This window comes from Novosphingobium naphthalenivorans NBRC 102051 (genome assembly GCF_001590985.1).
GTDB classification, from domain to species: Bacteria; Pseudomonadota; Alphaproteobacteria; order Sphingomonadales; family Sphingomonadaceae; genus Novosphingobium; species Novosphingobium naphthalenivorans.
Window position 1 is genome coordinate 1 of record NZ_BCTX01000024.1, and the last position, 56364, is coordinate 56364.

55 protein-coding genes (1 of these 55 only partly in view) are annotated in these 56364 nt (G+C 64.8%); 34 read left to right on the top strand and 21 right to left on the bottom strand.

Going from position 1 to position 56364, the window contains the following annotated elements; genetic code table 11:
- The first annotated feature begins 27 nt into the window (after positions 1-27).
- The 7 genes from NN5_RS09625 to ribA all read left to right on the top strand — a co-directional run bounded on the left by NN5_RS09625 (position 28) and on the right by ribA (position 7289).
- On the top strand, positions 28-2160 hold the full coding sequence (locus tag NN5_RS09625; RefSeq protein WP_067734065.1) for a M13 family metallopeptidase: 2133 nt from the start codon (positions 28-30) through the stop codon (positions 2158-2160).
- 154 nt (positions 2161-2314) lie between these two features.
- Positions 2315-3127 carry an undecaprenyl-diphosphate phosphatase gene (locus NN5_RS09630; RefSeq protein WP_067734066.1) on the top strand — a complete coding sequence of 271 codons (813 nt, stop codon included), beginning with the start codon at positions 2315-2317 and terminating at the stop codon, positions 3125-3127.
- 22 nt (positions 3128-3149) lie between these two features.
- Positions 3150-3932 (top strand): polyphosphate kinase 2, encoded by a 783-nt coding sequence (gene ppk2 / locus NN5_RS09635; protein ID WP_067734067.1) that lies wholly within the window; start codon positions 3150-3152, stop codon positions 3930-3932.
- 145 nt (positions 3933-4077) lie between these two features.
- A complete protein-coding gene (gene rpmG / locus NN5_RS09640; protein ID WP_039391223.1) occupies positions 4078-4245 on the top strand; it encodes a 50S ribosomal protein L33 in 168 nt (55 codons plus the stop codon).
- Between the two features lie 42 nt (positions 4246-4287).
- Positions 4288-4944, top strand: a complete 657-nt coding sequence (locus NN5_RS09645; protein ID WP_067734068.1) for a LolA family protein — start codon at positions 4288-4290, stop codon at positions 4942-4944.
- A 489-nt stretch (positions 4945-5433) separates the two neighbouring features.
- A complete protein-coding gene (gene xth, locus NN5_RS09650; protein WP_067734069.1) occupies positions 5434-6222 on the top strand; it encodes an exodeoxyribonuclease III in 789 nt (262 codons plus the stop codon).
- A 32-nt stretch (positions 6223-6254) separates the two neighbouring features.
- The gene (gene ribA / locus NN5_RS09655) at positions 6255-7289 is read left to right on the top strand and encodes a GTP cyclohydrolase II (RefSeq protein ID WP_245656389.1); all 1035 of its coding nucleotides are present in this window, start codon (positions 6255-6257) and stop codon (positions 7287-7289) included.
- 42 nt (positions 7290-7331) lie between these two features.
- Here ribA and NN5_RS09660 read toward each other — a convergent pair whose 3' ends face one another.
- The 5 genes from NN5_RS09660 to NN5_RS09680 all read right to left on the bottom strand — a co-directional run bounded on the left by NN5_RS09660 (position 7332) and on the right by NN5_RS09680 (position 11812).
- Positions 7332-7631: a hypothetical protein gene (locus NN5_RS09660; RefSeq protein ID WP_067734070.1), complete on the bottom strand. Its 300-nt coding sequence runs from the start codon at positions 7629-7631 to the stop codon at positions 7332-7334.
- A gap of 66 nt (positions 7632-7697) precedes the next feature.
- Entirely contained in the window at positions 7698-8051 is a 354-nt protein-coding gene (locus NN5_RS09665; RefSeq protein ID WP_067734071.1) for a hypothetical protein, read from the bottom strand.
- A gap of 46 nt (positions 8052-8097) precedes the next feature.
- The gene (locus tag NN5_RS09670; protein WP_067734117.1) at positions 8098-9057 is read right to left on the bottom strand and encodes a right-handed parallel beta-helix repeat-containing protein; all 960 of its coding nucleotides are present in this window, start codon (positions 9055-9057) and stop codon (positions 8098-8100) included.
- A 650-nt stretch (positions 9058-9707) separates the two neighbouring features.
- Positions 9708-10901, bottom strand: coding sequence for an IS91 family transposase (locus NN5_RS09675; protein WP_067734072.1), 1194 nt, complete (start codon positions 10899-10901; stop codon positions 9708-9710).
- Positions 10902-10906: 5 nt separating this feature from the next.
- On the bottom strand, positions 10907-11812 hold the full coding sequence (locus NN5_RS09680) for a tyrosine-type recombinase/integrase (protein ID WP_067734118.1): 906 nt from the start codon (positions 11810-11812) through the stop codon (positions 10907-10909).
- A gap of 234 nt (positions 11813-12046) precedes the next feature.
- Here NN5_RS09680 and NN5_RS09685 point away from each other — a divergent pair, with 234 nt between their 5' ends.
- Positions 12047-13177, top strand: a complete 1131-nt coding sequence (locus tag NN5_RS09685) for a hypothetical protein (RefSeq protein WP_157081080.1) — start codon at positions 12047-12049, stop codon at positions 13175-13177.
- Between the two features lie 244 nt (positions 13178-13421).
- Here NN5_RS09685 and NN5_RS09690 read toward each other — a convergent pair whose 3' ends face one another.
- From NN5_RS09690 to NN5_RS09700, 3 genes are read right to left on the bottom strand one after another with little or no spacing between them, the layout of a single operon-like run.
- Positions 13422-13691: a hypothetical protein gene (locus NN5_RS09690; RefSeq protein WP_067734074.1), complete on the bottom strand. Its 270-nt coding sequence runs from the start codon at positions 13689-13691 to the stop codon at positions 13422-13424.
- On the bottom strand, positions 13691-13900 hold the full coding sequence (locus tag NN5_RS09695) for a type II toxin-antitoxin system antitoxin (protein WP_067734075.1): 210 nt from the start codon (positions 13898-13900) through the stop codon (positions 13691-13693). Before NN5_RS09695 ends, NN5_RS09690 begins: the two co-directional genes overlap by 1 nt.
- Before the next feature lie 31 nt (positions 13901-13931).
- Entirely contained in the window at positions 13932-14840 is a 909-nt protein-coding gene (locus NN5_RS09700) for an SPFH domain-containing protein (RefSeq protein ID WP_067734076.1), read from the bottom strand.
- Positions 14841-15136: 296 nt separating this feature from the next.
- Between NN5_RS09700 and NN5_RS09705 the strand changes: the two genes are divergently transcribed.
- The 7 genes from NN5_RS09705 to NN5_RS09735 all read left to right on the top strand — a co-directional run bounded on the left by NN5_RS09705 (position 15137) and on the right by NN5_RS09735 (position 20219).
- Entirely contained in the window at positions 15137-15322 is a 186-nt protein-coding gene (locus tag NN5_RS09705; protein WP_067734077.1) for a DUF465 domain-containing protein, read from the top strand.
- A 72-nt stretch (positions 15323-15394) separates the two neighbouring features.
- Complete coding sequence (locus NN5_RS09710; RefSeq protein WP_067734078.1) at positions 15395-16369, top strand: TerC family protein; 975 nt, start codon at positions 15395-15397, stop codon at positions 16367-16369.
- A 63-nt stretch (positions 16370-16432) separates the two neighbouring features.
- Positions 16433-17341 (top strand): DMT family transporter, encoded by a 909-nt coding sequence (locus NN5_RS09715; protein ID WP_067734079.1) that lies wholly within the window; start codon positions 16433-16435, stop codon positions 17339-17341.
- Positions 17342-17345: 4 nt separating this feature from the next.
- On the top strand, positions 17346-17909 hold the full coding sequence (locus tag NN5_RS09720) for a pseudouridine synthase (protein ID WP_067734080.1): 564 nt from the start codon (positions 17346-17348) through the stop codon (positions 17907-17909).
- Between the two features lie 266 nt (positions 17910-18175).
- Positions 18176-18940, top strand: coding sequence for a tonB-system energizer ExbB (gene exbB / locus NN5_RS09725; RefSeq protein WP_067734081.1), 765 nt, complete (start codon positions 18176-18178; stop codon positions 18938-18940).
- Positions 18941-18952: 12 nt separating this feature from the next.
- A complete protein-coding gene (exbD, locus tag NN5_RS09730) occupies positions 18953-19378 on the top strand; it encodes a TonB system transport protein ExbD (protein ID WP_067734082.1) in 426 nt (141 codons plus the stop codon).
- Between the two features lie 34 nt (positions 19379-19412).
- Positions 19413-20219 carry an energy transducer TonB gene (locus tag NN5_RS09735; protein ID WP_157081081.1) on the top strand — a complete coding sequence of 269 codons (807 nt, stop codon included), beginning with the start codon at positions 19413-19415 and terminating at the stop codon, positions 20217-20219.
- A 17-nt stretch (positions 20220-20236) separates the two neighbouring features.
- Here NN5_RS09735 and nadA read toward each other — a convergent pair whose 3' ends face one another.
- Positions 20237-21223 carry a quinolinate synthase NadA gene (nadA, locus tag NN5_RS09740; protein WP_067734084.1) on the bottom strand — a complete coding sequence of 329 codons (987 nt, stop codon included), beginning with the start codon at positions 21221-21223 and terminating at the stop codon, positions 20237-20239.
- Positions 21224-21321: 98 nt separating this feature from the next.
- Complete coding sequence (locus NN5_RS09745) at positions 21322-22200, bottom strand: MBL fold metallo-hydrolase (protein ID WP_067734085.1); 879 nt, start codon at positions 22198-22200, stop codon at positions 21322-21324.
- An 85-nt stretch (positions 22201-22285) separates the two neighbouring features.
- On the opposite strand from NN5_RS09745, the gene glpK reads away from it, so the two are divergent.
- Positions 22286-23776: a glycerol kinase GlpK gene (glpK, locus tag NN5_RS09750; protein ID WP_373280333.1), complete on the top strand. Its 1491-nt coding sequence runs from the start codon at positions 22286-22288 to the stop codon at positions 23774-23776.
- A 196-nt stretch (positions 23777-23972) separates the two neighbouring features.
- On the opposite strand, the gene NN5_RS09755 is transcribed toward glpK, so the two are convergent.
- Both NN5_RS09755 and NN5_RS09760 read right to left on the bottom strand, forming a co-directional pair.
- The gene (locus NN5_RS09755) at positions 23973-24437 is read right to left on the bottom strand and encodes a DUF1465 family protein (RefSeq protein ID WP_067734086.1); all 465 of its coding nucleotides are present in this window, start codon (positions 24435-24437) and stop codon (positions 23973-23975) included.
- A gap of 183 nt (positions 24438-24620) precedes the next feature.
- Positions 24621-24818, bottom strand: coding sequence for a YdcH family protein (locus NN5_RS09760; RefSeq protein WP_067734087.1), 198 nt, complete (start codon positions 24816-24818; stop codon positions 24621-24623).
- 225 nt (positions 24819-25043) lie between these two features.
- On the opposite strand from NN5_RS09760, the gene NN5_RS25090 reads away from it, so the two are divergent.
- From NN5_RS25090 to tilS, 5 genes are all read left to right on the top strand, one after another.
- Positions 25044-25199, top strand: coding sequence for a YdcH family protein (locus tag NN5_RS25090; RefSeq protein WP_084384859.1), 156 nt, complete (start codon positions 25044-25046; stop codon positions 25197-25199).
- Positions 25200-25299: 100 nt separating this feature from the next.
- Positions 25300-27576, top strand: coding sequence for a phosphoenolpyruvate--protein phosphotransferase (ptsP, locus tag NN5_RS09765; RefSeq protein ID WP_067734088.1), 2277 nt, complete (start codon positions 25300-25302; stop codon positions 27574-27576).
- 199 nt (positions 27577-27775) lie between these two features.
- Complete coding sequence (locus tag NN5_RS09770) at positions 27776-28882, top strand: helix-turn-helix domain-containing protein (RefSeq protein ID WP_245656391.1); 1107 nt, start codon at positions 27776-27778, stop codon at positions 28880-28882.
- A 162-nt stretch (positions 28883-29044) separates the two neighbouring features.
- Positions 29045-30010: a tetratricopeptide repeat protein gene (locus NN5_RS09775; protein WP_067734090.1), complete on the top strand. Its 966-nt coding sequence runs from the start codon at positions 29045-29047 to the stop codon at positions 30008-30010.
- Positions 29991-30986, top strand: a complete 996-nt coding sequence (gene tilS / locus NN5_RS09780; RefSeq protein WP_067734091.1) for a tRNA lysidine(34) synthetase TilS — start codon at positions 29991-29993, stop codon at positions 30984-30986. The genes NN5_RS09775 and tilS overlap by 20 nt, the downstream gene beginning before the upstream one ends.
- A 125-nt stretch (positions 30987-31111) precedes the next feature.
- On the opposite strand, the gene NN5_RS09785 is transcribed toward tilS, so the two are convergent.
- Together NN5_RS09785 and NN5_RS09790 are read right to left on the bottom strand one after the other, a co-directional pair.
- Entirely contained in the window at positions 31112-31792 is a 681-nt protein-coding gene (locus NN5_RS09785) for a L,D-transpeptidase family protein (RefSeq protein ID WP_067734092.1), read from the bottom strand.
- A 181-nt stretch (positions 31793-31973) separates the two neighbouring features.
- Positions 31974-32609: a TetR/AcrR family transcriptional regulator gene (locus NN5_RS09790; protein WP_067734093.1), complete on the bottom strand. Its 636-nt coding sequence runs from the start codon at positions 32607-32609 to the stop codon at positions 31974-31976.
- Positions 32610-32720: 111 nt separating this feature from the next.
- On the opposite strand from NN5_RS09790, the gene NN5_RS09795 reads away from it, so the two are divergent.
- The 3 genes from NN5_RS09795 to NN5_RS09805 all read left to right on the top strand — a co-directional run bounded on the left by NN5_RS09795 (position 32721) and on the right by NN5_RS09805 (position 37336).
- Complete coding sequence (locus NN5_RS09795) at positions 32721-35087, top strand: TonB-dependent receptor (protein ID WP_067734094.1); 2367 nt, start codon at positions 32721-32723, stop codon at positions 35085-35087.
- Positions 35088-35181: 94 nt separating this feature from the next.
- On the top strand, positions 35182-36051 hold the full coding sequence (locus tag NN5_RS09800) for an alpha/beta fold hydrolase (RefSeq protein ID WP_067734095.1): 870 nt from the start codon (positions 35182-35184) through the stop codon (positions 36049-36051).
- A gap of 1 nt (position 36052) precedes the next feature.
- Complete coding sequence (locus NN5_RS09805; protein ID WP_067734096.1) at positions 36053-37336, top strand: spinster family MFS transporter; 1284 nt, start codon at positions 36053-36055, stop codon at positions 37334-37336.
- Between the two features lie 112 nt (positions 37337-37448).
- On the opposite strand, the gene NN5_RS09810 is transcribed toward NN5_RS09805, so the two are convergent.
- The 4 genes from NN5_RS09810 to NN5_RS09825 form a co-directional block, all read right to left on the bottom strand.
- Positions 37449-38375 carry a sulfotransferase domain-containing protein gene (locus tag NN5_RS09810; RefSeq protein WP_067734097.1) on the bottom strand — a complete coding sequence of 309 codons (927 nt, stop codon included), beginning with the start codon at positions 38373-38375 and terminating at the stop codon, positions 37449-37451.
- A gap of 144 nt (positions 38376-38519) precedes the next feature.
- The gene (locus tag NN5_RS09815; RefSeq protein WP_084384860.1) at positions 38520-39842 is read right to left on the bottom strand and encodes a dicarboxylate/amino acid:cation symporter; all 1323 of its coding nucleotides are present in this window, start codon (positions 39840-39842) and stop codon (positions 38520-38522) included.
- Between the two features lie 102 nt (positions 39843-39944).
- The gene (locus tag NN5_RS09820; protein WP_084384861.1) at positions 39945-41492 is read right to left on the bottom strand and encodes a sensor histidine kinase; all 1548 of its coding nucleotides are present in this window, start codon (positions 41490-41492) and stop codon (positions 39945-39947) included.
- Between the two features lie 10 nt (positions 41493-41502).
- Positions 41503-42168: a response regulator gene (locus NN5_RS09825; RefSeq protein WP_067734099.1), complete on the bottom strand. Its 666-nt coding sequence runs from the start codon at positions 42166-42168 to the stop codon at positions 41503-41505.
- Between the two features lie 733 nt (positions 42169-42901).
- On the opposite strand from NN5_RS09825, the gene NN5_RS09830 reads away from it, so the two are divergent.
- From NN5_RS09830 to NN5_RS09845, 4 genes are all read left to right on the top strand, one after another.
- Entirely contained in the window at positions 42902-45544 is a 2643-nt protein-coding gene (locus tag NN5_RS09830) for a TonB-dependent receptor plug domain-containing protein (RefSeq protein WP_067734100.1), read from the top strand.
- A 109-nt stretch (positions 45545-45653) separates the two neighbouring features.
- A complete protein-coding gene (locus NN5_RS09835; protein WP_157081082.1) occupies positions 45654-46469 on the top strand; it encodes a sulfite exporter TauE/SafE family protein in 816 nt (271 codons plus the stop codon).
- 60 nt (positions 46470-46529) lie between these two features.
- Complete coding sequence (locus NN5_RS09840; RefSeq protein WP_067734121.1) at positions 46530-47693, top strand: pyridoxal phosphate-dependent aminotransferase; 1164 nt, start codon at positions 46530-46532, stop codon at positions 47691-47693.
- 196 nt (positions 47694-47889) lie between these two features.
- Complete coding sequence (locus tag NN5_RS09845) at positions 47890-48093, top strand: hypothetical protein (protein WP_067734122.1); 204 nt, start codon at positions 47890-47892, stop codon at positions 48091-48093.
- 45 nt (positions 48094-48138) lie between these two features.
- On the opposite strand, the gene NN5_RS09850 is transcribed toward NN5_RS09845, so the two are convergent.
- The gene (locus tag NN5_RS09850; protein WP_067734101.1) at positions 48139-48603 is read right to left on the bottom strand and encodes a J domain-containing protein; all 465 of its coding nucleotides are present in this window, start codon (positions 48601-48603) and stop codon (positions 48139-48141) included.
- Complete coding sequence (locus tag NN5_RS09855) at positions 48600-48938, bottom strand: Rieske 2Fe-2S domain-containing protein (RefSeq protein ID WP_067734102.1); 339 nt, start codon at positions 48936-48938, stop codon at positions 48600-48602. The genes NN5_RS09850 and NN5_RS09855 overlap by 4 nt, the downstream gene beginning before the upstream one ends.
- Before the next feature lie 232 nt (positions 48939-49170).
- On the opposite strand from NN5_RS09855, the gene NN5_RS09860 reads away from it, so the two are divergent.
- On the top strand, positions 49171-49488 hold the full coding sequence (locus tag NN5_RS09860) for a hypothetical protein (RefSeq protein WP_067734103.1): 318 nt from the start codon (positions 49171-49173) through the stop codon (positions 49486-49488).
- Between the two features lie 136 nt (positions 49489-49624).
- On the opposite strand, the gene NN5_RS09865 is transcribed toward NN5_RS09860, so the two are convergent.
- Positions 49625-50878 carry a class I SAM-dependent methyltransferase gene (locus NN5_RS09865; protein ID WP_067734104.1) on the bottom strand — a complete coding sequence of 418 codons (1254 nt, stop codon included), beginning with the start codon at positions 50876-50878 and terminating at the stop codon, positions 49625-49627.
- A 220-nt stretch (positions 50879-51098) separates the two neighbouring features.
- Here NN5_RS09865 and NN5_RS09870 point away from each other — a divergent pair, with 220 nt between their 5' ends.
- From NN5_RS09870 to NN5_RS09890, 5 genes are all read left to right on the top strand, one after another.
- Entirely contained in the window at positions 51099-52172 is a 1074-nt protein-coding gene (locus NN5_RS09870) for a radical SAM/SPASM domain-containing protein (protein WP_084384863.1), read from the top strand.
- A complete protein-coding gene (locus NN5_RS09875) occupies positions 52162-53175 on the top strand; it encodes a radical SAM/SPASM domain-containing protein (RefSeq protein WP_067734105.1) in 1014 nt (337 codons plus the stop codon). The genes NN5_RS09870 and NN5_RS09875 overlap by 11 nt, the downstream gene beginning before the upstream one ends.
- The gene (locus tag NN5_RS09880) at positions 53175-54269 is read left to right on the top strand and encodes an FkbM family methyltransferase (protein WP_067734106.1); all 1095 of its coding nucleotides are present in this window, start codon (positions 53175-53177) and stop codon (positions 54267-54269) included. Before NN5_RS09875 ends, NN5_RS09880 begins: the two co-directional genes overlap by 1 nt.
- A gap of 10 nt (positions 54270-54279) precedes the next feature.
- Entirely contained in the window at positions 54280-55038 is a 759-nt protein-coding gene (locus NN5_RS09885; protein WP_067734107.1) for a cephalosporin hydroxylase family protein, read from the top strand.
- A gap of 412 nt (positions 55039-55450) precedes the next feature.
- Positions 55451-56364: the start of a CHASE2 domain-containing protein gene (locus NN5_RS09890; protein ID WP_169800972.1), read on the top strand. The gene runs 1237 nt beyond the window's last position; 914 of the gene's 2151 nt are visible here — the first part of the coding sequence; its start codon is at positions 55451-55453; its stop codon lies beyond the right edge, outside the window.

Below are 56364 nucleotides of genomic sequence, written 5' to 3' on the forward strand. Positions count from 1 at the left end.
AACCCTTTCCCGAATGAGAGGTCGTAAATGCGCAACCTTCTGGGCCGTGCTCTTGCCGTGTCGGCAAGTGTTTCCGCCATTGTTTTCTCACTTTCCGCTGCACCCGCTCTGGCCGGCGCGGACCCGCTTGCTCCGTCGACAGACTGGGGCGATTTCGGGGTCCAGACGCAGTGGATGGATACGGCCGTCAAGCCGGGCGACGATTTCGACGCCTACGTCAACGGCAAGTGGATTGCCTCGGTGGAATTGCCGGCCGACCGCACCCGCTGGGGATCGTTCATTGAACTGAACGAGCTTTCGCAGCAGCGCCTTCACGCGATCGTTGACGGTCTTCTGGCTGCGAGCCCTGCGCCGGGCACCGATACCGCGCGCGTGGCGGCGGCCTACAAGTCCTTCATGGATACCGATGCCATTGAAAAGGCGGGTCTCGCTCCGGCGCAGCCCTATCTGAGCCGCATCTTCGCGGCGAAGACGCCGGCCGACGTCATGCGTCTGTTCGGTGAGCCGGGTTATGCCTCGCCGGTGAGCGCCTGGGTCGATGCCGACTCCAAGCAGAGCGACATCTATGCGCTGCACGCCAATATCGGCGGTCTCGGTATGCCCGACCGCGATTATTACCTGAAGCAGGACAAGCGCTCGCTGGAAATCCGCGCGAAGTATCTGGACTACCTCACGTTCCTGCTCGGCAAGGCGGGGTATGCCGATCCTGCCAGCGCGGCCAAGGCGGTGCTGTCGCTCGAAACCCGGATCGCGCAGACCGACTGGGACCGCGCGGGCGCCCGCAATCGCGATCTGACCTACAACAAGCTGTCTGTGGCCGACTTCGAAGCCCTTGGGGCACCCGGGCTGCTGAAGACGTTCCTCGATACCGTCGGAGCCGGCAAGGCCAGCTACGTCATTGTCGGCGAGATGCCGCCGACGCCGGAAGAGCTGAAGACGGCGGGCATCGATGCCGCCAAGGCGGAGACGCTGTTCGGTGGCGGTATGCCCGCGCTGGCCAAGCTGTTCGACACGGTGCCGGTGTCCACCTGGCAGGCCTATCTCGCCGCGCATTTCCTCAGCGATCACGCTTCGGTGCTGCCGGCCGATATCGATGCCGCCAGCTTCGATTTCTACGGCAAGACGCTGACCGGCCAGCCCGAGCAGCGCCCCCGCTGGAAGCGCGGGATCAGCGCTGTTGAAAGCGAAGCAGGTGAGCTTCTCGGCAAGATCTACGCCGAAAAGTACTATCCGCCCGAGCAGAAGGCGGCGATGGCGGATCTCGTCGCGAACTTGCGCAAGGCAATGGCGGAGAACCTCAAGGACCTCACCTGGATGGGGCCGGACACCCGCAAGCAGGCCGAGGCCAAGCTCGATGCCTTCACGCCCAAGATTGGCGCGCCCGACAAGTTCAAGGAATACGAAGGCCTGACTTTCTCGGCCACCGATCCGCTCGGCAACATGGTCGGTGCGGGGGCCTGGCAGACGGCTTTCGACATGAACCGCATCGGCAAGCCGGTGGACCGTGCCGAATGGGGCATGTTGCCCGAGACGGTGAACGCCTACTACAACCCCAGCTACAACGAGATCGTCTTCCCCGCGGCGATCCTGCAGCCGCCGTTCTTCAATCTCACGGCCGATCCGGCCGTGAACTACGGCGCGATCGGCGCGGTGATCGGCCACGAGATGAGCCACGGGTTCGACGATCAGGGCGCCAAGTCGGACGGCAGCGGCAACTTGCGCAACTGGTGGACGCCTGCCGACAAGGCCGCGTTCCAGAAGCTGCAGGACAAGCTGGCGGGGCAGTACGATCAGTTCTGTCCGTTCGATGATGGCAAGACCTGCGTGAACGGCAAGCTGACGATGGGTGAGAACATCGGCGATCTCGGCGGGCTCAGCATGGCCTACCGGGCCTACAAGCTGTCGCTGAACGGCAAGGAAGCGCCGGTGATCGACGGTTTCACCGGCGATCAGCGCTTCTTCATGGCCTGGGCGCAGGTCTGGCGCAGCAAGGTCCGCGAGGAGCAGGCCCGCCAGTACCTCATCATCGATCCGCACTCGCCGCCGCACTACCGCATCGATGGCATCGTCCGGAACTTCGACGAGTGGTACAAGGCCTTCGATGTGAAGCCGGGCGACAAGCTCTACCTGCCGCCGCAGCAGCGCGTCCGCATCTGGTAAGGGTTCCTGCGGGGGGCCGGCATGGCGCGGTGCGCTGCGCTGTCCGGTTCCCCGCAGTACAGCATCCCCTGTAGTATAAATTGTCCCAACTATTTTTGCAGTGCAGTACGAGCCGGGTTGACTTGCCCGGCGCGTCGGGCATGACCTGCCGCCGATGGACCTGACCTTTACTGCGATCCTCCTCGGCATTGTCGAGGGCCTCACCGAGTTCCTGCCGGTCTCATCGACCGGGCACCTCATCCTTGCCACTGAACTGTTCGGCTATGATGCTGCCCAGTGGGCCACGTTCAACATCGTCATCCAGCTGGGCGCGATCCTGGCAGTGATCGTGCAGTTCTGGCGCACGTTCTGGGCGGTGGGCATGGGGCTGCTGAAGTTCAATCCCACCTCGATCCGCTTCGTGCGCAATGTGCTGGTGGCGTTCCTGCCCTCGGCCGTGATCGGCCTTGCGCTCAAGCACTATATCGAGGCGCTTCTCGGCCAGCCCAGCGTTGTGGCCTGGGCGCTGATCGTGGGCGGTATCGCCATTCTCGGGATCGAGAAGGTCGCGAAGCAGGGGCCGCTCACGGGCGTGGCCGAACTGCCGCTGAAAAAGTGCATCGGCGTCGGTTTCGCGCAGTGCCTGGCGATGGTGCCGGGCGTCAGCCGTTCGGGCGCGACGATCATGGGTGCGCTGGCGATGGGGGTCGAGCGCCGCACGGCGGCCGAGTTCAGCTTCTTCCTGGCAGTGCCGACGATGATGGGCGCGACCACGCTGGAATTGTGGGGCGCCCGGCATGAACTGGCCGCCGGGGCCGGGCCGGTGGGCTGGAACGAGATCGCGATCGGCTTTTTCGTGGCCTTCGTGGTCGCGCTGGTCGTCATCAAGGCCTTCATGGCCTTCGTCAGCCGCTCGGGCTTTGCGCCTTTCGCCTGGTATCGTATCGTTGCCGGCGCGGCGGCACTGTTCCTGCTCGCGAGGATGTGAACAAAGGGCATGGGAGACCGGCATGGGTAAGGGACTGGGGCGGAAGGACTACGAGGCCCTGCTCGAACCGATGCAGGAGGAACTGGTCGCCATGGCGCGCTGGGCCGATGCGACCGGCGCGCGTATTCTGGTACTGTTCGAAGGGCGCGATACGGCCGGCAAGGGCGGCGCGATCCACGCGATCCTGGAGCATCTCAACACCCGTCAGTGCCGCACCGTCGCGCTGCCCGCCCCCAGCGCGCGGGAAAAGGGCGAGTGGTATTTCCAGCGTTATGTCCCGCATCTGCCCGCTGCCGGCGAGGTCGTGCTGTTCGACCGGTCCTGGTACAACCGCGCGGGCGTGGAAAAGGTCATGGGCTATGCCACCGATCCGCAGGTGGAGGCATTCCTGCGCCAGGCGCCGGTGTTCGAAAAGCTGCTGACCGACGATGGCATCCTGCTGTTCAAGTACTGGCTCACCTGCGACCAGGAAGAGCAGGAGGAGCGCCTGCTGGAGCGGCTCGATAATCCGCTCAAGCGCTGGAAGCTGTCTCCCGTCGATATTGCCGCGCGGGAGAAGTACAAGGACTATACCAAGGCGCGCGAACGGATGCTGGAGGCGACCGATACCAAGCACGCCCCCTGGACGCTGGTCGACTTCAACGACCAGAAGCATGGCCGCCTGACTCTGATTCGCGACTTGCTCGACCGGTTGCCGGATACGCGCTGTGATCCGCCCGAACTCGATATGAAGCCGCTCGAAGAAAAGCCGAAGAAGGAGAAATTCGGCGCTCTTAAGCCGATCAAGCCGTTTCCGCTGCCCTGAAGGCGCGCCTCCGGCTTGACTTTCCCCCCTCTCTGACGCATGGGCCGCAGCCTTGAAGGGCGGCGCATTGTTGCCGCCCGACGTTTTTCAATGGAACAGGCCGACCTGCCAGGGCGGCTAACACGAGAGATTACAGGAACCCGCCATGGCGAAGCCCGCAACCGTAAAGATCCGTCTGGTCTCGACCGCCGACACCGGATTTTTCTATGTCACCAAGAAGAATCCCCGCAACACGACCGAGAAGATGAACTTCCGCAAGTATGACCCGGTCGTGCGCAAGCACGTCGAGTTCAAGGAAGCCAAGATCAAGTAAGGTTCACAGGCCATTCAAGGCTGTGTACCTAGGGACACAGCCATGAAGAACCTGACCCAGACCTTTCGCAATTGCGTTGGCGCGGCCGCTTTGGCCGCGCTTTCCGTTCCAGCCCTCGTTCCTGCGGCTCCGGCCTTCGCCGCGAGCCCGGCCGAGACCAGGCAGCTCGATCAGGCTGTTGCAGCCCTGCGCGGCATCTCGACGATGAAGGCGGACTTCATCCAGACCGACCGCAAGGGGCAGACCGTGCGCGGCACGCTGACGCTCAAGCGTCCGGGGCGCATCCGGTTCCAGTACGAAAAGAGCGCGCAGATGCTGATCGTGGGCGACGGTAAGGCGCTCACGCTGGTCGATTATGCCGTCGATCAGGTCCAGCGCTGGCCGATCAGCGACAGCCCGCTGGGCGCACTGCTCGATCCGCACCGCGACGTGGCGAAATTCGGCAAGGTCCTGCCCACGGGCAATCCCGACGTCATCAGTATCGAGGTGCGTGACAAGTCGCATCCCGAATACGGGGTGATCACGCTGATCTTCACCCGCAAGGCCTCGGCGCCGGGGGGACTCGAACTCACGTACTGGGTCGCGCTCGATTCGCAGAATCAGCGCACCACGATTGCGCTGTCCAATCAGCGCTACGGGATGCCTGTGACGGACAATGACTTCCGCTGGACGGACCCGCGCAGGAAGTCCCGTCGATAGAAAACGGCGGTTTGTCGCAAGGTGTCACGCCTCAGCGACAAATTGCGACAGTTTCCTGAATATCGTTCACCTAGCAGCAAGGCAGTTGCTCCTAATGTGAACTGGTCAGTACGGCTTGAGGCGGGTTTCCCCCCTGTTGCCCACGCCTCCTGAACCGGCTGTACTGATCCTAGCGTGACGAACGCTTACAGGAACCCTCGAGCCTCTGCCCCCGGCTCGAGGGTTTTCCTGTTTTTGGCGGTTTTCCTGTTTTTGGCGGTTTTCCTGTTTTTGGCCTGCCTTTTCCGTCCGGACGGGCTGCGAACGGCGCCTCGCTGCGCTTCCGGTGCTCACGGCCGGAAGGCCGCTGCGCGCAGGTCTCGTTCGGCACCATTCTCGCTCCGGCCGAACGAAAAATTCAGGCCAAAAACGCACTTCCCCGCCCGCTCATCCTGAGCTTGTCGAAGGGGCCTCTGGCCTTTCCGCCATGCGGTCCCTAAAGCCTGCGGCATGAAGATCGCCACCTGGAACATCAATTCCGTCCGTCTCCGCATCGATCAGGTCGAGCGGTTTCTCACCGAGCAGGCGCCCGACGTGCTGTGCCTGCAGGAGATCAAGGTCGCCGAGAATCTCTTCCCGCACGAGATGTTCGAGCGTCTGGGATACACCCACCGCGCCATCCACGGGCAGAAGGGCTACCACGGCGTCGCCACCGTCTCGAAAGTGCCGTTCACCGAATTCAGCCGCCATGACTGGCAGGACAATGGCGAGGCCCGTCACGTCGGCGTGGAATTGCAGGGCGCCGGGCAGGGCATGATCCTCGAAAACGTCTATATCCCGGCCGGTGGCGATGTCGCCGACCGCGAGGTGAATCCGAAGTTCGGCCAGAAGCTCGATTTTCTCGGCCGCATGACCGAATGGGCGGACAAGATTGACCGGCCCACGCTGATCGTCGGCGATTTCAACATCGCCCCGCTCGATTGCGACGTTTACGATCACAAGGCGCTGATCAAGGTCGTCAGCCACACCCCGATCGAGGTGGAGACACTGGGCCGCTTTCAGGATGCGCATGGCTGGGTGGATCTCGGCCGCCGGTTCATCCCCGCGCCGGAGCGCAACTATTCCTGGTGGTCCTACCGCAGCTATTGGCGGGCCAAGGATCAGGGCCGCCGTCTCGACCACATGTGGGCTTCGCCCGAACTGGCCTCGCAGGCCAAGGCGCACTGGTTCGTCGAGGAAACCCGCAAGTGGGAGCAGCCGAGCGACCACGTGCCGCTGATCACGGAGTTCGACCTCTGAGTACAGGCCTGCCTTCTCCCGGTGCCCGCCGGGTGGCGCTTGCGCTCGACGCGCTGCGTCATGGCTGGCCGGTGCGCGTGGGCGGCGGCGCTGTGCTGCTGCCGGCCGAGACCGGCTTCGCCATTGGTGCCACGGCGCCGCGGATGCTGATCTCAGCGGCACGGGCAGTGACGCTCAAGCTTGCCAACCAGCGCGAGGCCGCCGTGCCCGAAGCACCGGTACTGATTCGGGCGGCCGAACCCTTCGATCTGGAAACCGCGCGCGGCGTGGCCGATCCGGCGCTCGATCTCGTCCATCCGATGAAGGGGCCATTCGCGGCCGAGCCGATCGGCGATATCGAGGCGGCTCGCACTGCGATGGAACTGGCCCGGCTCGCCGGCATCCTTCCCGCGTTCCTCGCCGGCCCTGCGCTGGATGGCGAAGTGCAGGATGTCTCGCCCGAAGACCTTGCCGAATGGAAGGACACGCGCCGCCTGCAGATCGCCTCGCGCGCCCGGCTGCCGGTTGAGGCCTGCGAGGACGCCGAGATCGTTGCCTTCCGCGCGCTGGACGACTTGCGCGAGCATGTCGCGCTTGTCATCGGCAAGCAGAACGGGGACCGCGCGCCGCTGGTGCGGCTGCATTCCGAATGCCTGACCGGCGATATCCTCGGCAGTCTCAAATGCGATTGCGGGCCGCAGCTTCACGCCGCGCTTCATGCCATGGCGGACGAGGCGAAGGCGGGGGGCTGGGGCGTGCTGCTCTACCTGCGGCAGGAAGGGCGCGGCATCGGCCTCGTCAACAAGCTGCGCGCCTACCGGCTGCAGGACTTCGGCTTCGACACCGTCGATGCCAACAACCGCCTCGGCCTGCCCACCGAAGCGCGCGACTTCCCGGTGGCGGCGCGGATGCTGGACCTGCTGGGCGTCCATGCGATCCGGCTGATGACCAACAACCCGGCCAAGGTGGAGGCGCTGAGGGGCGTCGGCGTCGATGTGATCGAGCGGGTGCCGCACCAGTTGCCGCCCAATCCGCACAATCTGCACTATCTCGAAACCAAGCGGGACCGCACCGGCCACTTGCTGTGAGCGGGATTGGGCCGGGGCACCCATCGGCGCCCCGGCACCGGATCACGGCATCAGCAGGCCGATGACCGCGATCACGCCCGCTACCGTTCCGATGAACAGCGCGGCCCTGACCATGTCCCTGGGCTTGAAGCGGTCGATGTGCTGGGCCCGGTAGGCTTGGTAATGCTCTGCAACATCGGGGTCCGAGGCGAGCATCCCTAAGTCCAGCGGGGTGGCCACGCGGTCGAACCAGTTGGCGAGTTCGGCAAGTTCGGCCGGGGTGTTGTCGGGATAGCGGGAAAGGAGGGCGCCGATACGGGCGCGTTCTTCGTCGGCAATGGCGCCGGCGTTATGCGGGTTCATGGATTTTCTCGTTCTGAACGGGATGGAAAAAGCGGCGCGCGGCAGGCGCGGCGCTGGTGGTCCGATTCAGGCGAGGGGCGGGGCCCTGCTGTCGGGCAGGCGCGAGGGATGGTCGCGCGGTGGCGGGCCGCGGGCTTCCGGGCGCAAGTGCGGCGTTGCAAGGACCATGCGGGGGCGTGGTTCGGGCCGGACCGGCGCCAGCGTGCGCGGCACGGGCGGTGTGACTTGCACCGGCGCCGTCTCGCTGTCGCCCCGGCGCGCGGTGGAGACGGCGACGTCGATGGTCGAGGCGCTGAAGGCGGAGCCGGGCGGCCGGTCGAGCGGCGCGCGGATCGGCGTGGCGGCCTGCAGGCCGACCACGGCCAGCACCAGCAGCGTCCAGAAACGCAGGTGCGCCAGAGAGGAAAGCCGCCAGGTCATCGGGCCTAGCTAGGCCCGGCCGAGGCCAAGGGCAAGTTTGCTCCCGTCAGCGCCGCTCGTAGCGCACCAGCCCCGCGCCCAGCACATTGGCGCCGAGTTGGACGGCATCGCCCGACCAGTCGGCGACGAAAGCGGCGCGGCGCTCGATGCCGGGGGCGAAGCGGGCATTGTTGTCTTCCACGACAAGCCCGCCCGAGGGGTGGTTGCGGTGCTCGGCGGCCACGGCGATGAAGGCGGAGTAGTTTTCCTTGTCGCGCCCCTGCACGAACCAGTTGCCGGAGATCCGCCCGGTCGCGCCGTCGGCCAGGTCGATCATGTAATTGGTGCCGCGCCCGCGCGAATCGTCGAAGCTGCAGTTGAGGATGGCCACGCGCGCCGCACGGCTCTTGGCGTAGTGGCCGCCGGTGCCTTCCTCGAACCGGCTGCGGGTGACGGTGAGGGCGCCGTAGTTGCCGACATAGATCGAATGCGCGCAGCCCGATCCCTCGCAAGTGCCGAGCCGGGTGAACGTGGACTTGTCGATCATGATCGTGCCGTCCGGATCGTTGCCGGTCAGGATGCCCTGCTCGCTGTCGCGGAACCACGCCTGCGAGACGGAAAGGTTGCCGTGCTCCAGCCGGATGCCGGAGCCGTTCTTGTCCGGCACGCGCATATTGGCGAAGACGAGGCCCGAGACGGTGGCGCTGCGCCCGCGCAGGACCAGCGCGCCCTTGCCCTCGCAGACCACGCCGTCGAGCACCGACTGGCCGGGCACCGCCGCTTCGTAAGTCACGTCGCCGCCGGTCTGCACCGCGCAGTCGGCAAAGCGCAGCGAGGCGAAGCGGATCGTGCCGTGCCCACCCCCGATCGCGTCCACCGCGTCCTGCAGCCGGGTATAGCTGCGCCCGGTCTCGACCACGGTGTAAGGCGCGATCCGCGGCCCGTTCTGGGCGGAGGACAGGGCGGCGGGAAAGGCGGTGCAGAGCAGCGCTGCCGAGGCAAGCGCGAGTCGGGCAAGGCGGGTCATACCGCGCTTGTACCGCGCCCGGCTGGCCAAGGTGTAAACGCCTGCGGCGCCGTCCCGAGGCGGGACGGGGCGGCCGTCTGGCCGCACAAGGTGACACTCCGGTTGACACGGGTGACACGGTCCAGAGGAAAACCTGTCACCTTGTGCCGCATGTGTCACCTTGCGGGGGATGTGTAACCTTGTGCCGGTTCGGGCCGGCGCGCGGGCTGCGGGATTATGGGGCGGGAACATGGCCGCAAGGGTAACGTGGCAGGGGCAGTGTAGGAAAATGGTTTGTCTGCCTTGCGCCCATTCAAGCCGTTCGACCGAGATCGTAGCAAACCAATGAGTGGACATTCTGCGTACGACCGGGGCTGCGAAGGGTTTCGGGCGCTTGCGTACGAAAGCCTCCAGTGCAGGAACCCGCGGGCCCCACGCGCTGGTTTATGGGTAAATTGGCTTTGGGATGGTTCTGGCGGGTAAGTGTTGCCGTGCCGGAAGTGCGACTATCGGTCGGATCGCCGTGATTTCGTGCGGCGTCAGGCCGCGAGCAGCGGTGGTTTTGCGGATCAGTGTGTGCTGCGCCCGGTTTAATTCGGGGATGGGTATGCGCTGGGTCGTCGGCCAGGACGCCATGAGCGTGACCGTCATGCAGGGTGGGCCATGCCGGATCATGGCGTGTTCTCCCGGATGGACGCTGCTGACAGCGGCGGCGCTCGAGGCTGGCACCAGCGGACGAAAGTCTCGACGATAGTCATGTGCCCACCGCAGCACGGGCATGACGGGCGGTGATCGGGCGGTTCTTCCGGTTCGGGCGCCTCGATTGGCGCAGCGACGCCCAGTAGTCTTCGGGCGAGCACCATGGCGTCCTTGTGCATCGAGCTGGCGAGCAGGCCATAATGCCGGATGCGGTGGAAGCCGCGCGGCAGGACGTGGATCAGGAAGCGGCGGATGAACTCGTCCGTCGCCAGCGTCATGACCTGCTGCCGCTCGGCCTCACCGCGACGGTAATCCTTGTAGCGGAACGTCACGCCGGTCTCGTCAAAGGCGAGGAGCCGCCGGTTCGAGATCGCGACGCGGTGGGTATAACGCGAGAGGTAGGCCAGCACCGCCTGCGGCCCCGCAAAGGGTGGCTTGGCATAGACCACCCAGCGCTTCTTCCGGATCGGCGACAGATGCCGCAGGAAGGCCCTGCGTGTCGCGAGGCCCACCAAGGTGCTGAAGAAGGCCAGCTTGCCGGCATCGAACAATGCCAGCAGGCGAGTGAGGAACAGCCGGCGGAAGAGCGCGCCCAACACTCGCACCGGTAGCAGGAAGGCTGCGCGAGACGAGATCCAGCGCGTCCCGTTCGGCGCGATGCCACCGCCGGGCACGATCATGTGCACATGCGGGTGGTGGGTCAGCGCCGATCCCCACGTATGCAGCACGGCAGTGATGCCGATCCGCGCACCGAGGTGCTTGGGATCGGCGGCGATGGTCAGCATCGTGTCCGCAGCCGCGCGGAAGAGGAGGTCATAGACCGCCGCCTTGTTCTGCCAGGCGATGTCGGCGACCTCGGCAGGCACGGTGAACACCACATGGAAGTAGCCGACCGGCAACAGATCGGCCTCACGCGCGGCCAGCCAGGTGCGCGCGGCAGCGCCTTGGCACTTGGGACAGTGCCGGTTGCGGCACGAGTTGTAGGCGATCCGCCGGTGCCCGCAGTCGTCGCAGGCCTCGACGTGACCGCCCAGCGCAGCGGTGCGGCAGTTCTCGATGGCCGTCATGACCTTGAGCTGGCCGAGGCTGAGATGCCCGGCGTGGGCCGCGCGATACGCGGGCCCGGCGTTGCGGAAGATATCGGCGACCTCGAGCGAGGCGCGCACCGCGCTCAGCCGGGAGGTGCCCTGCCTTCCATCACGGCAACGATCTGGTCGAGCGGACTGGTCACCGCCCGCATGGTCTTGCTCGACACCCGAGTGTAGATACCGGTTGTGCTGATGTTCACGTGTCCCAGCAAAACCTGGATGACGCGGATATCGACACCCTGCTCGAGCAGGTGAGTGGCAAACGAATGCCGCAGTGTATGTGGGCTCACGCGCTTGTGGATCTCGGCGCGCGCAGCCGCTTCCTGCACGACGCGGTGCAACTGGCGCGCTGAGACCGGATCCGTGCCGTTGCGGCCGGGGAACAGCCAGCCATGTGGCAACATCACGCCCCGCCGCTTGCCTTCGCGCCACCATTGACGAAGCAAGTCCAGCAGGTGCGGTGAGAGCATGGCATTACGATCCTTGCGTCCCTTGCCCTGCTCGACGCGGATCATCATCCGGGTGCTGTCGATGTCATCGACCTTGAGGTGGGCAACCTCCGAGACGCGCAGGCCCGCGCCATAGGCAACGCTAAGGGCTGCTTTGTATTTGATGCCTGGCGCAGCCTCGAGCAGCCGCGCGGTCTCCTCGACGCTCAAGACCACCCGCAATTTGGGCGCGTAATGAATGACGACGAGCCCCAGCGCCATATCCGGCCGCTTGAGGGTGATACCGAACAGGAAACGCAGTGCAGATACGGCCCCATTGATGGTTGCCGGTCCAACGGCGCGCTCATGCTGATCAATCTGAAAACGCCGGAGGTCTTCGACGGTGGCGGAATCGGGGGGCTTGCCGAGAAAAGCAGCGAAGCGCCGAACGTGGCGGACATAGTCCTTCTGCGTGTGCTCCCCAAGGCCACGCATCTTCATATCCTGCAACATACGCTGGCGGAGCGAAGTGTTCGGAGCGGCGGTTGTGACAGTATCCATGGTGAGTTCCTTTCCGTTGAAGGAACCCGCATGGTCGAGCGGCAACATCTCCCCGCCCAAAGCCTTTGAAATACTACGCTACCTCACCTCACGCGACTCTCCCACGAAGTGGGTTCGTGCTCTGGGACATAACGGTCGTTCCCTACAGGTGCATCGAAAGGCAGGTCTTGTCAGGAGCAGACGTCTAACGTTAGAGCCCTTGCATATCATGATGTTGATGTCACACCGGGGGGCATGACCGACCCAAACGAAAACCAAGACGATGCAGAGCGGCCCACCAGTGGGCGCCGAGGAAACAAGGTCATCGTGCAAGTAAGGAAGCACAGCCCTGCTACGCTCGCCGCACCCGACCCGCGCGATGTGTCGATCAGGCCCGAAGTGGCTATGCTACCCCTCTCGTCCGATACACTACAACGTCTCAACGAGACCATGCCGGCTGTGCGGGAACTCGCTCGGTTCGCTAATGGTCCACGCTATGAAGCCTACTTCAAGGGGGGCAAGGCCGCGCAGGTGACCAAGGCCGGACACCTCTCCAACGTGCAGCATGATGGCAAGAAGATCACGGAGACTGCAAAGCTTCGCAGCCTAAAGGCGGGCCAGGTTGCACAGCTGGGCTTCTCACTGCTGACTGTCGCCGTGGGCATGGAGCACATGGCCCGCATCGACCGACAGCTCGCTGACCTCAACAGGAAGGTCGACGAGATAGCGGCCATGATGGACGACGACCTCGTTGCCCGGATCAAGGTCGTCGCGGCGTCGATCCATCGCTTCACGGAAAATGGCGTCGACGGCGTTCCGCTGAGTACGGTGAAACTGTGGATGGACGGCCTATTGCGCGACCGACAGAAGCTGCTCGCCAAGATCAGCCGCATTCCCGATGGCCTCAATCCCTCGAACCGTATCTGGTGGGGGAGTAGGATGAAAGAGTTCAGGGCCGGCGCTTCGCGGGTCCAGGAGGCGGGGCGATGGATCGAGGTCGTCGCCGCGTTGGAGGCCGCGCTACGCCGTATGGCGTCAAGCACGGATCAGGCGTGGGTGCTGGATGGATTGCAAAGCGATCAGGTCATGGACTTAGCACGTGGCATCCAGGCCCGAGTGGATGCGATGATGGCGTCGGAAGACAAGGCCTGCGAGGATGGCATCCTGACGAAGGAGCGCGACGAAGCCCTTGGCGAAACACAGCGGGCATTCGCCGCCTTGGTTGGGCGCTTGGAGGAGTCTCGCCTGCTGCGCGAGTTTGAGCCGCGCCTGCAGGACGAGAGACGGGAGTTCTGCATGACCATCGAAGATGGCAAGTTGACCTCGTTGGGCGAGGTGCTGCCTACATCAAGCCAGCCTCGCTGCACGGGTGAGCATCGGGGCTAGGTCATCGCCTCCTCGGTCTCGATCCAGCCCACGATCGGGCGGTGCAAGGGAACCCACACCTGACGGTCCGCTTCTGAGCGTTTCGTCGGCAGCTATCAGAAGTGGACGCTAACAATAGCTGACCTGAATGACCGGGCCTGGTCGGCAGGCGACGCAGCGTGAGCGGCAGCTATCTTTGTATCTCCGCTCCAAACGCGACAGTTGCCTAGCGGCCCTAAGCAGACTCAAGCATGGCTCCACCACCTCAGTCCCGTCCGCCCCAGCGCCACCGCCAGCCGCCGCGCGTGCGCCGGGCGGCTACGGTCTTGAACAGGCCGGTGAGCAGCAGGACCAGCACCAGCGCGGCGATGCGGCCGCCCGAATGCCCGTTCTTCGCCAGCAGGACAGCTCCGGCCACGCAGGCGAGGTAGATTGCCAGAAGGGCCCAGCCCTGCCACGCGATGGGCCAGCTGGCGCCGTAGCCGAAGCGCTTGGGGGCGAACCAGTCGCCCTTTTTCAGGAACAGGTGGAGCATCAATTGTTCTCCTCTTGGGCGGGCGGGCGGCCCCGGCGGGCGGGTTCGCTGGCTTCCACCTTGATCCCGCGCCGGGCCAGTGCCTCGCGCAGGAGCACTTCGACCTGGGCGTTCACCGAGCGGAAGTCGGCCGCCGCCGCGCGCTCCAGCGCCTTGTAGAGCGCGGGATCGAGACGGAGCGGAAAGGCCTTCTTGCCGGGGCTCGCCATGGTCCTTCGGGGTTCTCTTTGCCTTGCGCGCTTACTGGTACAGCGTGCCGGTGTTGACGACGGGCTGGGTGTCGCGCTCGCCGCACAGCACCACCATCAGGTTGGAGACCATCGCGGCGCGGCGCTCGTCGTCGAGTTCGACCACGTTCTTTTCGGACAAGTGCGCGAGCGCCATTTCCACCATCGAGACAGCGCCTTCCACCAGCTTGGTGCGCGCGGCGATCACCGCTTCGGCCTGCTGGCGGCGCAGCATGGCCCCGGCGATCTCGGGCGCATAGGCCAAGTGGGTGAGGCCGCATTCGTCGACCGTGACGCCGGCCACTTGCAGCCGCTCGATCAGTTCGGCGCGCAACTCGGCGTTCACTTCGGCATGGCTGCCGCGCAGGGTGACGTCCTCATCCTCGCCATCGTAGGGATAGCGCGAGCCGATCGAGCGCACCGCTGCCTCGATCTGCACGTCGACGAAGGCCTTGTAGTCGTCCACGTCGTAAAGCGCCTGCGCGGTATCGGCGACGCGCCACACCACGTTGGTGGCGATCTCGATCGGATTGCCGCGCAAGTCGTTCACCTTGAGCTTGTCGGACAGGATGTTGTTGGTGCGCACCGAGATCTTGGTCTTCATCATCCACGGCCAGATCCAGCGCAGGCCGGTCGTGCGGTCGGTGCCGCGATAGCTGCCGAACAGGGTGATCGCGGCGGCCTGGTTGGGCTGGATCATGTAGAAGCCCGAAGCGATCAGGACCAGCACCAGCACGGCGGGGATCACGAAAGCGAGGAAGCCCACGACGGCCGTCTCATCCGGATCGCTGGAGGCCATGCTCACCACGCTGAAGGCGACGGCGGCCAGCAGCGCCACGAAGGCGATCAGCATGACATAGCCGCTCATGCTGGCGGCAGGCCGTTCGCGGCTGGAATTGATGGGCTGATGCGTGCCGGACATCGAAGTGTCTCCGAAAAGTGATATCACTTTAATATCAGATTCGGGGGCTGAGTCAATTTGACTTGAAACAAGAGCGATTCGGTCATAAAAAGTCTGCGCGGGCCGGGCCCCTCTGGCGCGACGTTCGTTCTGTCCTGTTATGGCGGAACCAGCGGCGCGTGATGTCGGACCGCATCGGGTGAGTACCGATGCAGGATCCGGCCGTTTTACCAAAGGATCCGTGAAGGCCCGGCAATTCTTGCGGGCAGGCATCTCCTCTCCCGATCGAACCAACCCAGTTCGACAGGGATATTGATATGACCGATCGTACGTTCCGACTGCTTGAGCTTCTCCAGAAGCTGGATGCCTTGCTGGCAAAGGCCAGGGCAAGGCGGGTTCCCGACCCGCTGGAAATTGCCAGATTGAGACAGCGAAAACTGCACCTCAGGGGCAGGTTGGCGCGGCTGCTGTACCCCCCGACAGCCAGCGCGATGAGCCTGTAACCTGCGCGCCGGCGCGCAGCCCCCCTTCCCGCGCGCCGGCGCGACCCGCTGCTCTGTTTCGAGTATCTGAAAATGGAATTTCTGTTTGCAAGCTGGCTGGGAACCCCGGCCTGGTTCTGGCTGGCCTTTGCCGGCCTGGTTTTCGTGCTGACGGCCTTTGACCTCGGCGTCCTTCACCGGGAGGACCGCGAGATGGGCATAGGCGAATCGCTGAAGCTCTCGCTCTTCTACATTGCCGTGGCCATGCTGTTCGGCGGCTGGGTCTGGTGGGCCAAGGGCAGTGCCTCGGGCATGGAATACTTCACCGGCTACTTCATCGAGAAGGCGCTCTCGATCGACAATGTCTTCGTGATCTCGATGATCTTCGGCTTCTTCGCGATCGCGCCCAGATACCAGTACCGCGCGCTGCTCTGGGGCATTCTCGCCGTGATCGTGCTGCGCGGGCTGATGATCGCGGGCGGCGCAGCGCTGATTTCGCAGGCCTATTGGGTGATGTACCTGTTCGCCGCGTTCCTGATCGCTACCGGCGTGAAGATGCTGCTGACCGGCGATCATGATCCCGACATCGGCAACAACCCCGCGATCCGCTGGATCTCGCGCCACATGCGCGTGACGAAAGCGCATCACGGCGAGCGTTTCTTCGTGAAGGAGCAGGACGCCTCCGGCCGTATGGTCCGCGCGGCGACGCCGCTGTTCCTGGCGCTGGTGGTGATCAACCTGGCGGATCTGGTCTTCGCGGTGGACTCGGTGCCCGCGATCTTCTCGATCACGACCGATACTTTTATCGTCTATACCTCGAACATCATGGCGATCCTCGGCCTGCGCGCGCTCTATTTTGCGCTGGCGGCGATGGTGCACCGCTTCCACTACCTGAAGTATGCGCTGGCGCTGGTGCTGGTGTTCATCGGCGGCAAGATCCTGATCGCGGACTTTCTGCTCAGCGGAGCCAAGTTTCCGCCGCTGATCAGCCTCGGCGTGACGATCGCCCTGATCGCAGGCGGTGTCGGCTGGTCGCTGTGGAAGACGCGGCGTGCGGTAGAGGCCTGAAGGCTCGAGGACTTGCGCAATTTTGCAAGTGCACAAACGGGGCGCGGCGGCTAGGGCGCGGGGATGGCAGATGCCCCCGCTTCCCTGGATAGACCCGCCCCCGTCACGACCGGTCATGACTGGACCGCCCGCCATCTCGGCGGATTGCTGCTGGCGAACTTCGCGCTGTCGCTCGGCGGCTGGCTGGTGCGGCTTTCCGATACCGGGCCGGTGGCCGCCGGGTTCTGGCGCCTGTTGCTGGCCCTGCCGGTACTGCTGATCCTGGCGCAGCGAGAGCCTGCGGCGCAGCGGCTGGTAAGGGGCGGGGCGCTGGCCATGGTGCTGGGCGCGGGCGTCTTCTTCGGGCTGGACCTTGCCGCATGGCATGTCGGGATCGAGCTGACCAAGCTCGGCAATGCCTCGCTGTTCGCCAATGGCGGCAGCCTGATCGTCATGGTCTGGGGCCTGGTCACGGCACGGCGGGCGCCGCGGGTGCTGGAACTGACCGCGATTGCCGCGGCGCTGGGCGGGGCGGCGCTGCTGATGGGCGGTTCGCTGGAAATCAGCAGCGCGAACTTGTCCGGGGATCTGCTCAGCGCGCTCGCCGGGCTGTTCTATGCCTTCTACATCCTGATGCTCAATTCGGCGCGTGCGAAGCTCGGCCAGTTCTCGGTTCTCGTCGTTTCGGTTTGTGCCAGTGTCCCGGTGCTGCTGCTGATCGCACTGCTGCGCGGCGAGGCGATCATGCCGCATGACTGGACGCCGCTGATCGCGCTGGCCTTTTCCAGCCAGCTGGTGGGGCAGGGGCTGCTGATCTATTCGCTGCGCCACTTCCCGCCGCTGGTGATCGGACTGGCCCTGCTGACCCAGCCCGCCGTGGCCGCGACCATGGGGTGGCTGGCCTTCGGCGAGACACTGACCGCGCTCGATGTGGTGGGCATGGTCCTCTTGGCATCCGCGCTGGTCCTGGCGCGGCTGGGTGACAGGGGTTGAGTCGATGGCGCGCCTGATCCTGTTCAACAAGCCTTATGAAGTGCTGTCGCAGTTCACCGATGCGAAATCGCCCAGCCCGCGCGCCACGCTTTCGGATTTCATCGACGTCCCCGGCGTCTATCCCGCCGGCCGGCTCGACCGGGACAGCGAAGGGCTGCTGCTGCTGACCGATGACGGCCGCCTGCAGGCGCGCATTGCCGATCCGAAGTTCAAGCTGCCCAAGACCTATCTGGTGCAAGTGGAAGGCGAGCCGGACGAAGCTGCGCTGGCTGCGCTGCGCAAGGGTGTGATGCTCAAGGACGGCATGACCCGCCCTGCCGAGGCGCGCCGCATTGCCGATCCGGAACTGTGGCCGCGCAATCCGCCGGTGCGGTTCCGCAAGTCCGTGCCCGACTGCTGGATCGAACTCACCATCCGCGAAGGGCGCAACCGCCAGGTCCGCCGCATGACGGCCGCTGTCGGCCATCCGACCTTGCGGCTGGTCCGCTGGCGAATCGGTGACTGGGCGCTGGGCGGCATTGCACCGGGGGAATGGCGGGAAGTGGCCGTGACGGGCGGCCTCACCTGATTCGGCGATTCGGCCGGTCTGCCGCCAGACGACCCTCCCCGGCTAGGAGAAGAGGAGGCAGGCAAGGGGGCGCAATTTCGAAAATGTCTTTTAATAAAGACTGTTGGTATTTCACGACGAAATTCTGACAACTTCATCATTTCAGTTCAATGAACTTTTATTGACTATTAAAATTCTGATAATCATCAAATTTACTTCTGTCACATTAATATATGATGCCTCTCAGGGGACGTCGGCCCGTCTGGCCGCGCTGGCAGGAGGGATCGATGAACGAAGGACTTGGCGATACCGGGCTTTCGCCCTGGGGGATGTTCCTGGGAGCGGATCCCATCGTCCAGATCGTGATGGGGGCACTCGTGTTCGCATCGCTGGTGACCTGGACGATCCTGTTCGCAAAGGGCTTCGCGATGCGCCGCGAGGTGAAGCGGCTGAAGGATTCGATCGGCGTGCTGCGGGCCGCGCCCCGGCTGGAAAGCATCAAGGACGATCTGCCGTCGCAGGCGGTGCGCAATCTCGTAGCTGACGCGCGCGACGAACTGGCGGCTTCGGTGAAGGCCGGCATCCTCGATCAGGCTGAAGCGCGCGTCGCGGTGGGGCTGGAGCGTATCGTTGCCGCCAATTCGCGCCAGGTCGGCTTCGGCGTCGGCACAGTTGCGACGATTGGCTCGACGGCTCCCTTCGTCGGCCTGTTCGGCACTGTGTGGGGCATCATGAACAGCTTCGTCGGCATTGCCAAGACGCACACCACCAACCTCGCGGTTGTCGCGCCGGGTATCGCCGAGGCGCTGCTGGCCACCGCCTGCGGCCTTGTCGCCGCAATTCCGGCCGTGATTATCTACAATCACCTGACGCGCGACGTGGGCCGCTACAAGGCGATGGTGGGCGATGCCAGCGCCATGGTGATCCGCCTGACTTCGCGCGAACTGGAACTGCTGGCGCGCGAACGCCGCGCGGGCGCTCCGAATGGTTCGGGTGAAACGAGTCTCATCACCGGCGCGGACGCGGATCGCGTGCCCGTCTTCCAGGACTGAGGGGCAAAGGTCATGGCCATGAGCCTGGGCGGTGGCGACACCGACGATTTCGCCGAAATGCATGAGATCAACGTGACGCCGTTCATCGACGTCATGCTGGTGCTGCTGATCATCTTCATGGTCGCCGCCCCGCTCTCGACCGTGGACATCAAGGTCGACCTGCCGACCGCCGCGGCGCCGCCGCAGAACCGGCCGGAAAAGCCGGTCTATGTCACGCTGTCACGCGATCTGGTGGTGAGCGTGGGCGATACCGCGACGACTTCCGCGACGTTCGGCAAAGTCCTTTACGACGCCACCCACGGCAAGACCGACACCCGCATCTTCGTGCGGGGCGACAAGTCGGTGGCTTACGGTGATCTCATGAACCTGCTCGACATCCTGCGCACGGCAGGGTTCCGGCGCGTGGCGCTGGTCAGCCTGGAAAAGGTGGCGAACTGACCGTGTGGAGGGGACAGGCAAGGAGGAGGCGGGCATGACGAATGCGGCAGTGGGCGTGCCGGCAGGCTGGGCCAGCTCTGAAACGCCGGACTGGCATCGCAGCGAATGGAGTGCGGGCGTGCTGGGCGCGGCCGTTCTCCATGCCGGGCTTGCGCTGGCCGTGGTCGCCGTGGCGGCAGTCGCGCGGGACCAGTTTCTCGAACGCCCGGAAATGGCCATCGAGCTCGACATGGGGGCCGTGGCGCCGCCGCCGCTGCTGGAACGGACCGAAGGCGCGGGCGGCGGCGGGGCCGGTGGCGCGATAGCCTCGCCCGAGCCGCTCAAGGCGCCCGCCGCACCGCTGCCGCCGCTGGTGCCGCCAGAGTTCATCGAGCCGGTGGAAGGCGCGCCAGTCGTGCGTACCGAAGGCCCGCCGCCGGTCGGCTATGGCGCCGGTTTCGGCGGCGGCATGGGTGGCGGTATCGGCGGCGGTATCGGGAAAGGCGTCGGGACGGGTACGGCCACCGGGGTGGACATCCCCAAGCCGAAGCCGCCCGAAACGACGGTGCAGGCCGGTGCACACTACGATCAGGTGTCGACCGCGGTCTATTCCAGCCTGATCCGCTATCCGCAAATCGCGCTGGATGACGGGCTGGAAGGCGAGGGCGCCCTGAGCGTCGTCGTGACCGGCGACGGCAAAGTGCTGAGCTGGGGCCTCGCGGAGTCGACGGGCCATTCGGTGCTGGACAAGGAAATCAGCCGTGTCGCCCGCAAGGTCCAGTCACTGGACCCGATCCCCGGCCTGCCCGCAGGCAAGCGGGCGATCGTTCACGTGAAGATATCGTTCCACATCGTGGGCTGAAGGGCAGGGTGGGGCGCTTACCGCGCCCCCAGGTCCCCCTTGCCCACGGTCCCGCTGGCCATCTCCAGCATCTTGTCGAGGCTCTTCTTCGCGGCAAGGCGCAGGCCTTCCTCGATCTCGACGCGCGGTTCCAGGTCGCGCAGGGCGAGGTAGAGCTTTTCCATGGTGTTGAGCGCCATGTAGGGGCAGATGTTGCAGTTGCAGTTACCGTCCGCGCCCGGCGCGCCGATGAAGGTCTTGTTCGGCAGTGCCAGTTCCATCTGGTGGATGATATGCGGCTCGGTGGCGACGATCAGCGTGTCGCCTTCCATCGCCTTGGCATAGTTCAGGATGCCGCTGGTCGAACCCACGTAGTCCGCATGGTCGACGATGGTCGGCGGGCATTCGGGGTGCGCGGCGATCGGGGCGCCGGGATGCTGCGCCTTGAGCTTGAGCAGTTCGGTCTCGCTGAACGCCTCGTGGACGATGCACACGCCCGGCCACAGCAGCATCTCGCGGTTGAACTTGCGGGAGAGGTAGCCGCCCAGGTGCCGGTCGGGGCCGAAGATGATCTTCTGGTCCGCCGGGATCTGCTGCAGGATCGTCTCGGCGCTGGAGCTGGTGACGATCACGTCGGACAGCGCCTTCACCTCGGTCGAGCAGTTGATGTAGGTCAGCGCGATGTGATCGGGGTGCGCCTCGCGGAAGGCCTTGAACTTCTCGGGCGGGCAGGAGTCTTCCAGGCTGCAGCCGGCGTCCATATCGGGCACCACCACGATCTTGTCCGGGCTCAGGATCTTGGCGGTCTCGGCCATGAACGTCACGCCGCAGAAGGCGATCACGTCGGCATCGGTCTCGGCGGCCTTGCGGCTGAGTTCGAGGCTGTCGCCCACGAAATCGGCAAGGTCCTGCAGTTCGGGCTTCTGGTAATAGTGCGCGAGGATGACCGCGTTGCGTTCCTTGCGCAGCCGCTCGATCTCGGCGCGCACGTCGATACCGGAAAGGTCGGCGGGCATTACGGTCATGGTATTTCCCTCTTTGTCGCGTGTGCCCCTCGGGGCGCGGCCTATCTAGGAGCGCCGGGCGCCGGACCCAAGGGGAAATTGCGCCTCAGGCCGTGATCTCAGGCCGTCAGCACCCAGCCTTCGCCCTGGCTGCCGACAAGGCCGCGCCGCTCCAGATCGATCAGGTGCGCGAGGACCGAGCGGCCGGCGGCGGGCCAGAGCCTTTCGTCCAGCCCCTTGTACATCTGCGCGACCATGTCCGGAATGCCGGTGCGGCCGGCTTCGATCTGGCGCAGGATCTGCTTTTCGCGGCTGCGGCGGTGGCCGATCATCCCGCGCACGAGCTGGCGGGGCTTTTCCACGGCGGGGCCATGGGCGGGATAGTACACGGTGTCCTGCTCGCGTTCGTAGAGCTTCTGCAGGCTGGCGAGATAGGCGCTCATGTCGCCGTCGGGCGGGGAAACCACGCTGGTCGACCAGCCCATCACATGATCGCCGGTGAACAGCGCGCCGGTCTCTTCCAGCGCGAAGCACAAGTGGTTCGAGGTGTGGCCGGGGGTGGCGACGCCGCGCAGGGTCCAGCCCTCGCCGGGGATCGCCTCGCCGTCCGCCAGCACCCGGTCCGGGACATAGCCGGGGTCGAAGGCGGCATCGGCGCGCGGGCCGGCATCGTCGAGCGTCAGCGGCGCGCAGCCGATGATCGGCGCGCCGGTGCGGGCTGCGAGCGGAGAGGCGGCGGGCGAATGGTCGCGGTGGGTGTGGGTGCAGCAGATCGCGGTGACTTCGGCATCGCCGATCGTCGCGATCAGGGCGTCGAGATGTTCGACGTCATCCGGGCCGGGATCGATCACCGCGACGTTCGATCCGTCGCCGACGATGTAGGTCTGGGTGCCGGTATAGGTGAACGGCGAGGGATTGCGCGCCAGTACCCGGCGCACGAGCGGGCCGAGCCGTTCGGCCACGGCATAAGGTCTGTCGATGTCCCGGTCTGCGGTCATGCGCGCGATATGGGCGCTGGCGTGGCGCCTGTCGACCCGCACATGCTCGGGCGCTAACAGGGAACAGCAGACTGTGGAGAGACGGATGCAGAGTGACGGCATGGCGGAAGGCGGCGCGATCCTGGTGATCGATGCGGGGACCACTTCGAACCGGGCAATGGTCTTCGCGCCCGATGGCGCGGTGCGCGCGCTGGCGCAGCGGCCGCTGACGCAGCACTATCCGCAGCCGGGCCGGGTCGAGCACGATGCCGAGGAGATCTGGCAGTGCGTGCTCGCCTGCGCCCGTCAGGCGGTGGCGCAAGTGGGCGGCGCGGACCGGATCGCCGCGATCGGCATGGCCAACCAGCGCGAGACCGTGGTGGCGTGGGACAAAGTGAGCGGCGCGCCGCTCTCGCGCGCCATCGTCTGGCAGGACCGCCGCACCGCCCCCGCCTGCGAGGCGCTGCGCGAAGCGGGGCATGAGGCTGCGGTGCAGGCGGCGACCGGGCTGATCCTCGATCCCTATTTCTCCGCGACCAAGATGGCCTGGCTGATCGCCAACGTGCCCGAAGTGCGCGCGGCGAAGGAGGCGGGGCGGCTGGCGCTGGGCACGGTGGAATCGTGGTTGCTCTACAAGCTCACCGGCGGCGCGCATCTTTCCGATGCCAGCAATGCCTCGCGCACCAGCCTGCTGCCGCTGGCGGGCGCGGACTGGGACGAAGGGCTGTGCGATCTGTTCGGCGTGCCGCGCGCCGCCTTGCCGGAAATCTGCGACTGCGCCGGGCCGATCGGCATGGCGCTGCCCGAATGGCTGGGCGCGCCGGTCCCCGTCACCGGCATGGCGGGGGACCAGCAGGCGGCCACGATCGGGCAGGCCTGCCTTGCCGTGGGCGAAACCAAGGCAACATACGGCACCGGGGCCTTCGTGCTGGCGAACATGGGCGCGCAAGTGCCGTCCTCGGCGCACCGGCTGCTGGCGACCGTGTTGTGGCAGCTCGGCGGTGAGCGGGTCTATGCGCTGGAAGGCTCGGTCTTCGTGGCGGGCAGCCTCGTGCAATGGCTGCGCGACAGCCTGGGTCTGATCGACGCGGCGGCGGAGACCGAGGCTCTGGCGCGTTCCGTGCCGGACAGCGGCGGGGTGGTGATCGTCCCGGCGCTTGCGGGGCTGGGCGCGCCGCACTGGCGGGCCGATGCGCGCGCCTCGATCACCGGATTGACCTTTGCCAGCACCCGCGCGCACCTCGCCCGCGCCGCGCTGGAAGCCATGGCGATGCAGACGCGCGATCTCGCCGAGGCCTTCGCGGCCGACGGCGCGCGGTGGACCAGGCTGCGCATCGACGGCGGGATGAGCGCCAACGACTGGATGGCGCAGGACCTGGCCGACGTGTTGGCGCTGCCGGTCGAACGCCCGGCCTCTGTCGAGACCACGGCGCTGGGCGCGGGGATGCTGGCGGGGCTGGGCGCGGGCCTGTTCGGCTCGCTGGACGAGGCAGGCCGGGCGATGGGCGGCACGCGCCATACATTCGCACCGGCCATGGCCGAAGCGGTGCGGGAGGAGCGGACCGGCGGCTGGAAGCGGGCGCTGGAGACCGTTTGAGCTGTTTGAAGCGTCAGGTCATAGTGTGGTGGAAACGAAGTTCACCTCATAACTCGTCGCCCCCACGAATGCGGGGGCCCCGCTGCTTTTTCTTGCGCTACGCCGCCAGAAGCGGGATCCCCGCCTTCGCGGGGATGACGTGGAATAGTGATGTGAACTTCTGATTTAGGGGACTGGCCGTTAACGATGTTTGCGGTCAGCTCGCAAGGCGCTGTTCGAGCCGTTCGCGCAGGCGCTCAAGCGCGCTCGGCTGGCAGGTCTCGCCGGGCCGCCAGTTCTGATCGAGGCGGAGCAGGCGTGCGTAGAACGTGCGGGTGGATTCCACCAGCTCGACGATCTCAGGTTCCAGAAGGGCGGTCTGGCCGGGATCGGCTTCGCGTGCGTCGGATGGCAGGCGGCCGTGGCGATGGAGCTGCAGTTCATTGATTTCGCCCATGAAATAGGCGCGATGATTCAGCAGCCAGGCAATCGCGTGCATCATCCGGGTGGTCGTGCGCAGCCCCTCGCTCGACAGCGCAACGCGGGCCAGGTCCTCGTCGATGCTGACCGTCTCCAACCGCCCGGACAGCGTGAAGGCATGGCGCACCTCGTCCGACAGGACGATGGCTTCGCAATAGAGCGCTTCGACGATGCGAGGGTTGATGGCGACCGGTTCAGACATTTCCTGTTCATATTTCGTACGGACGACTCGGCGGCAACCATATAATGGTAAAAATCCGCAGCGAAATTTCCCGCTGTCTCCGTTCGGCACGGTTCTTGGTGAACGCATGTTAACTTGATTGGCCGCGCGCGGGGGAAGGCGCCGCGCTGGCGGGCCTGGAAAATCCCCGGAGAATCGGGGCGTTCAGGCGATGATGTCGGGGATCAGATAGTCCTCGATCTGCGAGATCTGGTCCTTGAGCTTCAGCTTGCGTTTCTTGAGTCGGGCAATCTGCATCTGGTCGCCTGAGCCCGACGCCATCAGCGCATCGATCGCGGCATCGAGGTCGCGATGCTCGACTCTCAGGATTTCCAGGCGTTTACGCATTTCCTCTTCGGTCACGCCGAAATTCCTTAGTCTGGTTTGCCGTACTGTCCGAAGCGATCGGGCGCGATCCGGCCGACGCAGGATTCACGCATTTTACCGATATGAAGCATTCATACTCTTCGCAAGACGCCCTGAATATGGTTCCCTTCATTCGCGCCGGACCAGAAAAGCCGAGTCGCCAATCCGGGCCATCGGCATCGGGTCATAATGACAGGTTCGGCCCTAGAGGAGGAACGATCCATGGAGAGTTCGCACATCAGCGCCCTGCAGCTCAAGCATGCCGGTATCGAACGGCAGCTTCACGCGGAAATGAGCCGCCCGATGCCTGATGCCGCGGTGATCCAGGCCCTCAAGAAGCGAAAGCTCAGACTCAAGGAAGAACTCGTGCGGGCCTGACCGCCGGATTCGTTTCCTGCTGAGCGTTATTGTCGGAACACGCTGATTTAGCGGCTCCGCTGCGTTCCCAAAGCGCCGTCTTTGGGGTACTTGCAAGGACATGACCAGCGGAGCCGTAGCAGCAGCCAGAAACATCCTCACGCGCCTCCACGAGGTGATGGCGTCGCGCAGTCATGCGCAGGCGAAGCTGAACACCGTGGCGGAAGTGATCGGGGAGTGCCTCAATAGCGAGGTCTGCTCGGTCTATCTCCTGCGTGAGGGGATGCTAGAACTGTTCGCGACACGCGGCCTGGCACAGGAAGCCGTGCACGTTACGCGCATGGCGGTGGGAGAGGGTCTCGTCGGCACCATCGCCGATCAGATCGAGACCCTCAACCTCGCTGAGGCTGCAGCCCATCCGGACTTCTCCTACCGGCCGGAAACGGGCGAGGACAAGTTCCACTCCTTTGCCGGCGTGCCGATCGTGCGGCGCGAACGGGCGGTGGGCGTGCTGTGCGTGCAGCATGTCGATCCGCGCCGCTACGAGGAAGTGGAGATCGAGGCGCTGCAGACAGTGGCGATGGTGCTCTCCGAGCTGATCGTCAACGCGGGCCTTATCGACGAGGAAGGCGCCGGCGCGCTCGACGCGGCGCAGACCGGGCCCGAACAGCTTCGCGGGCTGACGCTTGTGAAGGGGCTGGCGTCCGGCGTGGCCGTGTTCCACCAGCCGCGCGTCAGGATCGAGCACATCGTGGCCGAGGATACCGAGGCCGAGCGCCAGCGGGTGATCCTCGCATTCGACAAGATGCGCGAGCAGATCGACCGCATGGCCAGCCAGGCCGAATTCGGCGTGGGCGGCGAGCAGGAGGAAGTGCTCGAGACCTACCGCATGTTCGCTTACGACGAAGGCTGGACGCGCCGGATCAACGAAGCGATCGATTCCGGTCTGACCGCCGAAGCCGCGATCGAGCGCGTGCAGCAGCGCACGCGTATGCGGATGCGCCAGATCGACGATCCGCTGCTGGCCGACCGTATGCACGATCTGGAGGATCTGGCGAACCGGCTCTTGCGGATCGTTTCCGGCCAGCTCGGCACGGCGGCTTCGCTGGGCCTGCGGGCGGACGCCATTCTGATCGCGCGCAATCTGGGGCCGGCCGAGCTGCTCGAATACGACCGCCGCCGCCTCAAGGGCGTGATTCTGGAGGAAGGCTCGCTCACCAGCCATGTCGTGATCGTGGCGCGGGCCATGGGTATCCCGGTGCTCGGGCGCGTGCGGGGCCTGCGCGGCGTGGTGCGCGAGGGCGATCAGCTCCTGCTCGATGCGGATCAGGCCACGGCAATGGTGCGCCCTTCGGCGGGCGTGGTCGAGGCATTCGAGGCGCGCTTTGCCAAGAGCCGCGAGCGGCAGGCCGCCTATGCCGCGCTGCGCGACGTCAAGCCGGTGTCGCGTGACGGGCAGCGGGTCATGGTGAAGATCAATGCGGGGCTTCGCGACGATCTTGCCAATCTCAGCCTGACCGGCGCCGACGGCATCGGCCTGTTCCGCACCGAGTTCCAGTTCCTGGTGTCGGCGACGCTGCCCCAGCGCGAGCGGCAGACGCGGCTCTACCGCGACGTGATGGATGCCGCGGGCGACAAGCCGGTGGTCTTCCGCACGGTCGATATCGGCGGCGACAAGACGCTGCCCTATCTGCGCCACGACGACGGGGAGGGTGAGGAGAACCCGGCGATGGGCTGGCGCGCGCTGCGCGTCGCGCTCGAACGCGATGGCCTGCTCAAGGCGCAGGCGCGTGCCCTGCTCGAAGCGGGGGCGGGGCGCACGCTCCATGTCATGTTCCCGATGGTGGCCGAGCCGTGGGAGTTCGATGCGGCCAAGGCGGTGTTCGACGGGCAGCTTGCCTATCTCAAGCAGCAGAAGAAGCTGCTGCCCGAAGCGATCCGCTACGGCGTCATGCTCGAAGTGCCGGCACTGGCCGAGCAACTGGACCTGCTGGCGCCGAAGATCTCGTTCCTTTCGATCGGCACCAACGATCTGACGCAGTTCCTGTTCGCCGCCGACCGTTCGAATCCGAAGCTGGCGGAACGCTATGACTGGCTGAGCCCGGCGATCCTGCGCTTCCTCCGCCGGGTCGTGCGCAGCCTCGATGGCTTCAATGTCGACATCAGCGTCTGCGGCGAGATGGGCGGGCGCCAGCTTGAGGCGCTGGCGCTGCTGGGGCTGGGGATCCGGACCATGTCGATCACCCCGGCCTCGGTGGGGCCCGTCAAGGAACTGGTGGGCAAAGTCGATCTGGGCGAGATCGGTGCGGCCATGGAAGGCTGGCTCACTTCGCCGCCGGCGGACTTGCGGGCCGCGATAACCAAATGGGCCGCTGGCAGGGGCATCCATACCGACTGATATTTGTCATCTGGCCGCCGTATGCCGCAAGCAGGACGGTGCTGGCCGCAATATAATCCATCATTTTCTCGGCACCCGATTGACTTTGGGCGGCCGGGCGGTTTGGTTATGCACCACTTACGGGAAATAACGATCAATACCCTTCGGGAGCCGCATGGATAGCCAGAATTCCGATAGCCTGGGACAGGCAGGTCTTCCATTGACTGCCGGGGGACGGTTGCGTTCCGCGCGGGAGGCAGCGGGTCTCACGCGCGCCGACATCTCGTCACAGACGAAGATTGCCGAGCGCCACCTTTGCGCTATCGAGGAAGACCGTTTCGGCGATCTTGCCGCCCGCACGTATGCCGTCGGCTTCGCGCGGGCCTATGCGCGCGCGCTGGGGCTCGACGAGGGCGAGATCGCGGCCGCCGTTCACGCACAGATCGATGCCGAGGAAGCCGACCAGACGAACGTGGTGTCGAGCTTCGAGCCGGGTGATCCCGCGCGGGTGCCGCCGGTGCGGCTGGCATGGCTTGCCGCAGGCGGCGCGGTTGTCGTGATCGTTCTGCTGCTGGTGTTCTGGAGCAGTTTCCTGTCGCCTGAAGGCAAGCTGCCGGATCTGCTTCCGGCCGAAACCGCAAAGCCGGTGGCGAGTGCTCCCGCAACGGTGTCTGCACCTGCGCCGGTCGCGAGTGACAGCCCGGTCGTGCTGACGGCGACGGCCGACAATGTGTGGATCAAAGTGACCGACGGCAGCGGCAAGCCGCTGCTGGACAAGAAACTGGCCAAGGGCGAAAGCTGGACCGTGCCTGCGGATGTCCGGGCGCCGCAACTGCGCACCGGCCGCCCCGATGCCTTGCAGCTTACCGTTGGCGGCAAGGCCATTCCGCCGCTGGCCACGCGGCCCGAGACGGTATCGGGCGTATCGCTCGCCGCACCGGTCCTGCTGGCCCGCTCGGCTACCGTCCCGGCGCCGAGTCCCACGCCCGCCGCCACCCAGGCGCAGCAGCCTGTACGGCGCCCCGTGGCGAACCGCACCACGGCAAACACGCCGGAGCCGGCTCCTTCGCCTCAGGCCACTCCCACGCAGCAGGTCACGCCGGACCGGGCTTCGCCGCGTCCGTCGGGCACGACGTCTTCGAGGCCGGGCGCTACGCCGAGCGCTACGGCGGGAACCAAGCCGGCGCCTTCGCCCGTGCCAACGGCCACGCAGAAGCCGGCTACGGCTCCGTCCACGGCTCCAGCTCCCACGGCCAATGCCGTGCCGGCCCCGGCCGCGCCGCAGCCGAGCCGCCCGGCGGAGCCTCTTTCCACGGTTTCGGACTAGGCACTCTCGACAGGTCGCGGGACATGCGGCAACAATCCTGATGGACGTTCCCTTGGTTAATGCGCCGTTCCGTTCGCTTGTGCCAGCAAACGGCGGGCCTGATGCAGGCCGTCCAGGGCGAAGCCCCCACGCGGGGCAATGGGACACGGAGTTGAATTGGCAATGAAAGCTTCTTTTGGCGGTACTTTGTCCGCGCGCCTCATGGCAACGGCGGCCGTAGCGGCAATGCTGGTGTCCGGGCTGGTATCCGGCGCGGTGCCGGCGATGGCCCAGGACAGCGTCGACGGGCGGCTGAAGAAGGTCGAGGCGGAAGTGCGGGCCTTGCAGCGCAAGGTTTTCCCGGGGCCGGATGGCAAGTTCTTCGAGCCCGAAATCACGCCCACGCCAGCCCCGGCGGGCACGCCGCTCCAGCCTGCGACGACGCCGGTGACGGACCTGCTAACGCGCATGGATGCGGTGGAAGCGCAGATGGCGCGGCTGACCTCGCAGATCGAGGAAAACAGCAACCGCATCAACCAGCTGGAGGCAAAGCTGGCTGGAGGCCTGCAACCCGCTGCTGCACCGGTCCCTGCGGAGAACGCCGGGCCTGCGCCGCAAAGCAATCTTGCCGCGATGACGGGCGGCGCTTCGGCAAAGCCCGCCCCGACTCCCGCTCCGGCCCCGGCTGCAGCCAAGCCTGCCGCACCGTCCTCGGCCCGCGTCGATGCCGTCAAGGCGATCGTCAAACCGCAGACCGACGATCCGGCTGACGACGAATACAGCTATGGCTACCGCCTGTGGGAGGCGAAGTTCTATCCAGAGGCCGAGCAGCAGCTGAAGCTGTTCCTCGAAAAGTATCCCAAGCACCGCCGCGCGAGCTGGGGCCGCAACCTGCTCGGCCGCGCCTATCTCGACGACGGCAATCCGGGTGAGGCGGCCAAGTGGTTCCTGCAGAACTACCAGACCGACAAGCGCGGCGAACGCGCGCCGGACAGCCTGCTCTATCTCGCCATCACGATGAAGCAGATGAAGGACACCAAGCGCGCCTGCATCGCGCTGGCCGAATTCAGCGAGACGTATGCCGCCGAGGCCGCGGGCCGTCTGAACAGCCTCTATACGTCCACGCGCAATGGGCTCGCCTGCAGCTGAGGGCAGCCTGACGGCCGGGGCGGTCGAGCGGTTTCGCACCGGCCTTCGCGAGATCTGGCCGGAAGGCGCGGATGAACCCGAAGCTCGGCTGGGGCTTGCCGTTTCGGGCGGGCCGGACAGTCTGGCCTTGCTCCTGCTTGCTCACGCGGCGCTGCCGGGCCGGGTGGAAGCGGCGACTGTCGATCATGGCCTGCGCCCCGAAAGCGCGGCCGAGGCTGTCGAAGTCGCGCGGGTCTGTGCCGGGCTGGGCGTGCCGCACGCCGCGCTGTCGGTCGAAGTCGCCGTCGGCAATATCCAGGCCGAGGCCCGGCTGGCGCGCTATACCGCGCTGGCGGACTGGGTAGAGGAACGCGGCCTGGCCGCGCTGGCAACCGCGCATCATGCCGACGATCAGGCCGAAACGCTGCTGATGCGGCTCAACCGTGCGAGCGGCGTGGCCGGCCTGGCCGGCGCGCGCGCGCGGGGCCGGGTGCCCGATACGCCGATCCCGCTGCTGCGTCCGGTGCTCGACTGGCGGCGGGGCGAGCTGGGCGAAGTGGTCCGTGCCGCAGGACTCGTCGCGGCGGATGATCCCAGCAATGCCAACGACCGCTTCGACCGGGTGCGCATCCGCAAGGCGCTGGCCGATGCCGACTGGCTCGACGTTGCCGCCATGGCCCGCAGCGCGGCGCATATCGCCGAAGCCGATGCCGCGCTTGACTGGATGGCCTCGCTCGAATGGCGCTCCTGCGTGAAGAAGGAGCCGATGGGACTGAAATACAAGCCGCAGGCCCCGCGCGCGGTGGCACTGCGGGTCGTGGCGCGCATCGTCCACGAACTCGGCGGCGAGGAACCGCGCGGCAGCGCCGTGGCGCGGCTGGTCGACACGCTGGTGGCAGGCCGCCCGGCCTCGATCGGCGAACTGGTCGTGCGGCCCAATGCCGGCGGCTGGAGTTTCGCGAAAGCGCCGGTCAGGGCCGCGAAGCGCCGGGACTGACGGCCCCATTTCGATCAAACAAATCCGTTCGTGTCGAGCGAAGTCGAGACACGTTGGCGCGGCGCTCACGTGTCTCGACTTCGCTCGACACGAACGGGGGGTAGCAGTGTTGCGGGCTCGGGCGATCAGTGGCCGACGAGGCTGTCGCCGAGGCTGACCTGCTTGCCGCGCGTGATATAGACCTTGTCGCCCAGATGGGTGGTCGCGAAGAGCTTGGCGGCGAAATCCTCGGGCATTCCCACGCAGCCGTGGCTGGCGTAGCCCTTCTCCACCTTGGAGCCGTGGAGAGTGATGCCGTCGTCGGTCAGGCGCTGCATGTAGGGCATCGGCGCGCCGGTGTAGATGTTGGAAACATGATCCCGGTCCTTCTGGGTGATCGGGAATACGCCCAGCGGCGTCGGTTTGTCCTCGGTGCCCAGCAGCACGGCGGTGGCGCCGATCTCGTAGCCGTCGCGGAACACCGAGAGCACGCGCGCGTCGAGATCGACCGTGATGACGATCGGGCCCTTGGGCACGTCCTTCTCGTTCCAGTGCCATTCGCCGTACTTGATCGGCCCGTTGATCGGCAGGATGCGCTTGATGACGAAAGGCTCGTTGGTAGCGGCGGCTTTCGGGGCGGGGGCGGGGGCGGGGGCAGGAGCCTGCTCGGGCGTCCTGGATAGCGGCGCGGGAGCCTTGGTGGCAGCGACCGAGGCCTCGGCCAGCGAGGCGGGTTTGGGCTTGGACGGGGCAGCCGCCATGACCAGCACGCCGGCAATGGCGGCGAGGGCGACGAAGCCCGAGGCGAGAAAGATACGTCCGTCCACTAAAGCGGTTCCTTGGCAATTCCGGGCGCGAATCCCGGGGCCTTCCTTGGCATATCTTCGCCTAAGACGGGGTAAACCGCCAGAGTGCAGCCAAGGCCGTCCCGTCGCAGGACTGGCAGCAGGCAAAAGTTAATGCGCTTCGTTGCCTGCGGTGCAGCCGTTTTTCCTGCGGGTAGCGGGCCTATTTCTTGCCCGAAGGGGACCGCGCGATGCCTTCGCTCAGGATCGAATTGGCGAGGTCCGCCACTTCCTCGGGGCTCGCGTCGTCGGACCAGACGGCATAGCGCAGGCCCAGGAACACGTTCATGCCCATGATTGCCCAGGCGTGAGCCTCGCCCAGTCCCTCGCGCAGTTCGCCCCGGCGCGCGCCTTCGGCCAGGCGTTCGCGGATGCGGTTGGCGGTGGTCTGGTAGTGCTGGCGGAAGCTTGCCGGATCGACGAATTCGCACTCGTCGATGATCCGGTAGATTTCCTTGTGCTCGCGCGCGAAGCGCAGGAAGCCGGCGAAGGCCGCGCGCTCGACATCCAGCGCGGGCAGATCGGCTTGCAAGGCGTTCTTCGCCGCTTCGCGGACTTTGCCGCTGAGATCGTCCACCAGCGCACGGAAGATTTCGTCCTTCGAATCGAAGTACGTGTAGAAACTGCCCAGCGCGGTGCCCGCGCGGCGGGTGATCGCAGTGATCGAGGCATCGTGAAAGCCGCGCTCGCCGAATTCGATGGCCGCCGCATCGAGCAGTTTGCGCAAGGTCCTGCGGCCGCGTTCGGTACGCGGCACCTTGCCTGCCGGAGTTGCGTTGCTCGCGTCTGCTGTGGTCACAGGGACACAGGTAAACCGCCTTGGGCAGCTTGGCAAACATTCAAAGTTGAAACATGGTTCAACTATCAATATAGGATAGGCCAACAACAAGGTTCATTGGGAGCATAAGTGATGCGTAAGGCGCGTTTTCTCGCGATCGGTTCGAGTGTGCTGGCTCTGTCCGGCGGTATCGGCATTTCCGCCCCGGTCATGGCGCAGGATGCGCCGCCCGAGGCGCAGTCTGCGGACGATGTCGGCGGCGACATCATCGTCACGGCCCGCCGCCGCGAGGAGCGGCTGGTTGATGTGCCGGTGGCGGTTACGAGCTTCAGCGGCCAGCAGCTTGAGATGGCGGGATCGGCCGACATCACCGATCTGGCGCAGACCGCGCCGAACGTGACGCTGGAGCCTTCGCGCGGGACCAACTCGACCCTCTCCGCCTTCATCCGCGGCGTCGGCCAGCAGGACCCGGTTTCGGGTTTCGAGCAGGGCGTGGGCATCTATCTGGACGATGTCTATCTCAACCGTCCGCAGGCCGCCGTGCTCGACATCTACGACGTCGAACGCATCGAGGTGCTGCGCGGGCCGCAGGGCACGCTCTATGGCCGCAACACCATTGGCGGCGCGGTGAAGTACGTGACCAAGCCGCTGCCCGATGTGCCCTCGGTCAAGGTCAAGGCGACGTACGGCAGCTATAACCAGCTCGATGGCGTGCTGACGGCGTCTGCTCCGCTCAACGATATCGTCCGCGTGGGCGGATCGGTGGCCCGGCTTACCCGCGACGGGTTCGGCAAGAACATCACCACCGGCAAGGACAACTACAACAAGGACATCTGGGCTGCGCGCGGCACGCTGGAAATGGGTGGCCACGGCGAGCCGGTTTCGATCCGCATTTCGGGCGACTATACCCGCGACCGCAGCAACCCGCGCGGCGGCCACCGGCTGATGACCGGACCGTCGGCCGGCAGCGAAATCCTGCCTGACGTGTTCGACAGCGCGGGCGGTATCGACGATCCCAAGCAGAACGTCGAAGCCTACGGCCTGGCCATGAACATTACCATCGAGGCGTCGGACGCGCTGACCTTCAAGTCGATCAGCGCCTGGCGCAAGGACCATTCGGCCACCCCGATCGACTTCGACGCCACGCCCACGGTCGATCTCGACGTGCCGGCCTACTACCGCAACGAGCAGCTCAGCCAGGAATTCCAGCTCGCCTATGACAATGGCGGCAAGCTGCAGGGTCTGGTCGGCTTCTATGTGCTGGATGCAAGCGCGGATACCTACTTCGATTCGCGCCTCTACACGACTTACGCCACGATCCTGCCGATGCTCACCGGGCATACCGAGGCGAACGTGGACACCAGGACCTGGGCGGCCTTTGCCGATTTCACGTACAATTTCACGGATCAGCTCAGCCTGTCGCTGGGTGGCCGCTACACCTGGGACAAGCGCGAGGCCAATATCCTCAAGCAGAACTACATCTACGGTGGTTCGGCGGGTTTCCAGAACCCCGGCGTGCTGTTCTCGACCGATACCGATTTTTCGGGCAGCGCGGTGTTCAAGAAGTTCACCCCGCGCGCTTCGGTCTCGTTCAAGCCGACACCCGATCACAACATCTATGCAAGCTACAGCCAAGGCTTCAAGGGTGGCGGCTTCGATCCGCGCGGCGTGGGCAATAACGCGCCGACCACCAATCCGAGCGGTGTGCCGAGCGATGCGGAAATCACCCAATACCTGAGCTTCAAGCCGGAAACCGTCGACAGCTACGAACTGGGCTACAAGGGCAACCTGCTGGGCGGCGCGCTCTATATCGCGGCTGCGGCGTTCCGGATGGATTACAAGGATATCCAGATCCCCGGCTCGGTTGCCTGCACAGTCAAGGGCGTGCCGACATTCTGCGGGATCGTCTCCAACGCGGGCAAGGCGCGCCTGCAGGGCTTCGAACTGGAAACCACCGCGCGGCTGGGGCGTGATCTTGCCGCTTCGGGAGACCGTCTGAGCCTGTCCGGCTCGCTTGGCTACATCGATGCCAAGTTCAAGAAGTATGAGACGCTGATCGGCGGCACGACCGTGGACGTCGCCCAGTACCGCTACATCCAGAACACACCCAAGTGGACCGGCAGCGCGACGCTGGCCTATTCCGTGCCGGTCGGCGCGGGCGACCTCAATGCGTCGACGACCGTGTCCTACCGTTCGAAGACCCACCAGTTCGAACTGCCCAACCCCTACCTCGACCAGAAGGGCTATGCCCTGTGGGATGCCAGCCTGGTCTATACCGCGCCGAACCACCGCTGGACCCTGGGTGTCCACGGAAAGAACATCCTGGACAAGAAGTACATCACTTCGGGCTACAGCTACATCAGTCAGGATCCCGAAACCGGTGCGGTAAACCTCGACTCCTCGGGCAAGCCGATCCCGACGCTGGGCACCGAAGGAACGCTGACGGGCTTCTACGGCAATCCGCGCCAGGTCTTCGTGACGGCAACGCTGGAGTTCTGAGCCGGCTCCGGCCGGTCCGGTCCGGCGGGCCTTCCATCCCTCACCCCCCGTGGGAAGGCCCGCCGGCCGATCACGCCCTCAAAAGGATCTTGTCATGACATACCGCGACCACCGTTACCGCAGTGCCTGCGGGCGGCTGGAGCTGGCTGCACGCGATTATCCGGCCACAGATCCGGGCGCGCCGGTGCTGCTGATGATGCATGGGCTGACGCGCAACAGTGCCGATTTCGAACCCCTCGCCGCGCATCTGGCCGGGCGCTACCGGCTGATCGTGCCCGACCAGCGCGGGCGCGGCCTTTCCGAATGGGATCCCGATCCTTCGCAGTACCGGCCGGACGTCTATGCGCAGGACATGCTGGCGCTGCTGGACGGGCTCGGCATCGGCCGGGCCGGGATGATCGGCACTTCGATGGGCGGGCTCATGGCCATGGTGATGAACGCCCTGCGTCCGGGCCTGGCGCAGGCGGTGGTGTTCAACGATGTCGGGCCGGAGCTCGATCCGGCCGGCATCGCGCGCATCCAGGGCTATGTCGGCCCCGCCGGTGCGATGGCGAACTGGACCCAGGCAGCGGCGCGCTGCCGGGCGATCAATGCCCCGGCTTTTCCCGACTACGGCGATACCGAGTGGATGGCCTTTGCCCGCCGCACATGCCGCGAGAATGCGGATGGCACGGTGTCCTTCGCCTACGACCCGGCCATCTCGGACAGCATCGAGGGCGATGAGCCGCAGACAGTGCCGCCGGACCTGTGGCCCTTGTGGAGCCTGCTCGATGCCGTGCCCGTGCTTGTCGTGCGCGGCGGCCTGTCGGATCTCTTGAGTGTGGCGACCGAACGCGCCATGGCGCAGCGGCACTCCGGGGCTTATGCGAGTGTCGAAGTGCCGCGCGTCGGCCATGCGCCCATTCTGAACGAGCCGGTGGCGCTGGCGGCGATCGAGGCATTCTGCAAGGACCATGTGACCTGAGATGAGTACGGCGAAGCGGGCAGGCGGGGCAAAGCAGGCAGGAAGCGCGGGCCCCAACAGGGTTCTGGCGATGCTGCTGCTCGTCTATGTCTTCAATTTCGTCGACCGCCAGATCCTCGCGATCCTTGCCGCGCCGATCCAGGCCGATCTGGGGCTGAACGATGCCCAGATGGGGATGCTCGGCGGACTCGCCTTCGCGATCCTCTATTCCACGCTGGGCGTGCCGCTGGCTTCGCTGGCGGATCGCACCAGCCGCTCGTGGGTCATCACCGGCTCGCTGGTGATCTGGAGCCTGTTCACGGCCGTCTGCGGGCTGGCGCAGGGGTTCTGGCATATCTTCCTGGCCCGGCTGGGCGTCGGCGTGGGCGAGGCGGGCGGCGTCGCGCCGTCCTATGCCGTGATCGGCGATCATTTCCCCAGCGAACGGCGCGCCTTTGCGCTTTCGATCTATTCGCTGGGCATTCCGCTCGGTTCCGCGCTGGGCGTGCTGGCGGGCGGCTATATCGCGGCGCGGGTGGACTGGCGGGTGGCGTTCGTCACGGTCGGTATGGCCGGGCTGCTGATCGCCCTGCCGTTCCGCATGGTCGTGAGGGACAAGCCCAAGCCGGCCGCCAGTGCCGGTGCTGTGCCTTCGGTGAAGCTGGGCGCGGTGGCGGCGGTGCTGGCGCGCAAGAAGGCGTTCTGGCTGCTCAGCTTCGGCGCGGCGTCCAGTTCGATGCTGGGCTATGGTCTGGCCTTCTGGCTGCCCAGCCTGCTGCAGCGCAGTTTCGGGCTCGATCTCGTGCATACCTCGTGGTTCATCGGCGCGGTGCTGCTGATCGGCGGCACGGTGGGCGTGCTGATGGGCGGCGCTCTGGCGGACCGCCTCGGCAGCGCGGACCGCGCATTCTACGGCTGGGTTCCGGCGATCGCTTACGTGGTTGCGGTGCCGCTGTTCGCGGGCGGAATCTGGACCTCCAGCGTGCTGTTTGCCTTCCTGCTGTTCCTTGTCCCGCAGGCGCTTGCCTATGTCTGGCTCGGCCCGGTGACGAGCGCGGTGCAGCACCTTGTCGAACCGCCTGCGCGCGCGACCGCTTCGGCGCTGTTCCTGCTGATCAACAACCTGATCGGCCTGGGTGGCGGCATCTATGCCTTGGGCCAGCTTTCGACCCTGCTTACCCCGCACTTCGGCAGCGAGGCGCTGCGCTATTCGATGCTCTGGGCGCTGGGGCTCTATCTGCTCGCCGCGCTGTTGATGGCGCTGGCCGGACCCGCGCTGCGCCGCGAATGGGTGGCCGAGCGCTGAGAGGCGCGTCGCCGTCGCGTGACTTTCGCATGTTCCGGTACGCTTGCCGGTAAGAACGCCGTATCAGTTCGTCCGCGTTTCCGGCGGCGCGAATGGGCTTTAGCCCGGGGCTTCAGGTCCGGGCACTTCCTTCATAGAACCAGTCGATCGCTTCGGGGTTTGCGCAAACGCGCTCGCCCAGCGCGCGCAAGTGGCGGGAAATTTCGTCGGTCATGCCATCGGATTTCGCGTCACCGGTCACGCCTTTGCGGATCATGGCCCCTGTTTTCAGGATGGGCACCTGTCCGACCGTGCAGGCCTCGAACTTGTCCTCGTGCCGCTTCATCCAGGGAAACGAGGTGTATTCCAGGATCTTCGGCCACTGCTCGGCCGTGGGTTCAATTTCCAGGAATTCGGCGATTTTCCGGATCGATCCTTCGTGATCGCGCTTCATGTCCGCATAATGCATGAACAGGACATTGTCCCGTTCCCGAAGCGGCCACCAGGCGTTGAGAAACCCGAAGAAGCCATGTTCATGCATGCCGCTGCGTTCGATGAACTCCTCGTAGAATGATGCGAAGTCCGGACGGGCCATGGCTTTCCGCGGTATTCCCCAGAGTTCGAACCATTCGTCCGAATGCTTCTCGATGAACGGCCGGAAAGAGACCAGGGCTTCTTCCGGATTGCGAAAGACGACAACGTATTTCACGTTCCGGTCCGAGCCGGTTTCGATGAACGGGACCACGGGCGGCGCGGAATGCGTCTTGAATGCGCGGCGGCGGCCAGAAGGCATGGCGTCAAGACGGTCCAGGACTTCTTGATATGGCTGGCCGGGCCGGCCGATGAATTCGATCCAGGGCACTTCCTCGTAGATGTCCCGGAAATCCGGAGTGCCGCCGGTGAGCAGCTGATGGACGATATTCATCGTCCATGTCGTTCCGCTCTTTGCCGGAACCGAGATGATGACATCCCCGTCGCGCCACGCGATCTTTTCCTGAATCTGCGGCTGTATCCAGGGCGGCCCTGCCTGAGGGGCCTCGCTTCCCATCGCATTGCTCATGTTGCCGGTCTCCCCATGGATCGCCGCCTGATTGTCTGCGGCGTCTCATGTCCCCGCTCGATAGCGGGGTAATACGGGATAGCCACCGGGACTTTCTGCGCAATGGAGAATATTGCGGGCCCGGTCCGCCCAGCTTTCCCCTGGTCAGGGAAAATCGTGTGTCGCTACGTGAGTCTCTAGCGGGGCCACTACCGGTTCGCGGGCAATGGCCACGGCAATTGCCAAGTCGCCCACGACATTGACGACGGTGCGGAACATGTCGAGCAGGCGGTCCACACTGATGACGAGGCCGATGCCTTCCGGCGGCAGGCCGGTCAGTGCCAGAACGGTGGCGACGGCAGGCAGGCCGCCGGCCGGAACGCCCAGCGTGCCCATGCCCGCCAGCGCGGCGACGGCGAAGACCAGCGCCTGCTGGTCGAGATGCAGGTCCATCCCGAAGAACTGGCCGACGAAGAGCACGGTGACGGCGATGTAGATCGTCGTGCCGCTCTGGTTGGAGACCGTGCCGAGGCCCAGAACGGGCCGGACGACCGGTCCCGGCAGGCCGAGGTCGACTTCCGCCACTTTCAGCGCGGTCGGCAGCGTGGCGTTGGACGAGGAGGTGCAGAAGGCGATCACGGCGGCCTCCTGCACACTGCGCAGGAACGTGACGGGCGCCAGCTCGCCGCGCATCCATACCACCATGAAAAAGGTGATGACGATCTGCAGCGCCAGCGCGGCAATGACCACGCCGATATAGGCGCTGAGATAGACCAGCAGGTGCCAGCCGAACATCACCGTGAGGTCGAACATGAAGCAGGCGACCGCGAGCGGAGCGAATCGCGTGACCAGCGCCACGGCCCGCATCCCGATATCGAACAATCGCTCGCAGGCGCTTACCAGCCAGCGTCCGCTCTGCTTGCGCAGCAGGGGCAGGGCTGCGGCAATCGCGAAGGAAGCGATCACCATGATCAGGATCCACCCGTTCACCGAGCGGAATCCGGGCGCCAGGTCCATCAGCCCGCGCGGGATCGCGGGCAGGTGGGTGGCCACGAGCTGCTGGCCGATTTCGGGCGGAATGCCGTCACCCGGGCGGAACAGGTTGGCCATGGCGAGGCCGATCAGGGCCGCCGAGGCGGAGACGGCGATCATGTAGACCAGCGTCGTGGCGATCAGGCCCTGCATACCGGCATTGCCGCGGATGCGTGAGAGGCCACTGACGATGGCGGAAAACAGCAGCGGTGCGATCAGCAGGAACAGCACGCTGAGGAACACCTGTTCCACCGGGCGCACGAACCATTTGAGGATATCGGATGTCAGGGGATGCGTCGGCGCGAGGAACTCGACCAGCGTGCCCGCTCCGGTGCCGATCGCGAATCCCAGGAACAGCAGCATATGCGGCCGCAGCCGGAGCCAGCTGCCGCTGGCGGGCGGCGGGGCCGCAGGCGCCCCCGCTTGGGGGCCAGTCGGGAAGTCAGGTCGCCTCATCTGGCAATCGTCATCCTCTGGGGGTTGCCGGCCTGCGTTCCGGGCGTTGAAGGAAATTCGGCCGCTGAATAGTGCAAAGTATCAACTACTTCACGAACCCTGTCAGCAAGCTGTCATCTGGGGGACTTGTGCAAAATAAGTATCGGCGGGATTCCCGGGCTGCTTTTGCGGCTGCCGGAAGACGATAGTGGCTTTCACGCCCGTGCCGCCGGAGCCTTCGTCCAGAGCGACCTGGGCTCCCATGCGCTCGCCCAGTGCGCGCACGATCGGCAGGCCGAGGCCGCTGCCGGAGGGCGCGGCAGTGCCCGGCGCGCGGTAGAAGCGTTCCCAGACTTTCTCGCGATCGGCCGGGGCGATGCCGGGGCCGTCGTCCTCGATCTCGACGACCGGCATGCCCTCGCGGGTCAGGACGCGCACGGTCACGGTGCCGTCGGCGCGGTTGTAGCGGATGGCGTTGTCCAGCAGGTTGCTGATCATTTCGGTGGCCAGCATCTTGTCGCCGAGCGCCATGATCGTGGCGGCATCGGCTTCGAAGCCGATGTCCATGGCGCTGGCGTCGGGATGCGTGACGCGGCTGGCGACGATACTGACCGTCACCGCGGTCAGGTCGAAGGCTTCGAGCGCCCCGGTATCGTGACCTTGTTCATCCATCCGGGCCAGCGAGATCAGTTGCCCCAGCAGGCGTTCGAGCGAATCGACGGCCGCGCCGATGTCCTTGAGGGCCGTGGCACCCTGCGGCGTGGAAGGGCCATAGCGGCCCAGCACGTCGACATGGACGCGCACGATGGCCAGCGGGGTGCGCAACTGGTGGGAGGCATTGGACGTGAATTCGCGCAGCGAGCTCAGGGCGCGTTCGGTGCGGGCCATCAGTTCGTTGAACGCCGAGGCCAGCAACCGGGCTTCGCGCGGGGCGTCTTCCTCCAAGGTGAGCCGCAAGTGCGAGGTGGAAAGCCGGCGCGCGGCGCCGATCTGGCGAGTGAGCGAGGCAAACGGGCCCAGGCCCCAGGTGATGGCGCCGTAGAACAGCAGGACTGCCGTCATCGCGATCAGGATGCCCGCTCCGGCCACACGCAGGAAATAGGTCTGTTCGTAGGCCTGCCGGTCATCGAGGAAATCGGCGACCTGGATCACTACGGGCCGGGTGAAGCCGGGCAGGGTGCGGATCTCGGTGGCGATTCGTACCGACCGGCCTTCGAGCACGGCATCGCGCAGATAGGCCGCCTGAATCACGCCTTCGGCATCGCGTGCATCGACATAGCCCTGCACCAGTTGGGTGTTCCGGTAACTGCGCGGAAAGCTGGCAGGCGCATGGCGCGGCATCTTCGCGCCGGGGGTCGGATCGTAGTCGCTGGGCGGAACCAGCCAGCGCGTGCCGGCGATCAGGTGATCGCCTTCATAGACGCTGTAGTGGGAAACGGGGGTCATCTGGTTTTGCAGCAGATGGATGGCCAGCGGCAGGAGCTGGTGGCGCGCCGATGTGTCGGCGTTGATTGCCCGGCTGATCATGGTGACCGAACCGACCAGCGTGCGGTCGGATGCCGTCGAAAGTGTACGGTGGATCATCCAGCACGTGATGCCGCCAAAAGTGATGGCAAGGGCGAGAAGCGGCATCATGACCGCTGCGGTCAAACGGGCGCGCAGCGAGGTCATCGAAACGGGATCAGTTGCCTTCCAGCACGTAGCCGAGACCGCGGACAGTGCGGATCACCGGGCCGTCTGGCATCAGCTTGCGTCGCAGCCGCCCGACATAGACATCAAGCGCATTGGGCGCGACGGCATCGGTGAAATTGAACACTTCGGCCGTCAGGCATTCGCGCGTCACGACTTTGCCGGGGCGGCCCATCAGGGTTTCGAGCACGGCCAGTTCGCGCCGCCGCAGTTCGACCACGGCGCGGTCGAGATGGACTGTGCGGGTGGAACGGTCGAAGCTGAGGCTGCCGACCCGCAGCACCGGGTCAGGCGTGCCCAGACTGCGGCGGATCAGTGCCCGGGCGCGCGATTCGAGCTCGCGCGGATGGAACGGTTTGGAGAGATAGTCGTCGGCGCCGCGATCGAGACCTTCGATGCGGTCGTTCACGGCATCGCGCGCGGTCAGGATCAGAATCGGCGTCTGCACCTCGCGGCGACGCAGCGTGCTCAGAACTTCCAGCCCGTCCATGTCAGGCAGGCCGAGATCGAGGATCACGAGATTGTAAGGCTCGTTCGCCAGAACCTCGATCGCTTCCTCGCCCGTGGATACGAAATCCATGGCAAAACCGGCCGGAGCCATCGATGCTTCCATACCGCGCGCGAGGCTGCGGTCATCTTCGACAATCAGAATACGCAACAACTCACTCCCCGAAAAACGAGTTGCGGCACCCCCTCACCTGCAGGCCCAGCCAGACCGCCCCGCGGCCCAGCCATCCTACCCTCTAGACTTTTCGAATATTTCTTGATTCGACACTGTTTGATGCAGACCTGTCATCAAGCTGTCACCGACCCTGAAATTCTTTTTCCTTGATGCCCTGGAGAGTGACAGCTTGGTGACAGGTCGTCCAGCCTAACTTTCACCTGTCTGAAGAAAAATTGATGCCTTCAGGCTATTCGAGGTCCTTGCAGTGCTCTGTGCGGTGTCCGGCGACAGAGGCGGTAAGGGCTCCCACGGTTGAAAGGGGGACCAATGGTCAGCCGGTTCGGTCGCAAAGTCTCGCCGCCTTCGGGTCCAGAAATTCATATGTACAGCGTTTCGTGCCCGGTCGTTTCCGGGTGCGAATCCGTGCTCGCGCCAGTCGCATTGCGGGCATGATCCTCTGAGGCGCCGGGCCGTTCCCGCGCCATCAGGATTGCAGAGAGTCGAGAAATGCATCCCGCCGCAGGGTTGCGTGCCGAGAGGTATGCTCTTGCGGAACCGATCCGTCGTGCGCCGTTCCGCGCTGTCAGAAGTCTTCGAGTGTCAAGCCCGGCTTCGCTAAGGGGCCTTAAATAAAATTGTTTAAAAACATATAGATAATAAAAATCCGGATCTCCAGGGAGGGGCCCAATACAAGAAATTCCGTTCAACAAGACAGGGGCCGATCCAGATGAAATATAAGGGAACAGCATCCATTGCCGCACTTGCCGTAGGTCTTTGTGCCTGCGTGCATCCGGCATTGGCGCAAAGCGCCGCCGGCATGGTGGCCAGCGGTGCGGAAGCTGCCGCCGCTTCCGATGAGGATGTCGGTGACGCGATCATCGTGACGGGTACCCGCACGACCGGCATGAAGGCGGCCGACAGCCCAGCGCCGATTCAGATCATGGAAGGCGAGGCGCTTGCGCGTACTGGCCAGCCCGACCTGATCCAGGGGCTCGCGCAGAGCCTGCCGACCATCCAGGCCCAGTCCTTCGGTTCGGACATGCAGGCCATGAACCTGCAGATGAAGCTGCGCGGCCTTTCGCCGAACCACACGCTCATCCTGATCAACGGCAAGCGCCGTCATGGTACCGCCAACGTCGCCGTTTCGGGCGGTCCTTACGGTGGTGGCGCTGCGCCTGACATGAGCTTCATCCCGCCCGAAGCGATCGGCCACGTCGAAGTGCTGCAGGACGGCGCTGCCGCCCAATACGGCACCGACGCGATCGCCGGCGTTATCAACATCATCCTCAAGGACCAGGATTCGGGCGGCTCGTTCAGCGCCACCGCTGGCCAGTACATGGATGAAGGCGGCGACACCTACAGCGTGTCGGCCAATGTCGGCTTCGCGCCGGTCGAGAATTCCTTCGTCAACCTCACTGTCCAGAAGAAGAAGAAGGGCTTCAGCTTCCGCGGCAATTACGATCCGCGCGTCTATGGCCCGGTCGCCAGCTATCTGAGCCGGTATCCGGCTGTCGTCGACCAGTCCGACTATCCCTACGTCAACCGCATCGAGGGCGATCCGGAGATCTTCCAGACGGTCGGAACCCTGAATGCCGGTTACAACTTCGGTGATTACCAGCTCTATTTCACCGGTTCGTATGGCCACAAGTACGCGCACGCCTACGAAAACTACCGTACGCCGGACCGTGTGGCCCTGCCCGATGGGACCCTGGTGTACCCCACCGGCTTCTCGCCGCTCGAAGCCGTGCGTGAGACCGACTACGCCGCGACGATGGGCTTCAAGGGGCCGCTGGGCGAAGGTACCTTCGACATTGCCTCGACCTATGGTCACGACCTCGTCAAGGTCTACGTTGAAAACACCGGCAACGGTTCGATGGCGGCCGACTTCGGTTACACCCCGACCGAGTTCCACGACGGTGACTTCAAGTCTTCGCAGTTCACCAACACGCTCGATGTGACTTATCCGATCGAGGTCGGGTTCGCCGAGCCCATGACTCTCGCTGGCGGTCTTGAATGGCGCCGTGACATGTACGGCATCAATGCAGGCGATGCAGGCTCCTACTACGGCAGCGGTGCCCAGTCGTTCTTCGGCTACAGCCCGAACGATGCCGGCAAATACCACCGCACCAACTTCGCCCAGTACCTCGACGTCACGATCAAGCCGACCGACAAATGGCTTATCGACGGTGCGGTTCGCCACGAGCACTACAGCGACTTCGGTGATACCACTGTTTTCAAGCTGACCTCGCGCTACGACTTTTCGCCGATGTTCGCGATCCGCGGCACCGCTTCGACCGGTTTCCGTGCACCGACGCTGGGCGAATCGTTCTATTCGGGCATCAACGTCGGCCCGAACGCGGTCTCCGGTGTGCTGCCCGCCAACTCGGCGGCTGCCGCATCGCTCGGTTTCGGTGGCCTGAAGCCCGAGAAGTCGACGAACTTCAGCGCCGGCATCGTCTTCACGCCGACCCCGAAGGTCAGCTTCACGCTTGATGCCTACTGGATCAAGATCCGCGACCGCATCATGATCTCGAGCTCGTTCTACGGTTTCCGCGGCGCGTACTGCCCGGCGGACTACTCGGGTTCGAACGCTTCGAGCTGCAAGACCTACGTCGCGGACGACTACAACATCTACAACCAGCAGGCTGTCTACGACGCAGTCTCCACGGCGCTGGGTGGCTCGATCCCGTCCTACGTGCTGTATGACTCGAGCCTCGGCAACGGCACCGACACGCGCAACATCAACGGCACTGTGACGGTCCAGACCTTCGTCAACGGCGCGGACATGACCACGAAGGGCATCGACTTCGCGGCGCACTACGACATGATGACCAGCTTTGGCCCGATCAACTGGTCGTTCGCGGCTAACTACAACGAGAACAAGGTCGACAAGATCGCGGCCCTGCCCTCGGCTCTCTACACTTCGACGGTTGATGCCTCGAAGACGGCGCTGATCAACAAGTACACGGTCTGGCAGCTGGAAAAGAGCACTCCGAAGGTCCGTGCAACGCTCGGCGCCTACTGGGAATCGGGCATGTTCAGCGTCAACCTGCGCGAGAGCTTCTACTCGAAGGTCTCCTCGCTCACCACGGCGCCGTCCAACTGCACTTGCTCGGGTGACATCACGATCCCGGTCAACAGCGCCTTCATCACCGACCTCGAACTGGGCTTCAAGCCGACCGAGAACCTCAAGGTCTCGTTTGGTGCGAACAACCTGTTCAACCACTATCCCACGAAGACGCGCCAGGACGTGATGGATGCTTATCTCTCCACCTCGTCCACGAGCTATGCGACGCAGAAGTATCCGTCGATTTCGCCCTTCGGCATCAACGGTGGCTACTACTACGGCCGCGTCAACGTGACTTTCTGATCCTACGGCAACTGGGCGTCGCTTCGTTTCGGCGAAGCGACGCCACCTTTTCAAATTACAGAAATTCGTATTCACAAGAATTGGAGTAACGGTCGTGCTCTTGTCCTCCATGGACTGGCTTATCCCTGCGGTCGGAATGATCGGTGCCGGACTTCTGGCAGGCTTTGCCGGCGGCGTATTCGGCATCGGCGGAGGCTTCATCGTGGTGCCTGCACTGCTGATCATGTTGCCGCTGCTTGGCGGCGATCACTCGCAATATGCCCACATAGCGGTGGCAACTTCGGCAGCCACCATCATCGTTACTTCCATCCGGTCGACGCTCAGCCATCACAAACGCGGTTCGGTCGACTTTGAGGTTCTCAAGAGCTGGGCGCCCTGGATCGTCCTGGGCGATGGCGTTGGCGTCGTGCTTGCCAGCCATGTCGATGGCACCGTGCTGAAGATGATCTTCGCCACCGGTGTGTTCGCGATGTCGATGGTGTTCCTGCTCCCGCAGCTTTCCAAACTGGTCCTGTCCGACCATATGCCGGGCGGCGCGCTTCGCGTCGGCATCTCGGGCGGTCTCGGCGCCTTTTCCGCACTGCTGGGAATCGGTGGCGGCACGATCGCGATCATGGTCATGACCATGTGCGGACGGCCGATCCACAAGGCAGTTGGCACCGCTTCCGGAATCGGTACACTGATCGCTGTGCCTGCCACCATTGGTTTTATGATTGTCGGCTTCCGCGAGCAGGGCTTGCCGTGGGGTTCGGTGGGCTTCGTCAATATGCCGGCCGCCGTCGCCATTGCATCGATGTCGATCCTGACCGCTCCGCTGGGCGTGGCCGCGGCCCATTCGCTGCCGCCGAGCGTGCTCAAGCGCGTGTTCGGGATCTACCTCGTGGTTATCGCAATTGTCATGTTTCGCAGTGCGCTCAAGGCTTGAACGCTGGCGCATTTCATCGGGAAGGAGTTTGTTACAATGCAGGCTGAGGACACCAGCGTTATGGAACGCATTGAAAACAGCGAGATCGGCGAAGACCTGATTTCGCGCGGCTATTCGCGCCGCCAGCTCGGCCGGATCGCAGCGCTGCTGGGCGGCGGGATCGCCCTGGCCGGAAGCGCGGAATCGGCTTTCGCGCAGCAGTCCGCCAGGGCCGTGGCCGGCGCGGTGCGCATCGGTTCGAACGAATGCTGGACGGGCCCGCTCCCGGCCGGTGCCGAAGCGGCGATGCTGATCGTGGCGAAGGGCAACTGGTACGAGCCCAATGGCGAGCACGCCAAGCTGTTCGACGCCGTGTCCAAGGTCGAAGGCGTGCCGGTGGACCGCATTCTGGCCTGGCCGGGTTCGAGCGACCCGCTCGCCCGCACGCCGATCACTTTCGCTTCGCCCAAGCGCGGCATCGTGACTGCCGACCCGACCTATGAATCGATCTGGCGCACCGGCGCCTGGATCGGCGCCAAGGTGACCAAGGTTCCCCTTACGTCTGACTACCGCCACGACGTGAAGGCCATGCTGGCCGCTGACCCCAACGCGGGCGTGTACTACATCTGCTCGCCCAACAACCCGACCGGCACGATCACGCCGATCGAGGACATCCAATGGCTGGCCGAGAACAAGCCCAAGGACGCCGTGCTGCTGGTGGACGAGGCCTATGTCCACTGGTCCGACACCCCGCGCGCGGTCAAGCTGGCGGTCGAGCGTGACGACGTGATCGTGATGCGCACGTTCTCCAAGCTGTTCGGCATGGCCGGTATGCGTCTGGGCCTCACTTTCGCGTCGCCTGCGCTTCACGAGAAGATGATGCGCTACGACGGCGGGCAGGTGACCAACATGCTGCCGATGACGGCGGTCGCTTGCGGCGCGGCTTCGGTGCCGCTCGCCGATCAGATCAAGGCCCGCGCCGCGCAGATGGTTTCCGCGCGCGAAATGGCGATCGCTCATGTTCAGAAGCGCGGTCTCAAGGTGCTTCCGGGCAGCCATGCGAACATGTTCATGGTCGAGTGGAAGGACAAGACGCCCAAGGAAATGATGGCGGCTTTCCTGGAACAGGGCGTGCAGATCGGCCGTTCGTGGACCGCCTATCCGCAGATGTCGCGCATCACCGTGGGTTCGACCGAGGACATGCAGAAGTTCTGCCTGGCTCTCGACAAGATCCTGATGGCCTGACGCCTATATCCCCTGCTTGAGAGGGCGCACTCTGCGTGCGCAGGATACCCGGGCAACTCGTACTCCAGCCGAGTTGTCCGGGTATCGTCTTATGTTGGCAGGATACTTGCTTCTCGCGTTGCCGGCGCGGGCCGAAAGGCCTTTGCGCCGTTGTTTTTGTCTGAATGGCAACATGGATGCGGAGGAGCGAAGCAATATGGCCGATCACAAGGTGACCGTCGAGCAGCTGGACAATGGCAAATGGGCCTGTTTCCTGCACCTGCCCTGGGTCGATGCCCCGGTTAATCTCGGCAAGGAATTCAAGAGCGAAGAGCGGGCCGAGACCTGGCTCGACGTATCCGAGGCGATGACGGCGATCGACGTCATGGTCCGCAAGTACGCGCAGCCCGACAAGGTCTGAGCCAGGCCGGGCGGGGAACCGGCCGCCGTTCCCCGCCCGTCTGCATTACACGGCCACTCCGAAGCGTTCGAGCAGAGCGTCGCGCGCTTCGGAAATGCGGTGATACTGCGCGCTGCTGCCGCCCGCGTCGGGGTGCGCGGTCTTGGCCAGCCGCCGGAAGGCTGCGTTGATCTGTGCGGCCTTGAGCAGGCCTTCCTCCGGCAGATCCAGCGTTTCGCGATGTCCGGCTTCATCGTCCGTGAAGGCGGGGCGCATGATATAGGCTTGCCGTTTCTCGCGGGCCGCCCTGCGCAGATCGACCTGATCCTGCTGCCAGCGCTGGCGTGACATCACGAGGCATTCGCCGAACGCGATCCGGCCTTCGGTTTCCAGCTCATCGAGGCTGAATGGCCCGACGACATCGTAGGGTTCCGCCAGAAAGCCGTGGCCGCCCTCGATCCGCCCGATCGCCACCATATCGAGCACGCCCATCGAGCCGTTCCAGATGACCCAGTCCGGCTCGGCGGTCATGAGGCCTGCCGCGCCGGTTTGACCGGGCCGACATCGACGAGGATCTCGCCGCCCTCCACTTGCAGCGGATAAGGATGCAGTGTGTTGCGCACGGCATGTGTCACGCATTTGCCGTTCACGCTGTCGAAGCCCCAGTTGTGATGCGGGCAAGTCACGGTCTGGCCGTCGAAACGCGCTTCGTCGAGCGGCACGTCGGCATGGGGGCAGCGCCCGCGATAGGCCTTGAGTTCGCCGCCCGCCGGCCAGAGCAGAAGCACGCTTTTCTTGCCGGCGCGGAAGAAGCCCATGCCGCCTTCGCGGATCGCGCTCGTGGGACAGATCGAGGTGAATGCCATTACGGCCGCCTTTCTGCTGGGAATGATCGCTCCCCGGCGATGCAAGGATCGAACCAAGGCGGACCGCGCGGCAAAGTCCCGGAAATCGGATCGCAACCGGCCCGCGGCGTGTCGCATTGCTGACATCTGCGGGGCCGGTTGTCAGCGAAACTGTCCGATTCCGGCGGGTCAATGGGGTGGCACCGGTTTTGCGTGCTCTTGCGCGAAGCAAAGACGCAGACGGATCCACGCCATGCAGAGCAAGCCAGACGGCGATGACTACCTCACCCTGTTCGGCCGCTACCGGGCGGACTTCGGCGATGTTTATATGGAGCCGGAGGACGAGCGCTTCCGGCTGCTGTTCGACCAGATCTGCCGGATACTGACGCAGCCGTCATCGTTCAACCTCAGCCTTCCCGAACAGTTCCGCAGGACTGCGTTCCGCTACCTCGAAGGCGACGAGGCGGTGCTTGCCCATATGCTGAACCCGGAAAACCGCCACTTCATGCTGAGCGACCTGTTCGACTACGTCCATCTCGTGCAGACGATGGGCGGTTCGTGGCGGGGTTAGGCGGTAAACTCATAGTTCGTCGCCCCCGCGAAGGCGGGGGCCCCGCTGTTCTTCCTCAGGCTATGCTGCCAGAAGCGGGATCCCCGCCTTCGCGGGGATGACGTACAGTAGTGATGCAAACTTCTAATTCAGGTGACTAGCCGGCCGCAGAGCGGTTCTGGCAATCGGGCGGCAGCACGCAGATGTCGATGCTGTCGCCGAAGCGCTCCTTCAGGAAGGCGTCGATCCGCACGGCATTGACCGCCGCGACGAAGACGAGGCAGCGCACGCCCTTGGCCGCGCATTCGGCCGTCCAGGCCCGGAAGCCTTCGAAATCTCTGATCGGAACCTGATCGAGCCGTTTGTCGGTCAGCCGGGCATCGCTGTCCGCGATCCAGGCGCAATGGAAATCGTGTTCCGTGGCCAGGATGTGGATCAGGCGGAAGGCATAGCTCGCAACGCCGTAAATCCCCGCCGACACGGCAACGCCCCGGCTTTCGTAATCCCTGAGCGTGTCGAGCACAGTGGCGGTCATGGTCCCCATGTCCATCTCGGCCCGCTCCAGATAGCGGGCGAGGACGGCTTCGGGTTCCGGACGCGACGAGGAGAGCGTGGCGGGGGCCGGCGCCTGCTCCGTCTTGCGGGCCAGGATCACCACTTCGGGATAGGCCAGTGTCGGCGTGACGAGGCGATCGGATTCGCGCGTGGCCACGATCTCGAACCCGGCGCGGATCAAGGCATCGGACAGGCTTGTGATCTCGAAGTGATTGATGTGTTCGAGGTCGAAAGCGGCATAGGGGCCCCAATAGACATCGGCATAGCCGCGCAGGTCCGGCACCGCGATCACGAACAGCCCGTCCTTGCCCAGCACGCCGTGAATGCGGCGGAACTCGGCATTGAAGTCCAGCACGTGCTCGATGCAGTGGGTGGAGGCGATGAGGCCGTAATCGAGATCGGGATAGGCCTTGGTCAGGTCGTAGTTGTGCGCTGAACGGGCACCGCGCTGCGATGCCAGGCCTGAAAACAGCAGCGCGCCGCTGCCCCAGTCGAGCACGTCGGTCTGGGCCCAGCCGATCCCGGCTTCGCGTTCGACCATGTCCAGTACGCCGGTGAAATAGGCATGGTCCAGATCGTGCAGCGCGTCCGTGCGGGTCTGGTGCTTGTTGAAGCGGGTGTAATAGTCGGCATAGGCATCATGGCCCGAGGGCGAGTGGTTGCCCACGAAATGGCAGTCCCGGCACACCGTTACCGCCATATCACCGCTCAGGGGATAATCTTCCGGCACGCTCATCGCCATGTGCCGGGTGATCCAGTCGAGCTCTTGCCCGCCGCAATTGCGGCAGCGCGCCGTGGCGGCTGAAAGGGGCAGTTCGGAGGTCATCTTCATCTCCAGCTTACGTCTGGCGGCCATGCCATCATTTCCCCAATTGCGGGGAGGGGTGGATCGACTTTCCCCGGTAATGGTCATAGCATTGGTTAATTTCGCGTGATGGCAATGGCAGGGCTCTCCCGCAAAACCGGCCCCGGTGTCGCGTACGGTGTTCAGTACGGGGGGTGTTTCAAATGTCTTGTTAACCCTGCTTTTATAGAAATCCGCGACGGCGAGGGCATTGATAGGGGTTAGCGACTGCATGCGCCGGGAAATAGCAGAAAAAGTTCAGCCCAGAATTCAGGCGGCGCGCACCCGGCTGGGTGACGTGGTGCCCTTGCGCACGCCTTATGTCGTGTTCATCGACCCGTCGAGCGCGTGCAATTTCCAATGCACTTTCTGCCCCACCGGGGACCGCGAGCTGATCCGGTCCACCGGCCGTTATCAGGGCCGTCTGGCGCTGGCCGATTTCGAAAAGGCGGTGGGCGACATTGCCGAGTTCGAAGACAAGCTGAAAGTGCTGCGCCTCTACAAGGACGGCGAACCGCTGCTCAACAAGAACCTGCCGGCGATGATCCGCATGGCCAAGGATGCCAATATCGCCGAGTGCATCGACACCACCAGCAACGGCTATCTGCTGAGCGGGGAAGTGGGCGAGAAGCTGGTGGCCGCCGGGCTTGACCGCATCAACCTCTCGATCGACGGCATGAGCGAGGAGCAGTTCCTCACCTTCGCCAAGACCAAGGTCGATTTTCCCTCGTTCGTCGCCAATATCCGCGATTTCTACACTGCCGTTGCCGGCCAGTGCGAGGTCGTCGTCAAGACCACGTCCGAGATCATCGGCGAGGATTTGCACGCCAAGTTCTACGATACCTTCGGCGATTACTGCGACCGCATTTTCGTGGAGAATGCTTCTCCCTGCTGGCCCGACTTCGATGTCGAGGAGCGGATGGACATCTCCATCACCACCGGGCTTTACGGCAACCAGATCGAGGACGTGCAGACCTGCCCGTATCTGTTCTATTCGATCTCGGTGAACTCCGACCTTTCCGTCAGCGCCTGCTTCGTCGACTGGTCGCGCGGGCTCAATGTTGGCACGTTGAAGGAGCGCAGCCTCAAGGACATCTGGACCGGGCCGGAAATGCAGGCGCACCGCCTCGCGCATCTGCAGGGCTTGCGCTCCAAGCACGCGATCTGCGGCAATTGCAGCCAGGTCACGCATTGCAAGGCCGACAATGTCGATGCCGACCGGGAAAAGATGCTGAAAGCGATGTCTGCCCTGCCGGAGGACAGTTTCAGCGCCGCGGTGGCCGGGGAATACGCCGATGTCGGCTGAGGCCGCAAATGTCTTCATGCTGCCGCAGGCCTATGCGCGCGAGACGCTGGCCGACATTCTGCCGCTGCCCAATCCCTTGTCGCTGCAGGTCGATCCGGCCTCGCTGTGCAATTTCAAATGCGCCTTCTGTCCCACCGGTGATCCCAGGCTGATCAAGCAGTCGGGCCGCTCGCAGACTTTCATGGGGCTGGATCTCTACCGGAAGATCATCGCCGACATTTCCCGGTTCGAGCGCAATCTGAAAGTGCTGCGCCTTTACAAGGACGGCGAACCGCTGCTCAATCCGCACTTCCTCGACATGGTGCGCATGGCCAAGGCCGAGCCGCGGATCGAGCGGGTGGAAACCACCAGCAACGGATCGAAGCTGGAACCCGGTTTCAACGAGCAACTGGTCGAGGCCGGGCTGGACCGGATCGTGCTGTCGATCGAGGGGGTGACGGCGGAACGCTACCTCTCCTTCGCGCGTGTCCGCTTGGATTTCGACGCGTTCGTCGAGAACGTACGCCACCTCCATGCGATCCGCGGCGATCTGAAGATCCATGTGAAGACCGTGGCGCAGAACCTCGATTACGCGGCGGGCGAGGACAAGAAGTTCTTCGACACGTTCGGTCCGATCTCGGACGGGATCTATATCGAGAACACGGTGGCTTCCTGGCCGCAGTTCGCCGTCGATGGCGCCGCGCCGGAAGAGACCGACCTCTATGGCCGCGAGACGGTGCGCAAGGCGATCTGCCCTTACCTGTTCTACACGCTCTCGATCAATTCGGACGGCTCGGTCAGCCCGTGCTGCGTCGACTGGAACCGCGAACTGGTGCTGGGTTCGGTCGCGGACGAGGGGCTGCTCGATATCTGGAACGGCGCGGCCATGCAGGCGCTGCGCCGCCAGCACATCGTCGAAGGCCTTAGCGCCAACCCGTCCTGCGCCTCCTGCGGGCAAGTCCATACCTGTACCAACGACAATCTCGACGGGGAGCGGGAGAAGCTGAAAAAGCTGTTCGTCTGATGTCCCGCGAAGCCGATCTTTCCCGCGCCCTCACAAGCGGCCGCTATGCGCTGATCGGTGCCGGGCAGCTGGGTGCGATGTCGCTGGCGATGTGGCCGCAGGACGTGCCCCGGCCGGAGTTCGTTCTCGACAGCCACAAGACCGGGAACCTCGACGGCATCCCGATCGCGCCGCTCGCAGGCCATGTCCGGCGCCCCGGCGTCACGTATCTGCTCAGCGCCTTCAAGATGCCGGCGGAGGAGATTCGCGCGATCTTCGCGGCGCTGGGCCAGAGCGATGTGATCACCGTTTACGATTTCTTCGAGCAGTACACCCCCGCGCTGTTCTCGAACGGCTGGCGCAACCTTGCGCCTTCGGCCGAGGAACAGGCGCGCGCTGCGGCTCTGGGCGCCTGTTTTGCGGACGATCTCTCGCGGCAGGCCTGCGAGGCGGCCTGTGCCTGGCGCTTCCGCCGCGAACTGGTGGACGGCTATCCGGTCGGCAGCGAGGACAGCAAGTATGACCTCAGCCTGTTCGGGCGGGGCGGCTGTCATTACGATCTGATCTACGATGGCGGCGCCTATGATCTCGGCCTGCTCAAGTACCTGACCAAGGCTGGAGTGACGTGGGGCCGCGTGGTGGCTTTCGAGCCCGATCCGGGCAGTGCGGCCATTTGCCTCGAAAATGCACCCGCATGGGAAGCGAAGGATGGGGCGCCTGTCGTGCTCGACCGTCGGGCGCTGTCCGATCGTGCCGGGGCAGGGCGCTTTCTGGCCAATGGCCTGCTCTCCTCGCGCCTGATCGAGGATGACGCCATCCGCCTGCCCGGTCTCGCCGAAGTGGAGACAGTCCGGCTCGACGATGTCGATCACGGCGATGCACCGCGCGTGCTGCTCAAGCTCCATGTCGAAGGCAGCGAACTGCCCGCGCTGCAGGGCGCCGAAAAGCTGCTGCGCGCCTGCGCGGTGGATGTGCTGGCGAACCTGTCGCACGACCAGCGCTCGCTGCTCGACATTCCGCCGTTTCTCGCCGGTCTCGGCCGGCATGATCTGTTCTTGCGGTCCCACGCCCTGTTTGGCGAGGGACTGACGCTGTTTGCCCGCTACCGGGGCTGAGGGAAAACGCATGGATTTCGCAATCAAGCGCGCTGAAATGGCCGAACGCAACTGGGCCGATCCCGCCTGCCGGGCCGCCGTGCAGCAATGGCACGATGCCAGCCGGTCGTTCGATTACCAGTACATGTTCGAATGGATGGGCCGCCCGATCATCCAGGACCCGCAGGACGTCTGCGCCATCCAGGAACTGATCTGGCGCTACCAGCCCGATGCCATCGTCGAGACCGGCATTGCCCGCGGCGGCTCACTGGTGCTCTCCGCCAGCGTGCTCGCTTCCATCGGCTACGGCGAGATGCTGCGCGGCCAGGCGCCGGTGCAGCGCAAGGTGATCGGCGTCGATATCGACATCCGCGCCCACAACCGCGAGGCGATCGAAGCCCATGCGCTGGCGCCGATGATCACGCTGATCCAGGGCTCCTCGATCGATCAGGGCACGTTTGGTGAAGTGAAGCAGGCGCTGGGCGGCATCGAGCGGGTGATGGTCTTCCTCGATTCCAACCACACCCGCGATCACGTCTATGACGAACTGCAGCTCTATGCGCCGTTGGTGCCGAGCGGCAGTGCGATCTTCGTGATGGACACGGGCATCGAATTCGCCCCGGTCGACAGCTTCAACGTCACGCGCCCCTGGGGGCCGGGCAACAGCCCGCTGACCGCTGTCGACGATTTCCTCGCGACAGAGGCAGGCGCAGATTTCTCCAAGGACCTCTCGATCGAGAAGCGCCACCTGCTGACCTGTGCGCCGCAGGGGCTGCTCGTGCGCGCGTAAGGCGGAACGTCAAAGATCCGGTGCATTCAAGGCGAGCGGGATTGCCGCTCTGATGGAGCCTGCGCGAAAGTCCCGAGTCAGGTTTGGCGTTCGGCAACTGGCTGTGCGGCTGGTTCGATCCTGGTGGAAGCGGCATATTACTGAAAACTTATAAATCAAACCGGCCCCTGAGGCCGCTATTCGGCAAGTTCGAAGTACCGCATATTTCAAAATATCTTGTACGGGGATGGAGAGGGATGAAAATTCTGCTATAGGTCGCAGGTATCGGGCTGCTCAACGAAGTGTCCTGAGGTGGGGCTCCAGTGGAAACGGAAAAAGGATGCGGCGCGCGCTGTTCTTTTGGTGGCGACAATCGCGTGCGGCCGTTCTTCCCGGTCTTGCTGTCATTCTTGCTATTGCGTTTTTCCAGACCGTGCCGGTTCCGGTCGTCTCGGATGCGGTCGAACGCGTGGGCTTCATGGTCTTCGATGCCTATCAGCGCATTTCGCCGCGCCCTTACGAGGATGCCCCGGTCCGCGTCGTCGATATCGATGACGAGACGATCCGCCGGTTTGGGCAATGGCCATGGCCGAGGACGGACCTCGCGCGGCTGACGATGGCTCTGGGGGAGGCTGGCGCGGCGGCCATTGCCTTCGACATCGTGTTTTCGGAAAAGGACCGGACCTCGCCGCGCGAGCTTGCCCGCCGCTTCCAGGCCAGCGATCCCGAGGCGGCCCGTGTATTGGGCACACTGCCGGACAACGACGAGCAATTTGCCCGTGTTCTGGCGCAATATCCGACGGTGCTGGGTTTCTTTCTCACGCCGCAGGGAAGGGGAAAGACGGTCGAACCCAAGGCGGGAATGGTGGTGCTGGGCACGCCGCCGTCGTCGGTGCCGGATTTCCCCAATGCCATTACCGCTATCCCGGTCCTGCAGGCTGCAGCCCCCGGCGCGGCCTCGCTGAGCATCGTGCCCGATCAGGATTCGATCATCCGCCGGGCCCCGCTGATCCAGCGGCAGGGCGACATGATGCTGCCGACACTGTCGATCGAAGCGATGAGAATGGCCTTCCAGACCGATTCCGTCCTCATCAAGACGACCGACGGCAGCGCCGAAGGCAGCGCGCCGGGGGATGTGGTCTCGTTGAAAGTGGGCGATATCGAAGTGCCGACCAACGAGCGGGGGGAGATGTGGATGCATTACACGCTCCCGGTTCCGCAGCGGATCGTGCCTGCGTGGAAAGTGCTTTCGGGGAGGCTCGACGCGGACCAGATGGCCGAGCTGTTCGGCGGGCGCATCGTCTTTGTCGGCACCAGTGCCATCGGCCTGCGCGATTTGCGTTCCAC

Coding starts and splice junctions, on each gene's coding strand:
- NN5_RS09625 (WP_067734065.1), top strand. CDS start 28: ATGCGCAACCTTCTGGGCCGTGCTCTTGCCGTGTCGGCAAGTGTTTCC.
- NN5_RS09630 (WP_067734066.1), top strand. CDS start 2,315: ATGGACCTGACCTTTACTGCGATCCTCCTCGGCATTGTCGAGGGCCTC.
- ppk2 (WP_067734067.1), top strand. CDS start 3,150: ATGGGTAAGGGACTGGGGCGGAAGGACTACGAGGCCCTGCTCGAACCG.
- rpmG (WP_039391223.1), top strand. CDS start 4,078: ATGGCGAAGCCCGCAACCGTAAAGATCCGTCTGGTCTCGACCGCCGAC.
- NN5_RS09645 (WP_067734068.1), top strand. CDS start 4,288: ATGAAGAACCTGACCCAGACCTTTCGCAATTGCGTTGGCGCGGCCGCT.
- xth (WP_067734069.1), top strand. CDS start 5,434: ATGAAGATCGCCACCTGGAACATCAATTCCGTCCGTCTCCGCATCGAT.
- NN5_RS09660 (WP_067734070.1), bottom strand. CDS start 7,631: ATGAACCCGCATAACGCCGGCGCCATTGCCGACGAAGAACGCGCCCGT.
- NN5_RS09665 (WP_067734071.1), bottom strand. CDS start 8,051: ATGACCTGGCGGCTTTCCTCTCTGGCGCACCTGCGTTTCTGGACGCTG.
- NN5_RS09670 (WP_067734117.1), bottom strand. CDS start 9,057: ATGACCCGCCTTGCCCGACTCGCGCTTGCCTCGGCAGCGCTGCTCTGC.
- NN5_RS09680 (WP_067734118.1), bottom strand. CDS start 11,812: ATGGATACTGTCACAACCGCCGCTCCGAACACTTCGCTCCGCCAGCGT.
- NN5_RS09685 (WP_157081080.1), top strand. CDS start 12,047: ATGACCGACCCAAACGAAAACCAAGACGATGCAGAGCGGCCCACCAGT.
- NN5_RS09690 (WP_067734074.1), bottom strand. CDS start 13,691: ATGCTCCACCTGTTCCTGAAAAAGGGCGACTGGTTCGCCCCCAAGCGC.
- NN5_RS09695 (WP_067734075.1), bottom strand. CDS start 13,900: ATGGCGAGCCCCGGCAAGAAGGCCTTTCCGCTCCGTCTCGATCCCGCG.
- NN5_RS09700 (WP_067734076.1), bottom strand. CDS start 14,840: ATGTCCGGCACGCATCAGCCCATCAATTCCAGCCGCGAACGGCCTGCC.
- NN5_RS09705 (WP_067734077.1), top strand. CDS start 15,137: ATGACCGATCGTACGTTCCGACTGCTTGAGCTTCTCCAGAAGCTGGAT.
- NN5_RS09710 (WP_067734078.1), top strand. CDS start 15,395: ATGGAATTTCTGTTTGCAAGCTGGCTGGGAACCCCGGCCTGGTTCTGG.
- NN5_RS09715 (WP_067734079.1), top strand. CDS start 16,433: ATGGCAGATGCCCCCGCTTCCCTGGATAGACCCGCCCCCGTCACGACC.
- NN5_RS09720 (WP_067734080.1), top strand. CDS start 17,346: ATGGCGCGCCTGATCCTGTTCAACAAGCCTTATGAAGTGCTGTCGCAG.
- exbB (WP_067734081.1), top strand. CDS start 18,176: ATGAACGAAGGACTTGGCGATACCGGGCTTTCGCCCTGGGGGATGTTC.
- exbD (WP_067734082.1), top strand. CDS start 18,953: ATGGCCATGAGCCTGGGCGGTGGCGACACCGACGATTTCGCCGAAATG.
- NN5_RS09735 (WP_157081081.1), top strand. CDS start 19,413: ATGACGAATGCGGCAGTGGGCGTGCCGGCAGGCTGGGCCAGCTCTGAA.
- nadA (WP_067734084.1), bottom strand. CDS start 21,223: ATGACCGTAATGCCCGCCGACCTTTCCGGTATCGACGTGCGCGCCGAG.
- NN5_RS09745 (WP_067734085.1), bottom strand. CDS start 22,200: ATGACCGCAGACCGGGACATCGACAGACCTTATGCCGTGGCCGAACGG.
- glpK (WP_373280333.1), top strand. CDS start 22,286: ATGCAGAGTGACGGCATGGCGGAAGGCGGCGCGATCCTGGTGATCGAT.
- NN5_RS09755 (WP_067734086.1), bottom strand. CDS start 24,437: ATGTCTGAACCGGTCGCCATCAACCCTCGCATCGTCGAAGCGCTCTAT.
- NN5_RS25090 (WP_084384859.1), top strand. CDS start 25,044: ATGGAGAGTTCGCACATCAGCGCCCTGCAGCTCAAGCATGCCGGTATC.
- ptsP (WP_067734088.1), top strand. CDS start 25,300: ATGACCAGCGGAGCCGTAGCAGCAGCCAGAAACATCCTCACGCGCCTC.
- NN5_RS09775 (WP_067734090.1), top strand. CDS start 29,045: ATGAAAGCTTCTTTTGGCGGTACTTTGTCCGCGCGCCTCATGGCAACG.
- tilS (WP_067734091.1), top strand. CDS start 29,991: ATGGGCTCGCCTGCAGCTGAGGGCAGCCTGACGGCCGGGGCGGTCGAG.
- NN5_RS09795 (WP_067734094.1), top strand. CDS start 32,721: ATGCGTAAGGCGCGTTTTCTCGCGATCGGTTCGAGTGTGCTGGCTCTG.
- NN5_RS09800 (WP_067734095.1), top strand. CDS start 35,182: ATGACATACCGCGACCACCGTTACCGCAGTGCCTGCGGGCGGCTGGAG.
- NN5_RS09805 (WP_067734096.1), top strand. CDS start 36,053: ATGAGTACGGCGAAGCGGGCAGGCGGGGCAAAGCAGGCAGGAAGCGCG.
- NN5_RS09810 (WP_067734097.1), bottom strand. CDS start 38,375: ATGAGCAATGCGATGGGAAGCGAGGCCCCTCAGGCAGGGCCGCCCTGG.
- NN5_RS09815 (WP_084384860.1), bottom strand. CDS start 39,842: ATGAGGCGACCTGACTTCCCGACTGGCCCCCAAGCGGGGGCGCCTGCG.
- NN5_RS09820 (WP_084384861.1), bottom strand. CDS start 41,492: ATGACCTCGCTGCGCGCCCGTTTGACCGCAGCGGTCATGATGCCGCTT.
- NN5_RS09830 (WP_067734100.1), top strand. CDS start 42,902: ATGAAATATAAGGGAACAGCATCCATTGCCGCACTTGCCGTAGGTCTT.
- NN5_RS09835 (WP_157081082.1), top strand. CDS start 45,654: ATGGACTGGCTTATCCCTGCGGTCGGAATGATCGGTGCCGGACTTCTG.
- NN5_RS09840 (WP_067734121.1), top strand. CDS start 46,530: ATGGAACGCATTGAAAACAGCGAGATCGGCGAAGACCTGATTTCGCGC.
- NN5_RS09845 (WP_067734122.1), top strand. CDS start 47,890: ATGGCCGATCACAAGGTGACCGTCGAGCAGCTGGACAATGGCAAATGG.
- NN5_RS09850 (WP_067734101.1), bottom strand. CDS start 48,603: ATGACCGCCGAGCCGGACTGGGTCATCTGGAACGGCTCGATGGGCGTG.
- NN5_RS09855 (WP_067734102.1), bottom strand. CDS start 48,938: ATGGCATTCACCTCGATCTGTCCCACGAGCGCGATCCGCGAAGGCGGC.
- NN5_RS09860 (WP_067734103.1), top strand. CDS start 49,171: ATGCAGAGCAAGCCAGACGGCGATGACTACCTCACCCTGTTCGGCCGC.
- NN5_RS09865 (WP_067734104.1), bottom strand. CDS start 50,878: ATGGCCGCCAGACGTAAGCTGGAGATGAAGATGACCTCCGAACTGCCC.
- NN5_RS09870 (WP_084384863.1), top strand. CDS start 51,099: ATGCGCCGGGAAATAGCAGAAAAAGTTCAGCCCAGAATTCAGGCGGCG.
- NN5_RS09875 (WP_067734105.1), top strand. CDS start 52,162: ATGTCGGCTGAGGCCGCAAATGTCTTCATGCTGCCGCAGGCCTATGCG.
- NN5_RS09880 (WP_067734106.1), top strand. CDS start 53,175: ATGTCCCGCGAAGCCGATCTTTCCCGCGCCCTCACAAGCGGCCGCTAT.
- NN5_RS09885 (WP_067734107.1), top strand. CDS start 54,280: ATGGATTTCGCAATCAAGCGCGCTGAAATGGCCGAACGCAACTGGGCC.